Genomic DNA, 53,089 nt, shown 5'->3' with positions numbered 1-53,089 from the left:
GGAGGGCCACCAGTAGTCGTGGTTGCCCTTGAGGAGGACCTTCCTCCCGGGCAGGCGGGCGAGGTCCAAGAGGTCCGGGATCGCCTCGGAAAGGCGCATGGCCCAGGAGATGTCCCCGGGGACCACCACCAGGTCCTCCTCGCCCACCACCTCCCGCCACCCCCGGAAGAAGGCTTCCGGGTGCCCCTCCCAGCCCGCTCCGAAGACGGTCATGGGCTTGGGGTGGACCCGGGAGAGGTGGGGGTCGGCGATGGCGTAGACGCGCATGGCCCTAAGATTATCCCATGGGGAGCGAGGCTTTGGCGTACGCCCTCCGCCTTCTCGCCCGCAAGGGGTACAGCCGGGCGGCCCTAAAGGCGAAGCTTGCCGCCCGCTTCGGCGAGGCGGAGGCCGAGGCGGCCCTCGGGCGCCTGGAGGCCATGGGCTACCTGGACGACCGGGCCTACGCCCGCGCCTTCGTGGAGACCCGGGCCCGGCGGTACGGCCCGAGGAAGCTTAGGGCCCTTCTCCTCGCCCGGGGGGTGCCGGAGGAGGTGGTGGAGGAGGTCCTGCCCGAGGCCCGGGTGGAGGAGGCCTTGGCGGTCCTCCGCCGCTACCGCCACCGGGAAGACAAGGCCCGGGCGGTCCGCTTCCTCGAGGGGCGGGGCTTTCCCCTGGGGGTGGCCCTGGAGGCCTGGCGGCTTGCCCAGGAGGAGGAGGAAGGGTATAAGTAGGCCATGCCCGAGGTACGCGCCGAGCGCTACATCCCGGCCCCGCCCGAGCGGGTTTACCGGCTTGCCAAGGACCTGGAGGGGCTCAAGCCCTACCTGAAGGAGGTGGAGAGCCTCGAGGTGGTGGCCCGGGAAGGCGCCCGCACGAGGAGCCGGTGGGTGGCGGTGGCCATGGGGAAGAAGGTCCGCTGGCTGGAGGAGGAGGAGTGGGACGACGAGAACCTGAGGAACCGCTTCTTCTCCCCCGAGGGGGACTTTGACCGCTACGAGGGCACCTGGGTCTTCCTCCCGGAAGGGGAGGGGACCCGGGTGGTCCTCACCCTCACCTACGAGCTCACCATCCCCATCTTCGGCGGACTGCTGCGGAAGCTCGTGCAGAAGCTCATGCAGGAGAACGTGGAAAGCCTCCTCAAGGGGCTGGAGGAGCGGGTCCTGGCCGCTTCCTCTTGAACCGGGAGGGCCTCTGCTCTAGGATGGACCTGAGCCGCCCCAAAAGGCTTTGAGGGTGGCCGGGAGCTCATAGGAGGTCAAAGTGGAAACGCTGCGCGTTTCTTCCAAGTCCCGCCCCAACTCCGTGGCCGGCGCCATCGCGGCGCTTCTCCGCACCAAGGGCGAGGTGGAGGTCCAGGCCATCGGGCCCCAGGCGGTGAACCAGGCGGTGAAGGCCATCGCCATCGCCCGGGGCTACATCGCCCCCGACAACCTGGACCTGGTGGTGAAGCCCGCCTTCGTCAAGCTGGAGCTGGAGAACGAGGAGCGGACCGCCCTGAAGTTCAGCATCAAGGCCCACCCCCTGGAAACTTGAGGGCCGGGACGCCTCGAGCCCTGGCGGTGGCCGTCCTCCTCGAGGTGGATCGGGGAGGGCGGGCCCAGCTTCTTCTGGACCGCGCCTTGAGGCGGGCCCCCTGGCCCGAGCGGGACCGGGCCTACGCCACCTTCCTGGTCTACGGGGCCCTCCGCCGCCTCCGCCTTCTGGACCACCTCCTCGCCCCCCTCTTGCCCCGGCCCGAGGGCCTGCCCTCCGAGGTGCGCTGGATCCTCCGCCTGGGGGCCCTGGAGTGGCTTCTCGGCAAGCCGGACCACGCCCGGGTGAGCCCTTGGGTGGAGGAGGCGAAACGCCGCTATTCGGGCCTCGCCGGGCTGGTGAACGCCGTTTTGCGGCGGCTTGCCCCTAGGGAGGCCCCGGAGTGCGTGCGCCTTTCCCTCCCCGACTGGCTCTGCGAGGCCTGGCGGGGCTTCTTCGGGGACGTGGCCTTCGCCGAGGGCTTCAACGAGCCCGCCCCCCTCTTCGTCACCGCCTACCGGGAGGTGGACCTAAGGCCCGGCCCCGTCCCCGGGAGTTACCTTTGGGAAGGCCCCAAGACCGACTTTTCCGCCCTCGGCCTCCAGCCACAAAACCCCGCTTCCCTCTTCGCCGCGGCCCTCTTGGAGCCTAAGCCCGGGGAGAAGGTGCTGGACCTCTGCGGGGGGGCCGGACTCAAGGCCTTCTACCTTGCCGCCCAGGGGGCGGAGGTGGTCTCCTACGACCTTAACCCCAGGCGGCAGGAGGCGGGGGCGAGGACGGCGCGGCGGCTTGGCCTTTGGGTCCACTACCGCACCCAGGACCTGACCCGGCCCGTGCCCGAGCGGGCGAAGAAGGTCCTCCTGGACGCCCCCTGCACCGGGACCGGCACCTTCCGCGCCCACCCCGAGCTCCGCTACCGCTTAAGCCCCGAGGACCCTGCCCGCATGGCCGCCCTCCAGCTCCAGCTCCTGGAGACGGCGGCCCAGGCCACGGAGGAAGGGGGGGTGCTCGTCTACAGCGTCTGCTCCCTGACGGAGGAGGAGGGGGAAGGGGTGGTGCGGGCCTTCCTTGCGCGCCACCCCGAGTTCCGCCCCGAGCCCGTCCACCCCCCCTTCCCCGTCCTCGCCCGGGGGCTTGGGGTCTACGTGGACCCGAGGGGAGGGCTGGACGGCTTCTACTACGCCAAGCTGCGGAAGGTAAACTCTCAGGCATGAGGCTGGCCTTCGTGGGTCTCGGCAAGATGGGCCGGAGCCTCCTCAAGGGGGCTTTAGAGCGGGGCTTCTTGCGCCCGGAGGAGGTGGGGGTCTTGGGGCGGACGCCCGAGCGGAGCCGGGAGCTCGCCGAGCCTTTCGGCGTCCGCCCCTTGACGCGGGCGGACCTGGGCATGGCCGAGCGCGTCCTGATCGCGGTCCAGCCTCGGGACTTTCCCGCCCTGGCCCCGGAGATCGCCCACCACCGCCTGGGCTACATCTCCATCATGGCGGGGATTTCCACCTCGGTCCTCGCCCGCAGGCTGGACAACCGCCGCGTGGTCCGGGCCATGCCCAACCTGGCGGTGATCATCGGGGAGAGCTCCACCGCCCTCACCGCCCTAAAGGAGGCGCGGGAGGCAGGGGACCTGGAGTTCGCCCGGGCCCTTTTCGCCACGGTGGGGGACGTGTACGAGATCCCCGAGCCCCTCTTTGACGCCTTCACCGGCATGTCTGCCTCGGCCCCCGCCTATTTGGCCCTGGTGGCCGAGGCCTTGGCCGACGCGGGGGTGAAGATGGGCATGCCTCGGGCCCTGGCCCTCCGCCTCGCCGCGGACGCCTTGGCGGCCACGGGGGAGCTTCTCAAGGGCAGGCACCCCGCCCAGGTCAAGGACGAGGTGGCGAGCCCCGGGGGCACCACCATCCACGGCCTCCACGCCCTCGAGGCCCGGGCGGTGCGGGCGGCCTTTTACGAGGCGGTGGAGGCCGCCACCCGTAGGGGGCACGAGCTCGGCGAGTCGGAGTGATGCCGGCAAGCCCGCATGGGGGTCCCGGCAGAAGGCTTGGGTGGGGATTTTGGGCGGCAGGAGGGCGAACAAAGGGGGGAAGAAGGGTGTGGGGGTGGCGGCGCGGCTTTTCGCCCTGGGCCTCTTCCTCGGCCTGGCCTGGGCCCAGATCCTCCCCCCTGAGGGGGGGCTTTACGTCTACAGCGACGGCACGGTCCAGGCGCTCGAGGCGGTGGCAGGGGGGTACCGCCTCGCCTACCGGCGGGACGGGAAGGTCTTCCGCGAGGACCGGCTCCGCTTCGGCGCGGAGGGGATCTACTTGGAAGGGGTCGCGCTTCCCGAGGGGTTCTTCCCCTTCGCCCCGCCCTTGCTCCTCTACCCGAAGAGGCTTGTCCCGGGCGCTTTCTGGTCGGGGAGCGCCCGCTTCCAGGAGCAGCGGGTGGCCCTGGCGGTCCGGGTGGAGGGGGTGGAGGGGGTTCGGGTGCCCGCGGGGCGCTTCAACGCCTACCGCCTGCGGGTGGCCTTCACCACGGAACGGGGCGGAGCCGACGTGAAGCTCCTCTACCTCGTCCCCGGCCTCGGCGTGGTGGCCTTCCAGGCGGGGGAGGGCTTCGTGGGCCTCGTCCGCTTCAGCGCGCCCTGAGCCGGTAGCGCAGGATCTCCCAGTACATGCGGAGCCGGTGGCCGAGCCCGGCGAGAACCCCCCGCTTCTCCTCCTTCATCACCTGGCTCACCCCCTCCATGGGCACGTACACCACGGGCCAGCCTGCCCGCTTGGCGTGCCGGGTGAGGAGGAGCTCCAGGTCGTAGCGGGCCCTTTCCAGGCCGGGCACGTTCCTCAGGTCCTCCAGGCGGAGGGCCCTTTGGCCCGAGAGAAAGGGGGTGAGGCGCATGGCCAGGTCCGTGGAGGCCCGCCCCCCCCGGAAGACCCCCACGGCCATCCGGGCCTCTCCCTCCTTGAGGGGCTTAAGGAGGGCGAAGAGGTGTTCCGGGCGGAGGCCTAGGAGGTCGGCGTCCAGGAGGAGGACGAAGGGGGTCCGCACCGCCTTGAGCCCCTCGGCGATGGCCCCGCCCTTCCCCCGGTTTTCCTTTAGCCGCACCACCTCGGCCCCGGCCTCCAGGGCCCTTCGGGCGGTTTCGTCCTTGGAGCCGTCGTCCGCCACCACCACGGGAAACCCCGCCTCCCGGGCCACCTGCACCACCCGGCCCACGGTGGCCTCCTCGTTGAAGGCGGGGATCAGGACCGTGGCCTCCGCCACCTCACCCTCCGAGAAGCCGCCTCAGGTCCTGGAAGGTGACCAGGAGGAGAAGGAGAAGGAGGAAGAGGAAGCCCAGGTAGTGGACGGTGGCCTCCTGCTCGGGCCGGAGGCGGAGGAAGCGGCCGAGGAAGAGGAGGAGGATGCGGCCGCCGTCCAAGGCGGGGATGGGGAGGAGGTTGAAGAGGGCGAGGGAGAGGTTGATGGCGGCGGCGAGCTCCACCAGGCGGAAAAGCCCCTCCTGGGCCGCCCGCCCCGTCTCCGCCAGGATGCCCACGGGGCCGAGGACGCCGCTATTGGGGTCCCCCGCGAGGACGCCGAGAAGCCCCCCCACCAGGGCCCGGACGAGGGCGGGCCCGAAGGCGAGGGTCCGCCCCGCGGCGAGGCCGAGCCCCTCCAGGAAGCCCACCCTGCGGTAGGCCACCTCCGGCTGGTAGACCACCCCCAGGCGCTCCGCCCCTTCCTCCCACGTGAGGGAGAGGGCCACCTCCTCCCCTTGGCGGAGCACGGCCAGGGTGTGGGCGCCTGGGGTCTTGAGCCGCTCAATCTCCTGGGGCCTTTCCAAAGGCTTCCCGTCCACGGCGAGGAGGATGTCCCCCGGTTTGAGCCCCGCCTCCTCGGCCACGCTCCCCGGCAGGACCTCGAGGATCACCGCCCGGCCCGTGGCCTCGGGCACCCCCTGGGCGCTGAAGAGGTAGGCGAGGAGGCCCCAGGCGAGGAGGACGTTCATGGCCACCCCTGCCACCAGGACGAGGAGCTTCCCCAGGAAGGGGAGGGCGTCGTACCCCCTCCCCTTTTCCTCGGGGAGGAGGCCCTCGATGTCGGCGTACCCCCCTAGGGGGATGGCGGAAAGCCGCCACTCCGTCCCCCAGGCCTCCTTGCGCCAAAGGACCGGGCCGAAGCCGAGGCTAAAGGCCTTGACCCGCACCCCCTGAAGCCTCGCCGCCAGGTAGTGGCCGAGCTCGTGGACGAAGACGCTGACGCCGATGATGACCAGAAACCAGAACAAGCTCATGCCCACCTCTTGGCCTCCTCCCGGGCCCAGGCGTCCACGGCGAAGAGGCTCTCCCATGTTAGAGGCTCTGCGGGGGTGGCTTCCAGCACCCGGGCCAGGATCTCGGGGATGCGGGGGAAGGGGATCCTCCCCTGGAGGAAGGCCTCCACCGCCACCTCGTCGGCGGCGGAGACGGCCACCTGGGCCAAGCCTCCCCGCCTTCCCGCCTCGTAGGCCACGGCGAGGGCGGGAAAGCGCTTGAGGTCGGGTTCCAGAAACTCCAGCACCCCGGGGACGGGGAGGTCCTTCAGGGGGGTTTCCGCCCGCTCGGGGTAGGTGAGGGCGTACTGGATGAAAAGGCGCATGTCCGTGGGGCCGAGCTGGGCCTTGAGGCTCCCGTCCAGGAAGCGCACCAGGCCGTGGACGTAGGCCTGGGGATGGATGAGGACCTTGATCCTTTCCAGGGGGAAGCGGAAGAGCTCCTTGGCCTCCAGGACCTCGAGGCCCTTGTTGAAGAGGGTGGCGGAGTCCACGGTGACCTTGGGGCCCATCCGCCAGCGGGGGTGGCGGAGGGCCATCTCCGGGGTCACCTGGGCGAGGTCCGCGGGCTCCTTAAGGAAAGGCCCCCCGCTCGCCGTGAGGATGAGCTCGGCCACGTCCTCCCGCCTCTCCCCGAGGAGGGCCTGGAAGAGGGCGGAGTGCTCCGAGTCCACGGGGAGGATCTCGGCCCCGTGGGCCTCCGCCTCCCGCCAAAGGAGGGGCCCCGCCGCCACCATGGCCTCCTTGTTGGCGAGGGCCACCCGCTTTCCCGTTCGCACCGCCACCCGGGTGGGGGAAAGCCCGGCGAGGCCCGGGATGGCGGCCACGGCCACCTCCGCCTCCAGGGCGGCCACCTCCTCGGCCGTGGCGAGCCTAAGCCCGGGGAAGCGGGCCTTGAGCTCCTTGTGGAGGCTCTCCTCCGCCGCCACCAGGCGGGGCTTCCAGAGGGCGATCTGCCGGGAGAGGGCCTCGAGGTTTTTCCCGGCGGCAAGGCCCACCACCTCGTAACCCCTCAGGCGGCAGACCTCGAGGGCCTGCTGGCCGATGGAACCCGTGGATCCGAGGACGACGACCCGCTTCATGTGAAGAGCACCACCAGGAAGTACGTGAGGGGGAAGGCGAAGAGGAGGCTGTCTATCCGGTCCAGAAGACCGCCGTGCCCGGGGAGGAAGCTCCCTGAGTCCTTCACCCCGGCGAAGCGCTTCAGCATGGACTCGGCGAGATCCCCAAGCTGAGCCCCCAGGGAGAGGAGGAGGCTGAAAAGCCAAAGCTCCAAAAGCCCGAAGGGGAAGACCTCGCGCACGAGCCCAGTGTAGACCACCAGGGCGAGGAAGCTCACCGCGATGCCCCCTAAGGAACCCTCCACGGTCTTGCCCGGGCTGATCTCCGGGGCGAGCTTCCGCCTACCGAAGGCCCGCCCTATGAAGTAGGCGCCGATGTCCGTGGCGAAGCTCGCCACCAAGGGCAAGGTGAGGGTCCAAAGGCCCATGGCCGCGTCCGGGGTCTCCCTGAGGAGGAGGACGTACCCCAGGCTCCAGGGCAGGTAGAGGAAGGCCATGAGGCCGAAGGCGAAGCGGGGGAGGTTGGCCCCGAAGAGGAGCTCGTAGCTGAAGCTGGCGAGGAGGAAGAGGCCCAGGGCCACCTCCCGCCAGGGTACTTGGGGGAAGTGCCAGTAGAGCTGGGGTAAAGAAAAGAGGAAGACCAAAACCCCTCCCGCGAGCAGGAGGGGGGTGTTGAGGGCGATCCCCCTCCTCGCCAGCATCTCCGCGAGCTCCCGGGTGCCGAGCCAGTGGACGAAGAGGAGGGTGGGGAGGATGAGGGGGATCCCCCCCAAAAGGACGAGGAGGAGGAGAAGGGCCCCGGCCAGGGCGGAGAAGACGCGGGTGGGGAGGTGGTCCGTCATTCCTCCCCCTTGGGCAAGAGGGAGCGCGGCATGCCGGGGTCAGCCCAGGATCTCCTGCTCCTTCTTCTCCGCCAGCTGGTCGGCCTTGGCGATGAACTCGTCGGTGATCTTCTGGATCTCCGCCTCCGCCCGCTTGGTCTCGTCCTCGGAGAGGTGGAGCTCCTTGGCCAGCTTCTTCAGCTTGTCCAAGGCCTCGCGGCGGATGTTGCGGATGGCCACCCGCCCCTCCTCGGCGTACTGCCGCACCGCCCGCACCAGGTCTTTGCGCCTTTCCTCCGTGAGGGGCGGGATGTTGATGTAGAGGGCGTCCCCCTTGTTGCTGGGGTTCAGGCCCAGGTCCGAGTCCCGGATGGCCTTCTCTATGGCCTTGAGGGCGTTCTGGTCCCAGGACTGGACCACCAGGGTCCTGGGGTCGGGGGCGGTTACGGTGGCGATCTGGTTCAGGGGGACGTGGGTGCCGTAGTACTCCACCTTCAGGTGCAAGAGGAGGGCGGGGTTGGCGCGGCCGGTGCGGAGGCCCGCCAGGTTGTGCTCCAGGACCTCGAGGCTCTTTTGCATGTGGCTTCGGGTTTCCGCGTAAAGCTCCTTCAGGGTCATACCGCCTCCTTTCTAGTGGATGAGGGTGCCCACTTTTTCCCCCTGGATAATACCCACCAGGGCGCCGGGTTTGAAGATGTCAAAGACCACGATGGGAAGCCCCGCCTCCATGCACAGGGTGATGGCGGTGGTGTCCATCACCTGGAGGCCCCGGTTCAGGACCTCCAGGTAGGTGAGCTCGTCAAAGCGCACCGCCTCGGGGTTCTTGCGGGGGTCGTCGGAGTAGACCCCGTCCACCTTGTTTTTGGCCATGAGGACCACCTCGGCCCCTACCTCCAGGGCGCGGAGGGCGGCGGCGGTGTCCGTGGAGAAGAAGGGGTTGCCCGTCCCCCCGCCGAAGATCACGATCCGCTCCTTCTCCAGGTGGCGGAGGGCCCTGCGGCGGATGTAGGGCTCGGCCACCTGGGGGATGGTGAGGGCGGTCTGGACCCGGGTGGGGACGCCCAGGGATTCCAGGGCGTCTTGGAGGGCGAGGGCGTTCATGATGGTGGCCAGCATGCCGATGTAGTCGGCGGTGGCCCGGTCCATCCCCACCCCCTGGCGGGCGCCCCGCCAGAGGTTGCCCGCCCCGATGACGATGGCGAGCTGGACCCCGGTGTCGTAGGCGGCCTTGATCTCCCGGGCCAGGGCCTGGGTGGCCTCGGGCTCTATGCCGAAGCCGTTTCGGGTCAGGAACTCGCCGGAGAGCTTCAGGAGAACCCGCTTGTACTTCATGGCTTCATGGAAAACCGGGGCCCCGAAACGCCGGGCCCCGGTGCGCCTTCATGGCTTACGCCCCCAGCTCAAAGCGGCAGAAGCGTCGGACCACGATGTTCTCGCCGATCTTGGCGATGGCCTGCTGGATGAGCTCCTTCACCTTGACCTTGTCGTCCTTGACGAAGGGCTGCTCCAGCAGGACCACCTCCTCCAGGTACTTCTTGAGGCGGCCTTCGGCGATCTTCTCGGCGATCTGCTGGGGCTTCCCCTCGTTCAGGGCAGCCTGGATGTAGATCTGCCGCTCTTTTTCCAGCTCCTCGGCGGGGATCTCCTCGGCGGAGACGTAGCGAGGGTTCATCATGGCGATGTGCATGGCGAGGTCCCTGGCCAGGTTCTGGAAGAGCTCGTTCCGAGCCACGAAGTCCGTCTCGCAGTTGAGCTCCACCAGGACCCCCACCCGCTGGTTGTGGTGGATGTAGTGGCCGATGATGCCCTCGCGGGCTTCCCGGTCCGCCTTCTTGGCGGCCTTCATGGCCCCCCGCTCCCGGAGGAGCTGGACCGCCTTCTCCTCGTCCCAGCCGGCGTCCTCGAGGGCCCGCTTCACGTCCATCATGCCGGCCCCCGTGGCCTCGCGTAGCTTCTTGATGAGTTCCGTTTGGCTCATGCTTCCACCTCGCTTTCGCCCTCAGGCGTCTCGGCGGCTTCCGCCTCCTGCACCAGGGCGTAGGAGGGGGAGGGCTCCACCACCCCGCCCCGGGCCTGGATGATGAGGTCCACCGCCCGGGAGAGGATGAGCTGGATGGAGCGGATGGCGTCGTCGTTGCCGGGGATGATGTAGTCCACCAGGTCGGGGTCGGAGTCCGTGTCCGCCAGGGCGATCACGGGGATGAAGAGCTTCCTCGCCTCCCGGACGGCGATGGCCTCCTTGGTTGGGTCCACGACGAAGATGGCGTCGGGGAGGCGCTTCAGAAGGCGGAAGCCGGAGAGGTACTTCTGAAGCCGTTCCAGCTCGTGCTTCAGCCGGACCTGCTCCTTCTTGGGGCGCTCCTCAATCTCAGGGGAGGCGAAGAGGGCCTCCAGCTCCTCCAGCCGGTGGACCCGCTGGGAGATGGTCTTGAAGTTGGTGAGCATGCCGCCCAGCCAGCGCTGGTTCACGTAGGGCATGCCCGCACGCTCCGCCTCCATGCGCACGATGTCCTGGGCCTGCTTCTTGGTGCCCACGAAGAGGATCGTCCCGCCGCGCATGGCCAGGTCCTCAATGAAGCGGAACGTGCGCTCCAGCTCCTCCATGGTCTTCTGGAGGTCAATGATGTGGATGCCGTTCCGCTCCGCGTAGATGTAGCGGGCGAACTTGGGGTTCCAACGCTTCCTCTCGTGGCCGAAGTGGACACCGGCTTCCAGGAGCTCCTTAACCGTGATCTCTACGGGCATATTCCTCCCATCGGGGAAGGTTGGGCTTAGGTCTACGCCTTCGCTAGGACGGCGTGCAGGCGCGCCGGCCTCTTTCCCGCGGGACCTTCCCCTGCCCGAGGGCTGGTCCGGCGCACCTTCCCGATTATAGGCCCAGGGTCCCCTTTGCGAAACCCCCTCCCTTGGGCTATACTCCCCTAGGCCTGGGGCGGTAGCTCAGAGGGAGAGCACCCGCCTTGCAAGCGGGAGGTCCGGGGTTCAAATCCCCGCCGCTCCACCAGATAGGCCCCCCGGCCTCGAGGCCGGGGGGCTCGCCTTAGAGGGCGCGGAAGACCTCCTCCAAGACCTCAAGCCCAAGGGCGGCCTCCTCCTGGGTCAGGACGAGGGGTGGGGCGATGCGGAGGGCGGAGGGCCCGGCGGGGAGGAGGAGGAGCCCTTTCTCAAAGGCGAGGCGCACCGCCTTGTCCCTCAGGTCGGGCCGGGGGTGGTCCGGGTCGCCGAAGTCCAGGCCGATCATCAGGCCCCGGCCCCTCACGTCCCCCAGGAAGGGGAAGCGGTCCTTGAGGGCGCGAAGCTCCCTAAGGAGGAACTCCCCAAGCCTGGCGGCGTTCTCCTGGAGCCCCTCCTCCAAGAGGTCAAGGGTGGCGTGGGCCGCCGCGGCCGCCACCGCCTGGCCGCCGAAGGTGGTGCCGTGGGCCCCGGGGGGCCAGCTTCCCAGCTCTTCCCGGAAGAGGACGGCGCTTATGGGGTACCCCGAGGCCAGGCCCTTGGCCAGGATGTACACGTCCGCCTGTACGCCCTCGTGTTCCAGGGCGAAAAACCGCCCCGTGCGCCCCGCCCCGGTTTGGACCTCGTCGGCCACCAGCAGGATGCCGAAGCGGTCCAGAACCTCCTTCAGCCGGGGGATGAACCCGGGAGGCGGCACCACGTACCCGCCTTCGCCTTGGATGGGCTCGAGGAACAAAGCGGCCACCTCCTCGGGCGGGAGGACCGTCTGGAAGAGGTGCTCCAGGTGCGCCAGCACCGCATCCCCCACCTCTTCCGGGCGGGCCCCCAAGGGGGGGCGGAAGGGGTTGGGGAAGGGAAGGTGGACCACGCCGGGAAGGAAGGGGGCGAAGCCTTGGCGGTAGGCGCTCTTGCTGGCGGTGAGGGAGAGGGCGCCGAGGCTTCTGCCGTGGAAGGCCCCGGTGAAGGCCAAAAGGTAGGGGCGCCGGGTGTGGTAGCGGACGAGCTTGATGGCGGCCTCCACGCCCTCGGTGCCCGAGTTGCCGAAGAAGACCCGGTACCCCCCGCCCAGTTTGCCCACGAGCCGCTCCGCCAGGGAGAGGGTGGGCTCGTGGGTGAAGTCGGAGAAGCAGACGTGGGCGAAGCGCTCCGCCTGGGCCCGGACCGCCTCCACCACCTTGGGGTGGGCGTAGCCCGTGGCGTTCACCGCGATGCCGGACATGAAGTCCAGGAAGAGGTTGCCGTCCACGTCCTCTAAAAAGGCCCCCTGGCCCCTTGCGGGCACGAAGGGGTAAGGGCGCACGTAGGAGGGGGAGAGGACCTTTTCTCCCCGCTCCAGGAGGGCCCGGGCCTTGGGCCCGGGAAGGGGAGTGCGGACGCTGGGCTTCATACAAGGCCAGTCTACCGGGGAAAGGAGGCGGGTCCTAGCCCGAGTTTATGCGTCTGGCCTCGGCTTTTATACCCCCGCCGGCCCAGGGACCCCAAGGCGCCCTTCGCGGTACGGGATTAAGTACCCCACCGCGGCTTTCGCCGCGGTGGGGGCCCCAAAAAGGACCTTCCCAAGCCTTATTTCGGGCGACCCATGTTGCGAAATCAACGTGCAGCCACTTAGAGCAGGCCCAAGCGCTTCAGGTGAGGTTCCGCGTAGAAGAGGGTGAGGGCGGTGGAGGCGTCCTGGATCTCGCCTTTGGCGAGGAGGGCGTAGACCTCGGTAAGGGGAAGCTCCAGGCTCTCCAGAAGCTCTCCCTCTTCCAGCGTGGCCGGGGCGACCACCCGGGCCTTCAGGGCGAGGAAGGGGTGGAAGACCACCGCCGTGAAGGAGGGCTGGGGGTGGAAGGAGGGCAGGGGGATGAGGGTTTCCGCCTCGGCCCCCACCTCCTCCCTTAGCTCCCGCCTCGCCGCCTCTTCCGGGGTTTCCCCCTCGTCCACCCTCCCCGCCGGAACCTCCAGGAGGAACTTGCCCGTGGGGTGGCGGTACTGGCGGACGAGGAGGGCCGTGCCCCTCTCCGTTACGGGGAGGACGAAGCTTGCGGCCACGGGGCCCGGGCGGTAGACGTAGGTGAGCTCCCGGCCCGTGTGGGTCCGCACCCGTTCCTTCACCAGGCGGACGGGCTCGGAGAGGATCTCCTCTAGGAGGATGCGCTCCCAGGGGCTCATCGCGTGAGGCGCTCGATGACCTTGCGCACCTTCTCCCCCGGGGCCTTGGGCCCCAGGGCCTTGGTGACCACCCCGATGGCCGCAAGGGGGTTTTTGAACTGGGAGAGGTCCACGTGCTCCCGGATCCAGGCCTCCAGCTCCTCCTCGGACATCTCCTTGGGCAGGAAGCGGTCCAGAAACTCCGCTTCAAAGGCGTTGCCCTGCTCCAGGGCGATCTCCTTGAGGGCCTTCAGCACCTTCACCGCCTCCTCGTCGGGGAGGGGCTTCCCGTCGCCCTTGCGGTCCAGCTCCGCCTTGACCACCCGGGCGAAGGCCAGGGTCCGTTCGTCCCGGGCCTTCATCGCCTCCTTGATCGTGGCCTGGATGGCCTCGTAGATGCCCATGGGACCCAGTTTACCCCGGGAGCAGCCTGTGGAGAAGGTAAAATCCTCTACGGAGGTCCCCGATGCGCAAAGTAGCAAGCAAGTACGGGAACACCTTGGAGTTCGGCCACCTTGTGGGCGGCGAGGAGGTCCTCGAGGGCCCCCTCCTGGAGCGCCGCAACCCCTCGGACCGGGAGGACGTGGTCGCCCGCTTCCCCGAGGCGGACAAGGACCTGGTGCGCAAGGCGGCCCTGAAGGCCCAGGAGGCCTTCGCCGAGTGGAGCCGGACCCCCGCCCCCATCCGGGGCCAGATCCTCTTCAACCTGGTGAAGATCCTGGAGCGGGAGAAGCCCACCCTCACCCGGCTCATGGTGCGGGAGGTGGGCAAGACCCCCAAGGAGGCGGCGGGGGACGTGCAGGAGGCCATAGACACCGCCCTCTTCTTCGCCTCGGAGGGGCGCAGGCTTTACGGCCAGACCGTCCCCAGCGAGATGCGGGACAAGGAGCTCTTCACCTTCCGCAGGCCCTTGGGCGTGGTGGGGATCATCACCGCCGGAAACTTCCCCATCGCCGTCCCCAGCTGGAAGCTCATCCCCGCCGTCCTCACGGGAAACGCCGTCGTGTGGAAGCCTTCCGAGGACGCCCCCACCCTCTCCTTCGTCTTCGCCAAGCTCTTTGAGGAGGCGGGCCTGCCCCCGGGCGTCCTCAACGTCGTCTTCGGCGGCGGGAAGGGCTCCACGGGCCAGTGGATGGTGGAGCTCATGGACGAGGGCCTCTTCCAGAAGTTCGCCTTCACCGGCTCCACCCAGGTGGGGCGCTGGATCGGGGAGGTGGCGGGGCGGAACCTCATAAGGCCCACCCTGGAGCTTGGGGGCAAGAATCCCTTGGTGGTCATGCGGGACGCCGACCTGGACCTCGCCGTGGAGGGGGCCTGGTGGAGCGCCTTCGCCACGGGAGGGCAGCGGTGCACCTCCGCGGGGAACATCCTGGTGGACGCCCCCATCTACGAGGAGTTCAAGCGCCGCTTCCTGGAGCGGGTGGAGGCCACCTTGGTGGGCAACCCCCTCCTCCACCCCGAGGTCACCTATGGGCCCTTCATCAACGAGCGTTTCTTCGCCCGCTGGCAGGAGCACTACCGGGTGGGGGAGGCGGAGGGGGCGAGGCTCCTCTTCGGCCGGGGTCGGATCACGCGGGAAAACCCCTACCCCCGCTTCCTGGGGGACCCGGAGGCCGGGCTTTACGGCTGGCCCACGGTCTGGGAGGTGAGGCCGGGGACGCGCCTCTTCACGGAAGAGGTCTTCGGGCCCACGATCAACCTCGTCAAGGTGGACGGGATTGAAGAGGCCATAGCGGTGGCCAACAGCACCCCCTACGGCCTTTCCAGCGCCATCTACACCAACCACCGCCACTGGGCCTACCTCTTCAAGGTGGGGATCCGGGCCGGCATGACCAGCATCAACAACGCCACCGTGGGCGCCGAGGCCCACCTCCCCTTCGGCGGGGTGAAGGCGAGCGGCAACGGGGGGAGGGAGTCGGGGATCTGGGTCTTGGAGGAGTACACCTACTGGCACGCGGTGAACGAGGAGTACTCGGGCCGCTTGCAGCTCGCCCAGATGGACACGGGCTACGTGAGCCCCAAGGCGCCTACGCCTTGGGGGGAGGTGTTGGGGCTTTAGGTGTCCGAAAAGGCCGGGGCCTCAGGGCGGCCCTGGCCGGGGTAGGGCGTGACGTGCGCCCGCTCGGCTACTGGGCGCTTTCCAGGTCGGGCCGGAGCCGCACCGCCTCCCTCAGGTAGACGTGGCGCACCCGGTCCTGGGGGGTGTCCGTGTTCCAGAGGGCGAGGACCCGGATCACCCGGGGGAGGCTTCCCGGCACCGGCACCTCCCGGGCGGAGAGGAGGGGGACCCGGTGCATGCCGATCTGCCGCGCGGCCTCGGCGGGGAAGGCGGAGGTGAGGTCCTCGGTGACGGTGAAGATGACGGCGGCGAGCTCCTCGTAGCTCTGGATGCCGTTCGCCTCCAGCATCTTCAGGAGGAGTTCCCGGGTGGCCTGGTGGATGGCCTCCGGGGTGTCCTCTTCCACGGTGATGGCGCCGCGGATGCCCCGGACCATGGTTACGGCCTATCCTAAGGGGTTTTGGGCCGAGGGGCAAGCCGGTGTAGACTGGCCTTCGTGAACCTCATGGCGGTCTTTGCCCATCCGGACGACGAGATCGGGGCGGCCGGCACCCTCGCCCTCCACGCCCAAAGGGGGGACCGGGTGATGCTCGTCTGGATGACCCGGGGGGAGCTTGCCAGCCAGTTCGGGGATGCGCCGGAGGAGGAGGTGGCCCGGGTGCGGGAAGGGCACGGGGCCCACGTGGCAGGGCTCCTCGGGGCCGAGCACCGCTTTTTGCCCTTCCGGGACACCTTCCTCACCGGTGGCCGGGAGGAGGCCCTGGCCCTGGCCCGGCTCATGGCCGAGTTCCGTCCGGACGCCGTGGTCACCTGGGACCCCATGGACGTCCACCCGGACCACCGGGCCACCCACCGGGCGGTGCTTTCCGCCCTGAAGCTCTGCCGCATCCCCAAGCTCGTGGGGGAGGCCCACAGGAAGCCCGTGCGCCTCTTCCACTACCCCCGGGAGGACCTCGCGCGGCCCTGGGTCTACGTGGACACCACCCCCACCCAGGAGGTGGCGGAGGCGGTCTTCAGCTTCTACCGGGAGTTCTACCGCTGGCCCTTCACCCTCGAGGACTTCCGGGCCCGGAGGCGGCTTCTGGGCCAGAGGGCGGGGGTGCGGTTTGCGGAGGCGTTTCAGACGGAGACGCCGCTTGCCCTTCCGGGCCTAAGCTTGGGGCTTCAGTGAGGGCGTAGCTCACGAAGACCGCGGGGAGGACGAGGGGCAGGAGGGCGTACCCGCCCCACTCCGCCGCGAGGACGAGGGCGGCGAAAGGGGCCCGGGCCACGCCCGCAAGCAGGGCGGCCCCGGAGGCCAGGGCCAGGGCCTCCGGCCCGGGGAGGGCCGTAGGGAGGGGGAGCTTGCCCACGAGGGCCCCCAGGAGCCCCCCGAGGACGAGGGCGGGGGTGAGGAGCCCCCCAAGGGCCCGGCTCCCCAGGGCCAGGACGAGGAGGAGCCCCTTGGCCAGGAGGAGGTAGAGGACCGCCTCGGGGAAGAGGAGGGGGGTTATGGCCAGGGCAAGCCAGCCCGTCCCCTGGCCTAGGGCCTCGGGGGCGAGGAGAAGGGCGAGGCCCAGGGCGAGGCCCAAAAGGCCGTGGCGCAAGGGGAGGGAGAGGCGGGAAGACCCCCGTTCCAAAAGCCCGGCCCCTTGGAGCCAGAGGGTGCCGAGAAGGGCGGCCCCGAGGCCGAGGCCAAAGCCCAGGGGCAGGGCGCTCCAGGAGGCCTCCGCCCGGACCGGGACCAAGGGAGCGTAGCCCAGGAAGGCCCCGTAGACGGTGAAGCCGGCGAGGGCCCCGAGGAGGGCGGGGGCCAGGGCCTGGGCCTCGAGGCGGAGCCCCCGGTAGCGCATCTCCGTGGCGAGGAGGGCCCCGGCCACGGGGGCGTGGAGGCTCGCCCCAAGCCCCGCCGCTAAGCCCGCGAAGGCCAGGACCCGACCGATGCGGGAAAACCGCTTCCCCAAGACCTCCCCCACCCACAGGCCCAGGCCGCCGAGAAGCCCCTCCCGGCCCAGAGGGGAGTAGGCCCCGAGCTGGACCAGGGCGGCGAGGTAGGCCCGGGCCCGGGGAAAGGCCCCGGGAAGGCTGGCCAGCCAGCCGGAAAGGGCGAAGAGGGCGGGGAGAAGGAGGAGGGGGAGGAGGGGGGAGGGGGGGCCCGTGAAGGCCTGGCCGAGCCCGCCCTCCCCGGGGGGACCAGGGGGAAGGTACCCGAGGAGGCCGCCCACCTGCGCCTCCACCGCCTTTAGGGCCAGGCTGGCGAGGAGGGCCGCGCCGCCCGCGAACCCTCCCGTGAGGAGGCTGTAGAGGATGAGGGGACCGGTCTGGGCCTCGCCCTCCGCCGGGGGAGAAGGCCGCCGCATCACAGGAAGTGTACCAGAGAAAGGGGCGTCCCCCGGGTGAGCCTGGGCGTGGGGAGGCCCAAGGCCCGGTACCCTCCCCGGGTGAGGGCCCGCACCAGGAGGCGGGGCTCCGCCCGGCCCCAGAGGAAGCGGGCCTCGTTCTTCACGTCTAGGTCGGGGCTTGAGCCCCGGGAGTCCGTGCCCAGGGCGAGCTCCACCCCGTGCTTGGCGTAGAGGGCGAGGGGGGCCTCCCCCACCTCCAGGTTCGCGTTGGACCGCGGGCAGAGGACCACCTTGGTCCCCGTCTCGGCGAGGAGCCCCACCTCCTCCTCGTCCACCTGGACCCCGTGGACGAGGAGGGTGGTGGGCCCCAGGACCCCGAGGGCGTGGAGGTGGCGGACGGGGGTCGTGCCCGGGGGGGTCCAGGGGGTCTTGGCGAAGCGGCCGTACACCTCCCGCAAGGGGCCCTCCCCCCGGACGAGGAAGGCCACCTCCTCGGGGCTTTCCGCCGCGTGGACCATGAGGGGGATCCCCTCGGCCTTAGCCCACTCCGCAAGCCGCTTGAGGAGGGGGGGGCTCACGGAGTAGGGGGCGTGGGGGGAAAGCCCCACCTTCACCTTGCCCTCCCGCCTCCGCCAGGCCTCCACCTTCCGCCGCACCGCCCTAAAGACCTCCTCCGCCAGGGAGGGCTCCGGGGCGAAGACCTCGTAGAAGGCCACCCCGGGGAGGGGGCTTTCCCCGAGGAGAAAGTCCATCCCCTCGTCCTTGAAGACGATGTCGGCGAAGGCTCCCGCCCCGGAGGCCAGAAGCTCCTCCAGGCCCCGCTTCGTCCCTTCCAGCCCCCGCCGTTCCCGGTGGGCCACCACGTGGCGCAGGAAGCCCGCGAAGGGCCCCCGGTAGAGGGGGAGGAGGGAGAGGTCCAGGTGGGTGTGGGCGTTCACCGGGGGCGGGAGGAGGGCAAGGCCCTTGTGGACCACCTCCGCTTCGGGAAAGCGGGCCCTTAGCTCCTCCAGGCTTCCCTGGCCCACCACGAACCCGCCCTGCACCGCCAAGGCCCCCCGGAGCATGGGGGTGCCGAAGCCGGTGTAGACCACCTCGGCGGTCCAGAGCTCAGTCCTTAGCCAGGACATACCGGTTGGGGTGGCGGAGGAAGTCCACCAGGCGGTAGCCCCGGGCGAAGTAGTGGGGGAGGACCAGGCGGCTGTGCTCCCGCCACGTTAGGGCCAAAGCGGGGTCTTCCCGGAGGATCCTCCCCCAGTCCTCGGGGATCTGGAAGAGGAGCCTCTCGCCCTCGAGGTCAAGCCTCGCCTCCAGGGGCACCTCCCCCTCCACCCGGTTCACCTGGGGGAGGCCCGCCACCTCGGGCTCGGGCGGGGGGGCGTAGATGCGGGCGTAGACCCTTTCCGAGAGGAGGTCCCACTCGGCGAGGAGCCGGTCCGAGGGGGCCCCGGCGTTGATGCCCGACATGGGGCCGTAGTGGTCGGGGAGGTAGGTCCTGGCCGTGGCCCCGAGCTTCCTCAGGTTGAAGTTGGCGTTCGCTCCCCGCATGGGGTCAAAGGTCCAGACCACCTTCCGAATGCCCCGGGCGAGGCACCAGTCCCTTTGGAAGCGCTTGAGGAGGAGGGCCGCCCCCGTGCCCCTGTAGGCCTCCAGAACGCCCAGCATGTGGGAGTGGTGGAGGGCGGGGTCTTTTGTGGGGAAGCCGAAGACGAAGCCCACCATCCTCCCCTCGGCGAAGGCCCCGGCCACAAGCCCCCCCTCGTCCTGGACGGCGATGAGGAGGCCCCGCGGCACCAGGTCGCTTTCCGCGCGCCCCCAGACCTCCCGCTGGAGGGCCACCACCTCTTCCATCTCTTCCCAGCCCCTCAGCTCGCGGACATGTACCTCTGCCATAGCGTGACCCGCTCCACGAAGGCAAGCTTCAGGTGGACCCCGAGGCCTACCCCCTCCGGCACGGGCATGAGGCCGTCCTTGGCCTCGAGGGCCTCCTCTATGAGGTCCTCCTCCCAGTAGCGGCTCGCCGAGCTCACGTCCCCGGGCTTGGTGAAGCCGGGAAGGGTCGCCAGGTGGAGGTTGTGGGCCCTCCCCACCCCCGCCTCCAGCATCCCCCCCATCCAGAGGGGGATCCCGGCGCTTTGGGCCAGGGCGTGCACCCGGAGGCTCTCCCCGTGGCCGCCGAGGCGGGCGGGCTTAATGTTGAAGACCCGGCCCGCCCCAAGCTCAATGGCCTTCCTCGCCTTCTCCGCCCCCGTGAGGCTCTCGTCCAGGCAGATGGGGGTGGCAAGCTCCCGCTGGAGCTTGGCGTGGTCCAGGAGGTCGTCGTAGGCCAGGGGCTGCTCTAGGTAGTCCAGCCGAAGCTCGTCCAGGCGCCTAAGCCGGGGGAGGTCGGCGAGGCGATAGGCGCTGTTGGCGTCGGCGGTGAGGGTGGCCTCGGGGAAGGCCTCTCGCACCGCCTTCAGGACCTCGTAGTCCCAGCCCGGCTTGATCTTGAGCTTGATGCGGCGGTAGCCCTCCTCAAGGTGCTTCTCCACCGCCCTTAGCGTGTCCTCCACCGTGGGCTGGATGCCCAGGGAGACCCCCACCTCCACCGCCTGCCGCACCCCGCCCAGGACCTGCCAAAGCGGCCTCCCTAGGGCCTTGGCCCAGAGGTCAAAGAAGGCCATCTCCAAGACCGCCTTGGCCATGGGGTTGCCCCGGAAGGGCATAAGGGCCTCCCTCAGGGCCTCGGGGTTGGGGAGGTCCCGCCCCAGGACCCGGGGCAGGAAGACCTCTTCCAGGAGGTACCTGGCCCCCGCCACCGTCTCCTCCCGGTAGAGGGGAAGGCGCTCCATCACCCCTTCCCCCAGGCCCTCCAGGCCCTCCCCGAAGAGCCTCAGGAGGAGGATGGTCCTCTTGGTCTGCACCCCGAAGCTCGTCTCAAAGCGGAACTTTAGGGGAAGCTCCAAAATCCTGAGCTCTGCCGCCTCTATCCGCACGGTTCCAGCACCTCCTTGCCCACGTAGGGGACGAGGGCCTTGGGGACCCGCACCCGGCCGTCTTGGAGCTGGTGGTTTTCCAGGAGCATGGCCAGGATGCGGGGGGTGGCGAGGGCGGTGTTGTTCAGGGTGTAGGCGTACCGGACTCGGCCTTCGGGGTCGCGGTAGCGGAGGTTCGCCCGCCGGGCCTGCCAGTCCAGAAGGGCCGAGCAGGAGTGGGTTTCCCGGTAGCGCCCCTCCGAGGGCAGGTAGACCTCGAGGTCCACCTGCCGCCACTTCCCCGGGCCCATGTCCCCCGTGGCCACCTCCACCAGGCGGTAGGGGAGCTCTAGTAGCCTCAGGATCTCCTCGGCGTTTTGGAGGAGTTCCTGGAAGGCCTGGTCGGAGGCCTCGAGGCTGGCCTCGGTGAGGACGTACTGCTCCACCTTGTGGAACTGGTGGACCCGCATGAGCCCCCGCACGTCCTTGCCGAAGCTTCCCGCCTCGGAGCGGAAGGCGGGGGCGTAGCCCGCGTAGCGCAAAGGAAGGGCCTCGTAGGGGAGGATCTCCCCCGAGTGGAGGGCGTTTAGGACCACCTCGGCGGTGCCCGTGAGGTAGAGGTCGGTTTCGGCGATGGCCCAGACCTGGTCGCGGTAAGCGGGGAAGTGGCCGGTGCCCACGAAGGCCTTCTCCCGGGCGTAGGAGGGAAGGGTCATGGGGAGGAAGCCCCGCTTTGCCATGAAGTCCATGGCGAAGCGGAGGAGGGCGAGCTCGTAAAGGGCGAGGTCCCCTTTGAGGGCGTAGGAGCGGCTTCCCGAGACCTGGCTGATCCTGGGCTCCCACCAGCCGTTTTTCTCCATGAGGGCCACGTGGTCCAAAGGAGGGAAGGAAAACTCCGGCGGGGCCCCCACCCGCTTGATCTCCCGGTTCGCCTCCTCCCCCCCCACGGGCGCCCCGGGCCAGGGGGGAAGGGGGACCTGGAGGAGGAGGGCCTCAAGCCGCGCCTCCTTCTCCCTCAAGGCCTCCTCCAGCCGCTTCGCCTCCTCCCCCAGGGCCTTGCCCCGGGCGACGAGGGCCTCCTTCGCCTCCGGGGGGGCCTTGGGGACCTCCTTGGCCACCCGGTTGCGCTCGGTCTGGACCTCCTGGAGGCGCCCTTTCAGCTCCTGGACCTCCCGGTCCAGGGCGAGGAGGGCCTCGAGGTCCAGCGCCACCCCCTTTAGGCGGATGGCCTCCCGGTAGACCTCGGGGTTTTGCCGAAGGGCTTTGGGGTCCACCATGGCTACTCCAGAACCGGGGGCACCCGGAAGAAGCCGTCCTCCGCCTCGGGGGCCAGGGCCAGGGCCTCGGCCTGGGGCAGGGAGGGCCTGGGCTCGTCCTCCCTCAGGCGGCCTAGGGCCTCCTCCTCCCTTTCCGCCTCCACCCGGGGCAGGGCGTCCACGAAGTCCAGGATCCGCTTGAGGTCCTGCAAAAGCAGGGCTTCTTCCTCGGGGGATAGGCGGATTTTGGCCAGGGTTTCCAGCTTGCGGAGAAGCTCGGGAGACAGCTCCATACCGGGCATTTTAGCCGAGCCGGTCCGCGAGGGCCCAGACCAAGGGGGCGAGGAGCAGGGCGGGGAGGAAGGAGGCCACCCGCACCCGGGTGAGGCCTAAGAGGTTGATGCCGATGCCCAGGATCATGAGCCCACCCACCCCGGTCACGAGGAGGACCCGGGGGTCTTGCGCGGGGTCGGGAAGGGCCTGGCTCAAGGTGCCCGCTAGGAGGGCCACGCCCCCCTGGTAGAGGAGGATGACCAAGACGCTGAACCCCACCCCCACGCCGAAGGAGCTGGTGAGGGCGATGGCGGAGAGGCCGTCCAGGGTGGCCTTGAGGAGGAGGAGGCTCGGGTCGCCCACGAGGCCGTTTTGGATGGCCCCGAGGAGGGTCATGGGCCCCACGCAGAAGAGGAGGCTCGCCGCCACGAAGCCCTCGGTGAAGCTTCCCCCGCCCCGCACCGCCCGCTTGATCCTCTCCCCGAGGCCCTCGAGGCCCTCCTCCAGCCGGGCCCACTCCCCCAAAAGCCCCCCCAGGACCAAGGCGACGAGCCCCAGGACCACCCCGTCCACCGCCCCCCCCTTGGCCTTTCCCAGGGCCTGGGCCATGGAGAGGCCGATGAAGAGGGTGGTGAGCCCCACCCCTTGCACCATGATCCGGGCCATCCTTTCGGGAAGCCTTCCCCTTAGGACCAGGCCGAGCCCCGTGCCCAGGGCCACGGTGGCGGCGTTCGCCAGGGTCCCCGAGAGCTTCTCCAGAAGGGTGAGCTCCATGGCGGCTATTCTAGCCAAAGGATGGAGCTTCGCCTCACCCAAGACGGCACCCCCACCCTCTTCCACCCCGGGTACGGGGAGGCCTACCACCCGCGGCAGGGGGCCCTCCTCCAGGCGCGTAGGCTCTACCTGGAGAAGACCCTCACCCACCTCCACCCCGCCCCCAGGGTTTTGGAGGTGGGCTTCGGGCTTGGGGTGAACTTCCGGGTGGCCCTGGAAAGCGCCCTATTGCGGGGGGTGCGGCTTTCCTACCTGGCGGTGGAGCGGGAGCCCTTGCCCAGGGAGGCCCTGGCGCAAATCCCTCTCCCTTTGCCCCGGGCGGAAGCGGTCTTCGCCGACCTCCTCAGGGCCTGGCCCACCTCTTGCTTCCAGGGGCCTTGGGGGGAGCTATGGCTCCTCTTCGCCGATGTCCGGGAGGTGGCCCTACCCGTCCGCTGGGCCACGGCGGTCTACCTGGACCCCTTCAGCCCCAGGGCCAACCCCGAGGCCTGGTCCCTCCCCGTCCTCCTCAAGCTCCGGAAGAGCCTGAAGCGGGGCGGGAGGCTCGCCACCTACTCCGCCCAGGGGGCCTTCAGGCGGGCCCTTCGGGAGGCGGGGTTTGCCGTGCACCGGGTCCCTGGGGTGGGGAAGCGGGAGTGGACGGTGGGTATCGCGCGAGGAGCTCCTCCCGGCTGAGGTAGGCCATCCGGGCCGGGGGCCTTTTCCGCTTGGGGAGCTCCCCCCGGTAGAGCCAGAGGAACCAGGCGCTGGCGAGGCCCGCCACGAGCCTTGGCCAGAAGGGGAGGTCTTGGGTCTTGAGGCCCAGGATCCTTCCCCCGTCCGCCAGGTAGGTGTACCCGTAGACGAGGCGCACCTCGGGGTCTTCGGCCACCTTCTCCGCCACCTTCGCCAGGCTTCGCCGCAGGTGGCGGACCGCCTCAAAGGGGGCAAGCTCCATCACCCGCTGGCTTTCCAGGTGGAGCTCAAAGGCGGGGACGCCCGGGGGAAGCCCGGGGAGGGCGGGGCCGGGGAAGGGCTTTTTCTCCAGGCGGAAAAGGTCAAAGGGGCCAAGCCCCGCCCGCACCACCCGGTGCCTCCGGTTGTACCGCTCCTCAAACCCCTGGAGGCCCCGGATGAGGGCGAGCCTCGGGGTGAGGGGCAAGGGGGCGAGGTCGTCCAGGGTGGTGGGCCGGTACCCCAGGCGGAGCATCTCCGGGAGGGCCCGCTCCAGGAGCCTCAGGGTGCGCTCCGGCCCGTCGTGGAGGAGGACGATGGACCCGGGGCGCAGGTAAAAGAGAAGCCTTTCGGCGAGCTCCTCGGGGGGCAGGGGAAGCCAGTCCTTGCTTTCTAGGTCCCAAAGGGCCACCCGCTTCCCCAAAAGCCGGGCGAAGAGGCGGGTGAAGGGGGTGTGGAGGCCGTGGGGAGGGCGGTAGTAGCGCCCGGGGTTTTGGGCCATGTGCCGCCACTCCAGCCAGGGGAGGAGGAGCCAAAGGGGGCGGTGCCCCTCCCCGTGGTCCTCCACCTGGTGGCCTTCCCGCCTAATGGCCTCCACCAGGTCCGGCCTGGCCCGGGCCTTCTCCCCGGTGAGGAAGAAGGTGGCCTTGACCCCGTGCCGGGCGAGGAGGGCGAGGAGGGCTTCCGTCCTTTCCGAGGGGCCGTCGTCAAAGGTGAGGGCCACCTTGGGCTCCCGCCGGCTTCCGTGGGCGTAGGCCCCCACCCCGAGGAAGCGGAAGAGGAGGTCGGAGAGGCCGAAGAGGAGGAGAACGGCGCCGAAAAGCTCCACCATCACCGCCTCCAAAGCCCGCGCACACGGAAGAGGAGGAGGTAGAAGAGGCTGAGGGCCAGGAAGATGCCCGAGCCCGCGAGGAAGGGCGCCCGGAGGCCGAAGGCCTCCCACAAGAGCCCGCCCGCCACCGGGCCCAGGGCGAGGCCGAGCCCCTCCACGGTCATGAGGCTACCCCAGATGGCGGCCCGGTTCTCCTGGGGCAGGTTCTTGGCGAGAAGCCCGTTCCACCCGGGGAGGAAGAGGCTGAACCCGAGGCCCCCGAGGAGGGCGGCGGCGGGAAGCTCGTAGGGGTGGGGCCCGGTGCCGAGCCGGGCCATGACCAAGGCGAGAAGGAAAAGCCCGAGGACGAGGGCGGGCTGGTAGCCCCTCCGGTCCACCAGGCGGCCCGTGAAGGGGAGGAGGAGGAAGGCCGCCCCGCCCCCCAGGACGAGGAGGCCCCCCAGGGCCAGGGGCTCGAGGCCGAGCTCTTCCTTGGCGAAGCGCAGGAGGAAGAGGGAGACCAGAGCCGGGGCGAAGGTCTGGCCGAAGGCCGCGGGCACGAAAAGGAGGAGGCGGTAAAGGGGGTAGCGCTCCCTGGAGGGGGGCGGGACGGGGATGCGGAAGCGCACCAGGCTTAAGGCCACGAGGAGGGCGAGCCCCTGGGCGGCGAGGAGGAGGTGGAGGGCCTGGAGGGGGTGCCTTTGGGCCACCTGGCCCACCCCCACGAGGCCGAGCCCCACCCAGGGCATCGCCAGGCTCAGGGTGAAGGCCAGGGCCCGGGCGTCCATCCCGGGGCGGGCGATGCGGCTCGCCAAGGTCATGAGGCCGGGGTAGAGGGAGGAGAAGGTGAGGCCCCATAGGGCCCCGAGGGTCCAGAGGATCCAGGCCGAGTCCGCCCTTGGGGTGAGGAGGAGGGCGAGGAGGCCCGCGGCGGCGGCCAGGGTCACCGTGAGGCCGTAGCCGAGCCGCTCCGCCAGGAGCCCCCCTGCGGCCTTGGAGAGGTTCTCCGCGAGCTGGTGCAGGGTAAAGGCCAGGGTGAAGGCGGCGGGCCCCAGCCCCAGGTGCTCCGGGGCGTAAAAGGGGAGCAGGCCGGCGAAGTAGCTGCTCCGCACCCCCTCCAGGAGGCCCACCACGAGGACGAGGCGGAGAAGGGCGGAAAGCCCTTCCCGCCGCCACGGGAGGAAGCGAAACACGCTAGAGTATACCCGTGCGCGTCAGCGTGGTGATTCCCGCCCACAACGAGGAGGCCTACCTGCCCGGCGCCTTAAAGGCGGTCTTCGCCCAGACCCTTCCCCCCTTTGAGGTCATCGTGGTGGACAACGCCTCCACCGACCGCACCCGGGAGGTGGCCGAGGCCTTGGGGGCGCGGGTGGTCTTCTGCGGGAGGAAAGGGGTGGCCTACGCCCGCCAAGCGGGGCTTTTGGCGGCGCGGGGGGAGTGGGTGGCCATGACCGACGCCGACTCCCTGCCCACGCCCCGGTGGCTGGAAAGGCTCGCTCAAATGGCCCCGGGGGCGGTGGCCGTATACGGCCCCTTGCGCTTCTATGGGGTCTCCCCCTTGGAGGCCGCCTTCTCCGAGTGGGGCTACCGGGCCTTCCTGAGCCTCATGGCCCTCCTCGGGCGGCCCAACCTCGCCGGGGCCAACATGATGGTCCGGAAGGAGGCGGCCCTGAAGGTGGGGGGTTTCCCCGAGGTGGAGGCGAGGGAAGACGTCCTCTTGGGCTGGAGGCTCAAGGCCCTGGGCCCCGTGCGCTACGCGAGGGACGCCCTCGTCCTCACCTCCGCCCGCAGGCTCAAGGGGGGGTGGGGGCGGTTCCTCCTGAGGCAGGCTAGAAACCTCCTGGGCGATCCTCGAGGCTACTTCGGGGAAGCCGAGGGAAGGGAAAGATAAGCCTCCGGGGCTCGGCCCTCAGGATCTCATTCGCCTCGTCGTAAACGGCCACGATCTCTTCGGCGATGCGCTCCGCCGAGCGCTTTAGGGCGAAGGCCCGGGCCTGCAGGCTGAAGCGCCTCCGCTTCTCCTCGTCCCTCAGGAGCTCTAGGGCCTTTTCCGCCAGGGCCCGGAAGTCTCCTGGGGGGACCAGGTACCCGGTCTTGCCGTCTTCCACCCCCTCCAACACGCCTTCCGCCCCCACCGCCACCACCGGCACCCCCATGGCCTGGGCCTCCCAGACCACGAGCCCCTGGGTTTCCGTCTCGCTGGCGAAGAGGAAAAGCTCCGCCAGGCGGTAGTACCCCCCGATCTTCCTGTAGGGCACGGGCCCCAGGAAGAGGACCCGGTCGGCGATCCCGAGTTCCTTGGCGAGGGCCTCGAGGTGGGGAAGCTCGGGGCCTTCCCCGATGTGCACCAGGAAGACGTCCTCCTCCTTGGCGAGCTCCGCCACCGCCTTGAGGACCACGTCAAAGCTCTTCTCCTTCCCCAGCCGCCCCACGGTGACGAGGCGCCTCTTTCCCTCGGGCCAAGGGGAAGGGGAGGGAAGGGGGGCTTCTTCCAGGAGGCGGTTGTCTATGCCGGTGGGGATGACCCGGATGGGGCGCTCTATGCCGTAGCTTTCCGCCAGGCGCTTCACGGGCTCCGTGGGGGCGATGACCACCTCCACCCGGTTGTAGAAGGCCTTGGCCAGGCGGGGCACGATCCCCGTGTACTTGTCCAAAAAGGCGAGGCCCGGCACGTAGTGGGCGTACTTCTCGTAGTGGGTGTGGAAGGTGGAGACGTGGGGGAGGTTCTTGCTCCGGGCAAGCCGCAGGCCCCACACCCCGAGGGTGAGGGGGGTGTGGGTGTGGATGAGTTCCAACTCCGTGGGCAGGTACCGGGCCGAGGGGAGGGCGATCTGCTGCCCCTCGTAGAAGGGGTAGGCCACGGAGGGGACCCGCACCACCCCTTCCTCGTTCTCCGGGGCCTCGGGGTGGGCCGGGGCCAGGACCCAGGCCTCGTGGCCCATGCGCCGGAGTTCCCTCAGGAGGAGGTAGACGCTCGTGGTGACCCCGTTGGGGTTGGGGAAGTAGACGTCGGTGAAGAGCCCCACGCGGTAGAGGCGCATCCCCGGTATCTTAGCACGGGGACGTGGCAAGCCCGGCCCGGAGGGCCCGGCCGATTTCTTGTAGGCTTTTCCGGCTTGGGTGGAAGGCCAGGTAGGTGAGGAGGCCGAAAAAGAGCTGTAGGGCAAGGAAGGCCTTTCCCAGGGGTCCGAAGGCCGGGCTTCGGAGCACCCAGATCCGGTTCCGCACCCCGTAGAAGAGGCGGTTCTCCCCGGTGGTGGCGGAGATGTAGGGCTTGCTGGCGCTTTTGTGAATGACCTCGCTATCTCGCACCTGGAGGCCGAGTCCCCGGCGTAGGGCGCGGGCGGTGTACTCCAGGTCGTCCTCCCATATAAAGAAGGCCTTGTGGGGCAGGCCGTGTTCCTCCACCAGGCTCCGGTGCAGGAGGACCGAGGTGAAGAGGGCCCAGCGGATGGGCCTGTAGCGGGGCCTTAGGCGGAGCCAGAGGAAGGGGTGCCTCGGGTCCGTGGGGTTGACGAAGGCGGTGGTGGGGTGGGGGAGGCCGTTGGGCAGGAGCTGGCGGCTCGCCAGGATCCGGGGCCTCGGGTCCAGGGGAAGGCGTGCGGCTTCCAGCAGGGCCTCGAGGGCCTTAGCCCTGGGGATGGTGTCGTCGTCCATGAGCCACAGCCAGTCAAAGCCCTGCTCGTAGGCCCGCTTCATCCCCTCGTGGAACCCCCCGGCCCCGCCTTGGTTTTCGGGGAGGCGGAGGACCTCCACCTGGGGGAACTCTTCCTGGAGCATCTCCCTCGTGCCGTCGGTGGAGGCATTGTCCACCACCAGGACGTGGTCCGGGGGGCGGGTTTGGGAGAGGACGGCCTTGAGGCACTCGCGCAGGAGCGCCTTCCGGTTGTAGGTGACGATCACGGCGCAGACCTGTTCACCCATGGACGATCTCCTCAAAGAGCTTCAGGGCCCGGGCCACCGCCTGGTCCATGTTGTAGTAGCGGTAGTCGCCGAGCCTTCCTGCGAAGTAGACGCCCTTAAGCTTCTTGGCCTCCTCCAGGTAGAGCCGGTAGCGTTCCTCGTTCTCCTCCCTGGGGACGGGGTAGTAGGGCTCGTTTTTGCCCGGGGTGTAGGCCTCGGGGTACTCGTAGCAGAGGGTGGAGTGGGGGAGGTAGTCCTGGCCCGTGAGGTGCTTGAACTCCGTGACCCGGGTGTAGGGGTGCTCGTTGGGGTAGTTCACCGTGCCCACCTCCTGGGCCCAGGGGCCGGGGTGGAGTTCCATCCGGAAGCGGAGGGAGCGGTAGGGGAGGGGCCCGTGGAGGTAGCCGAAGAACTCGTCAATGGGCCCGGTGAAGATGAGGCGTGCAAACTTGACCTCCCCTTCCACCTCCTTCCAGTCGGTTTGGAGGAGGAGCTTGATGTTGGGGTGGGCGAGCATCCTGCGGAAGAGGGCGGTGTAGCCCTCCTTGGGCATGGCTTGGTAAGCGTCCTGGAAGTAGCGGGTGTCGTGGCTCACCAGGACGGGGACCCGAGCGGTCACGGAAGGGGAGAGTTCCTCGGGGCGCAGGCCCCACTGCTTGAGGGTGTAGCCCTCAAAGACGTTTTTGTAGACGTAGTCGGCGAGGAAGCGGAGGTCGGGGTCCTCTTCTTCCCGGAGGCGGAGGATGGGGACGCGGGCGCCGTAGCCGAAGCGGGAGACGAGCTTCTCCTCCAGGCGGTCGGCGAGCCTTGGGGAGAAGAGGGCGCGGAGGGTGGCGAGGCTGAAGGGGAGGGGGACCTCCTTGCCCTCCACCACGGCACGGACGCGGTGGTAGTAGGGGCGCCACTCGGTGAAGCGGGAGAGGTAGTCAAAGACCTTTTTGCTGTTGGTGTGGAAGATGTGGGGTCCGTAGCGGTGGACGAGGACCCCGTGGGGGTCCGTTTCGTCGTAGGCGTTGCCCCCGATGTGGTCCCTCCTGTCCACCACCAGAACCCGCTTGCCTGCGGCGGCGAGCCTTTCCGCCAGGGTGGCCCCGGTGAAGCCCGCGCCCACGATCAGGTAGTCCACCTTCATCCTTCCTCCCAAAGCCGCTTCAGGATCGCGGCGAGCCTTCGGGCGGCCTGGTCCAGGGTGTGGTTCGCTTCCACGAAGGCCCGCGCCCGCTTGCCCAGCTCCGGGCTTGCCTCCCGGAGGGCTTGGGCGAGCCTTGGGGGCCAGGGGGGGACGAGCCTGCCGGTGAGGCCGTCCTGGATGAGCTCCGCCTGGGCGGGGATGGGGGTGGTGACCACGGGGAGGCCGGAGGCCATGGCCTCGAGGGTGGCCAGGCTCTGGTTCTCCCCCAGGGTGGGGAGGAGGACGGCGTCCGCCGCCCGGTAGAGCTCCGGCATGTCCTCCCGCCGGCCTAGGAAGCGGACGTTCCCTAGCCGCAAAAGCCTCGCCGTCTTCTGCCAAAGGCCCAGAAGCTCCCCGGTCCCCACCAGGAGGAAGTCTACCTGGGGAAGGAGCCTCGCGGTGAGGAGGACGGCCAGGTGGTTCTTCTCTGGGCTCATGCGGGCGGGGACCAAAACGGCGGGGCGCTTTAGGCCGTAGCGTTCTTTAAGGGCTTCCTTCTCCCCGGGAAGGGGCGGCCGGAAGCGCTCCACGTCCACCCCGTTGGGCACGGCGTGCACGCCCTTTACCCCGTGTACCCGTTCAAGCCACCGGGCCGCCCAGCGGGAGACGGTGAGGACGGCCCGCGCCCGCCTGAGGTTGGGCACCTGGAGGAGGCGGTAGCCCAAGCGGTAGAGGTACCGCCCCCCCAGGGGGTAGAAGACCTCTATCTGGTCGTGGACGAGAAGGACGAGCCGCGGGTAGCGGGCGAAGAAGCGGCGGTAGCTTTGCGGGTACCAGGCGGAGGCCACCACGAGGTCCACCGCCTCGGGAAGCGCCTCCAGGTCCCGGTACGCGTGGACGGGGATCCCCGCCGCCTCCAGGGCCCGGCGCACCGGGAGGGTGCCCTCGGCCTCGGGGAGGGCGGCCTCGGGGGAGAGCCCCAGGGCCTTCACCCGGGGAAGCATCTCCCTGAGGTAGACCTCGCTTCCCCCGATGCGCCGGGCGTCGGAGAGGAAGAGGACCCTCACAGGTGCTCCAGGGCGAGGCGGACGGCCCGGGCCTGGACCTCCAGGGGCACGTAGGGCCTGGGCCGCTTGAGGGCCAGGGTCTCGTCGGGAGGAAGGTGGAGGAAGCCCACGGGGACTTCCTCGGGCAGGCGGTAGAGGGAGAGGTAGAAGGCCTGGTTGCAGAGGTAGCTCCCCGCGGAAAGGCTTGGCCTCCCGGGGATCCCCGCCTCCCGCCAGCGGGCGAGGACGGGCTTCACCGGGAAGCGGGCGGGAAGGGCCAGGGGGCCTCCAGGGACGATGGGGAGGTCCTCGAGGACCCGGCCCCGGTTGTCGGGGCGGGGGAAGTCCAAAAGGTTCACCGCGAGCCTTTCCAGGGTGAGGACGGGCCGGTCCTCCGCAAGACCCAGGTGGAGGACGGCCTTGGGCCCCTCCCGGTGGAGGCCCTCCAGGACCTCGCCCAGGGCCTCGGCGTCCACGGGGAGGACGGCCTTCCTGAGGGGCCTGCCGCCCACCTCGGAGGGGAGGAGGTCAAGGAGGGCCTGGGAGGGGTTGTGTTCCAGGCCGCCGAAGGGTTCAAAGCCGGTGACGAGGATCATGGGCCAGGGAGCATTATAGCCGGGGCTTGGACGCGGGTTGGACGCGGTATACCATAGGGGGCGTGGAGCTTGGCCTCGTGACCGACACCGCCGCGGACCTTCCCCCCAAGGCGCTCCAGGAGGAGGCCATCGGCCTCGTGCCCATCTACGTCCGCCTGGGGGAGAAGCGGTACAAGGACCGGCAGGAACTCACCCCGGACGCCCTCTACCAGGCCATGCGGGCCGGGGCCGCACCCGTGACCGAGCCTCCGGAGGTGGAGGACTTCGTGGGGGTGTACGAGTGCTACCTCCAGGTCTACGACCGCCTCCTTTCCGTCCACGTCTCCGGGGAGCTTTCCCAGACGGTGCAAAGGGCGCGGGAGGCGGCCCTCAGGGTGGCCCCGAACCGGATCCGGGTGGTGGACTCGGCGATGGTCTCCGCGGGGCTTGGGGCGATGGTGCTCCGGGCGGCGGAGATGCTCCGGGACGGCGCCGACGAGGAGGACGTGGTGCAGGAGCTGGAAAGGCTTAAGCGCTCCAGCCTCTACTTCAGCGTGGCCGACCTCTCCCACCTCGCCCGAAACGGCCGCCTCCCCCGCTTTGGCGAGGTGGTGGGAAACTTCCTGGGCTTGAGGCCCATCCTGCGCATTGAGAAGGGGCACATCCGCTTTCTCCGGGTGGCCCGGGAGGGCGCGGTCCCCGAGACCCTGGCCCGGCTGGTGGCGGAGGAGTTAGGGGGGAAGACCGTCCGCGTCGCCATCACCCACTCCGACGCCAAGCCCGAGTGGCTCGAGGGCCTCAAACGGAACCTGGAGAGCGCCCTGCGCCTGGAGCGGGGCAGGGTCATCCGCTCCGGGGCCACCATCGCCGCCAACGTGGGCCTGGGGGCGCTTGCGGTCCACGCCTACGCGCTAGAATAGCCCTTGGCCCTTCGGGGCCGTGGCGGCATGGAGATCGCCCTAGAGAAGCTTCACGGCCACCGCCTGGCCCTTCCGCAGGTGGTGGCGGCCCTTCTTTTCGCAAAGGAGACGCCCCCGGCCCTCCTCCTCGTCCCCGAGGCGCGGCTTAGGCGCTACCGGGACCTCTCCGCCTTCGGGGCCAAGGTCTACGTGAACCCCGGCCTCGAGGCCCTGGAGGAAAAGGCCCTCTTCGTCCTCTCCTACGAGGAGGCCCTAAGCCCCTTCCCCGAGGACCCCGAGGCCTGGCGGCTTCTTCTGGAGGTGGGCCGCGCCTACCCCCGGGAGGCCCTCCTCTCCCGCCTCCTCAGGCTGGGCTACGCCCGGGACGAGGACTACCGCGTCCTGGGGGAGGTGGTGGAGCTCGGCGAGGTGCGCCTGGAGTTCTTCGGGGACGAGCTGGAAAGGCTTTTGGTGAGGGGGGAGGAAAGGCGGCGCCACGTCCTCCTGCCCAAGCCGGGGAAGGCGGAGGGCTTCACCTCCAAGAAGGTCCTCCACTTCCCCGGCCCCGTCTACCTGGACACCCCCGCCCTCGCCCCCGAGGCCCTTTGGCCCCTCCTTGCGGGAAGGCCCGTGGTGGCCCTGGGCGGCGGGGTGGAGCTCCCCCCTTTGGAGCTTGGGGCGAGGCCCCTTCCCCCCTACCGGGGAAGCCTGAAGGCCCTGGAGAAGGACCTCGCCCGCTGGCTCGCCGAGGGAAAGCGGGTCCACCTCTTCGTGGGCCACGCCCGCACCCTGGACTACCTCAAAAGGCGCCTCCAGGCCTTCTCGCCCCTCGTTCTAGACCGATTCCCCGGGCCCAAGGGGCGGCTTGCCCTCCTCCCCGGGGACTTTGAGGGCGGGGCGGAGTGGGGGGAGTGGGTCCTCCTCACCGAGGCCCTGGTCTTCGCCACCGGGGGGGTGCGGGCCAGGGTCCGGGTAGGGGAGGGGCTCAGCGACCCCGGGGCCCTTTCCCCGGGGGACTACCTCATCCACCCCGAGCACGGCGTCGGGCAGTACCTGGGCCTCGAGACCCGGGAGGTCCTGGGGGTCAAGCGGGACTACCTGGTCCTGCGCTACAAGGGGGAAGGGAAGCTCTACCTCCCCGTGGAGCAGCTTCCCCTCCTCAAGCGCCACCCCGGGACCACGGACGACCCCCCGGAGCTCTCCTCCCTGGGCAAGGGGGAGTGGCAGCGGGCCAAGGAGAAGGCCAGGAAGGACGTGGAGGAGCTCGCCGGGCGCCTCCTCGTCCTTCAGGCCAAGCGCAAGGCCACCCCGGGCCGGGCCTTTCCCCCCTTGCCCGAGTGGGACCCTCTGGTGGAGAAGGGGTTTCCCTACGAGCTCACCCCCGACCAGAAGCGGGCCCTGGAGGAGGTCCTCCGCGACCTGGAAAGCCCCCACCCCATGGACCGCCTGGTCTCGGGGGACGTGGGCTTCGGCAAGACGGAGGTGGCCCTGAGGGCCGCCCACCGGGTGGTGGGGCACGGGGCCCAGGTGGCCTTCCTCGTGCCCACCACCCTCCTCGCCGAGCAGCACGGGAAGACCTTTAGGGAGCGCTTCCAGGGGCTTCCCGTGAGGGTGGCGGTCCTCTCCCGCTTCACCCCGCCCAAGGAGGAGGAGGCCATCCTAAAAGGCCTCGCCGAGGGCACGGTGGACATCGTCATCGGCACCCACCGCCTCCTCCAGGAGGACGTGCGCTTCAGGGACCTCGGCCTCCTCATCGTGGACGAGGAGCACCGCTTCGGCGTGGCCCAGAAGGAGCGGATCCGGGAGCTCAAGGCGGAGGTGGACACCCTCTACCTCTCCGCCACCCCCATCCCCCGAACCCTCTACTCCGCCCTGGTGGGCCTCAAAGACCTGTCCAGCATCCAGACCCCGCCCCCGGGGCGCAAGCCCATCAAGACCTTCCTCGCCCCCTTTGACCCCCTCTTGGTGCGGGAGGCCATCCTCTTTGAGCTGGAGCGTGGGGGCAAGGTCTTCTACGTCCACGACCGGGTGGCCTCCATAGAGGCCAGGCGGCGCTTTCTGGAAGGGCTCGTCCCCGAGGCCCGCATCGGGGTGGTCCACGGCCAGATGCCCGAAAGCCTCATTGAGGAGACCATGCTCCTCTTCGCCGAAGGGGCGTACGACGTCCTCCTCGCCACCACCATCATTGAGGCGGGCCTGGACGTGCCCGAGGCCAACACCATCCTCATTGAGCGGGCGGACCGCCTGGGCCTCGCCACCTTGTACCAACTCCGGGGCCGGGTGGGACGGAGGGAGGAGGAGGCCTACGCCTACCTCTTCCACCCGCCTCGCCTCACCGAGGCCGCGGAGAAGCGCCTCGCCGCCATCGCCGACCTCTCCGACCTGGGCTCGGGCCACCTCCTGGCCGAAAGGGACATGGAGATCCGGGGCGTGGGGAACCTTTTGGGACCGGAGCAGCACGGGCACATCCGGGCGCTTTCCCTCGAGGTCTACACCGAGCTTCTGGAAGAGGCCATCCGCAAGCTCAAGGGGGAGGTCAAGGAGGAGCGGAGGCACGTGACGGTGGACCTCGCCCTCTCCGCCCGGCTGCCCGCGGAGTACGTGCCGAGCCTCGAGGCCAGGAGCCGCTACTACAGCCGCTTCGCCGAGGCGAAAAGCCTCGCCGAGCTTTCCCGCCTGGTGCGGGAGCTCAAAGCGCGCTACGGGCCTCTCCCTGAGGAGGCGGAGAACTTCGTGGCCCTCGCCCGGCTCCGCCTGGTGGCGGAGAGGAAGGGGGTGGTGTCCATCACGGAGGGCCTCACCCACCTGGAGGTGGTCTTCCCCCGCTACCCCCTGGACTACGACGCCCGCGGCCTCAAAGGGCTTCCCTACCGGGTGGAGCTTACCCAGTACCCGCCCGGGTTCCGCCTGGAGAAGAAGGGCTTAAGGCCCCGGGACTACCCCGAGGCCCTGATGGAAGCCCTTTACCTCTTCGCCGACCGCTAGGGGATGAGCTTAAAAAGCCGGAGGCGGAGGACCACCTCGGCTTGTTCCAGGGTGTATTCCACCCTGTCGCCACTCCTTATTTGCACCCGGGCTCCCAGGCGGAAGGCACCCCCCTTGATGAGGTCGTAAAGGGGGCTACCGGGCTGGACGCTCACCTCGGCCTCCAGGGGGCCGCTTTCCCCGGGGGCCAGGCTTAGGGAGGAGCTCTTCACCACGAAATCGCCCCCATTGTCGTCGTAGAGGTCCGTGTCCCCCTGGGGGCCTGCCCGGACCTCGAGGGTGAGGTCCGTGGGGAGGGTGCCCGTGTTCCGCAGGGTGACCCGCAGGGCGATGCGGCCATCTTCTAGAGCCTCCGCCCCGTGCAGAAGGATTTCCTGCCCGGCTGGGTCGTCGGGCACGCGCACCTCGGCCTGGGCGAGGTCCAGGTTGCCCGTGCGGTTCGTCTCGGGGACGAAGCTCAAGAGGTCCACCTCCACCCGGTGGACCGTGTGGCCGCTACAGGCCGCGAGGATGAGAGCCAGACTTGCCAGAAAAAGAGTGCGCCGCACAGATCACCTCCACTAGAAGCTCACCGCCAGGGCCAGGCCGTAGACCGGGCCGCCCACCAAGGGGGCCTCGTGGGTGGTGAGGGCCAGGTCCAGGGCCAGGGCTTCCAGGTTCAGGCCCGCCCCCAAGCCGAAGCGGACCCCTCCTTCCAGGCCGATCCCGGTCCTTAGGGCCAAGGGTCCGAGGCCGTACTCTACCCCTAGGTGGAAGGCGGGGGCTGTGCTACCGAAGCGGGCGTCCGCGGCCAAGAGGAGGCTTCCCACCTCCAGGGGGAGGCGGTAGGCCCCGTTCAGGAAGACCTCGGGGGCGGCGAAGGCGCTTTCCTTGGTGGTGGGGGTCCGGGTTTCTCCGCTTTCCGTTCCCGAAACCTCCACCCCGCTCCAGCGGGCGAAGCCCAGGAGGTTCCGCACCCCCAGGCCCAAGGCCCACTCCCCTCCGTCCAAGGCCACGCCCACGTCCCCCCTTAGGCCAAAGCCCCCGCCGCCTCCTCCCTGGCCTAGGGTGTCTTCCAGGAAACCGGGGTAGCTGAGGAAGTAGCGGTATTCGTAGCTCGTTCCGCTCAGATTCCCGTTCCCGTCAAAGGTGGGGCGGGCCTTGGCGTTGGCCTCTGCGTAGGCCAGGCCGTAAAAGCCCTCTCCCCTCATCCCCAGGTAGACCTTCCCGAGGCCGGGGATCTCGGGCAGGGGGGTGGCGAAGCCGAGGGCGAGGCTTAGCCCGCTGCTCAAGGCGCCCGAGGCCTCGAGGACGCAAGGGGAGGGGTCGGCCTTGCAGGCGTCCGGCTTCCCTTCCGCCAAGGCCCGGGCGAGCTCGGGGCTTGGGCTCACCCGTACCCCCTGGACCCCATAGAAGGGGCCGAGGCTCAGGTAGGTGCCGGGGCCGAGGTCAAGGGAGAGGGAGAAGAGGGGTTGCGGGACCAGGGCCTTGGGGTTTTCCGGGGAGGCCCCTACCTGGAAGGAGGGCACCAGGTTCCTTCCCGAGCCATCCGTGATGGAGATCCCATCGGCCCGTACCCGAAACACCACCTCGTCGGGGCTTCGGGCGGGGTTCAGGAGGAAGCTGTCCAGGTGGGCCACCTGATCGTAAAAGCTCAGGAGGTCAAACCCCCTGCGGAAGGCCTCGGGGTCGGTGAAGTAGGTGAAGGGGCTGGTGTCGGGGAAGAGGGGGAGGAGGCGCAAGAGGCCAAGGGGAAGGGGCCAGCCTCCCCGGTCCCAGGTCTTGGGAAAGACGGCGTAGGCGGGGTTGGCCCAGAGGGAGGCGGGGCCGGGGAGGGCTACTCCACCCATGCCCAGGCTCCGCACCCCCTGGGCCAGGCCAAGGCTAAAAAGTGCGGCGGTGAGCCATACAAAAGCTCTTTTCATAGCGGCTTTATCTTAAGCGGCTCCGGGGGGGCTGTCAAGCTTAAGACCTAAGGAAAACGCCCGTCCCCTTTGACAGGCGGGGAACGGAAGGTTAAACTTTGACTCAGTATAAGGAGGTGGCCATGATCAAGAAGGTAGGCGTGGTGGGCGCGGGGACCATGGGAAGCGGGATCGCTGCCCTGGTGGCGAGCGCCGGGGTCCCGGTGGTGCTCTTGGACATCCCCGGGAAGGAGGACCGCAACGAGTACGCCAAGCGGGGCCTGGAGCGCGCCCTCAAGGCCAAGCCCGCGGCCTTCATGGACCCCGAGCGGGCCCGGTACATTGAGATCGGCAACACCGAGGACGACCTGGAGAAGCTCAAGGACTGCGACTGGGTGGTGGAGGCCATCATTGAGAAGCCCGAGCCCAAGCAGGCCCTCTACGCCCGCCTGGAAGGCCTCCTGAAGCCCACCGCCATCATTAGCTCCAACACGAGCGGCATCCCCATGAGGGTGCTTCTGGAGGGGCGCTCCGAGGGCTTCCGCCGGCGCTTCCTGGGCACCCACTTCTTCAACCCGCCCCGCTACCTCCACCTCCTGGAGCTCATCCCCACCCCGGAGACCGACCCCAAGGTCCTGGAGGAAATCCGCCGCTTTGGGGAGAGGATCCTCGGCAAGGGCACCGTTCTCGCCAAGGACTCCCCCGGCTTCATCGCCAACCGCCTCGGGGTCTACGGGATGGTGCAGGCCGTGCGCCTCATGGAGAAGCACGGCCTCACCATTGACGAGGTGGACGCCCTCACCGGGCCCCTCCTCGGCCGCCCCAACTCCGCCACCTTCCGCACCGCCGACCTCACGGGCCTGGACGTGCTGAAGCTCGTGACCGAGGAGCTCGCCCAGGCCACCGGGGAGGACTTCGCCCTGCCCGAGTGGGTCCACCGGCTCGTGGAGGAGGGCCGCTTAGGGGAGAAGGCGGGGGCCGGGTTCTACAAGCGGGTGAACGGGGAGATCTACACCCTGGACTACCGGACCCTGGAGTACGTCCCCCGGACCAAGCTGGAGCTTCCCGAGCTTCGCGCCCTCCGGGACCTTCCCCTGAGGGAGCGCCTCGCCAAGGCCTTGGACCTTCCCGGCAAGTACGGGGCCTTCCTCCGGGAGCTTTTCGCCAAGACCGCCCACTACACCCTGGAGAAGGCTCCGGAGATCGCCTACGACCTCGTCTCCGTGGACCAGGCCCTGGAGTGGGGCTTCGCTTGGGAGGAAGGCCCCTTCAAGAACATGGACGCCGTGGGGCTTTCCCGGGTGGAGGCCCTTTTCGCCGAGCACGGCTTGGAGGTTCCCGGGCTCCTTAGGAAGGCCCAGGGCACCTTCTACAAGGACGGCGCCTACCTGGGGTTTGACGGGGCCTACCACCCCTTGCCCAAGCGGGAGGGCGTCCTCTCCCTAAAGGCCCTCAAGTCCGAGGGCAAGGTCCTCCTGGAGGGCAAGGAGGCGGCCCTTCTGGACCTGGGGGATGGGGTGGCCCTTTTGGAGTTCCGCACCAAGATGAACGCCATTGGGGAGGGGGTCATCCGCATGCTCCAGAAGAGCCTGGAGTATGTGGAGGAGAAGGGCTACCTGGGCCTCGTCATCGGCAACGAGGACCCGAGGGCCTTCTCCGCCGGGGCCAACCTGGCCCTCATCCTCTCCCTGGCCCAGGAGGGGGACTGGGACGAGCTTGCCCTGGCCGTGCGCCAGTTCCAGAAGGCCTCCATGTCCCTCCGCTATAGCCCCTTCCCCGTGGTCGTGGCCCCCTTCGGCCTCACCCTGGGGGGCGGGGCGGAGTTCACCCTGCACGCCGACCGGGTCCAGGCCCACGCCGAGCTTTACATGGGCCTGGTGGAGGCCGGGGTGGGGCTTCTGCCCGCGGGGGGCGGCACCAAGGAGATGCTCCTCCGCTTCACCCAGGAGCTTGCCCCCTACGAGGAGGCCGACCCCTTTGAGGCGGTGAAGCGGGCCTTTAACCTCATCGCCATGGCCAGGACCTCCACGAGCGCCCTCGAGGCCCGCAAGATGGGCTTCCTCCGGGACGGGGACGGGATCAGCATGAACCGGGATTTCCTCATCGCCGACGCCAAGCGGCGGGTTTTGGAGCTCGCCCCCGACTACCGCCCGCCCCTGCCCCCGAGGATCCGGGTCTTGGGGAGCGAGGCCTTGGGCAACCTCCGCTACGCCGTCTGGGCTTTCCGCGAGGCGGGGGAGATCACGGACCACGACGTGAGAATCGGCCTGGAGATCGCCTACGTCCTCTCCGGCGGGGAAGGCCCGGCGCGGGAGGTCTCCGAGTGGGACCTTCTGGACCTGGAGCGCGAGGCCTTCTTGAAGCTCCTCGGCACCCGGAAGACCCAGGAGCGCATCGCCTACACCTTGAAGACGGGCAAGCCGCTTAGGAACTGAGGGGGAGAAGATGCGGGAAGCGGTCATCGTAAGCGCAGTGCGGAGCCCCGTGGCCCGGGGCAAGAAGAACGGGGCCTTGGCCACCTTGCACCCCGTGGACCTCTCCGCCCAGGTGATGCGGGCCGCGGTGGAGCGGGTGGGCCTGGACCCCAAGGAGCTTGAGGACGTCCTCTGGGGGTGCGCCATGCCCGAGGCGGCCCAAGGGCTGAACATCGCCCGCCTGGCCCTCCTTCGGGCGGGCTTCCCCGTGGAGGTGGCGGGGGCCACCATCAACCGCTTCTGCTCCAGCGGCCTTCAGACGGTCGCCATGGCCGCCCAGGCGGTGATGACGGGGATGGCGGACGCCGTCTTGGCGGGTGGGGTGGAGATGATGAGCCAGGTGCCCATGTCGGGCTTCCACACCCGGCTCCACCCCGACCTCACCCCCACGGAGTGGAGCCCCGAGACCTACTCCACCTACATCGGCATGGGCCTCACCGCCGAAAGGGTGGCGGAGCGCTTCGGCATAAGCCGCGAGGACCAGGACCGGTGGGCTTTGAGGAGCCACCAGAAGGCGGCCCAGGCCTGGGCCGAGGGGCGCTTCCCTGAAGTGGTCCCCATCCGGGTGCCCAAGGTGACCTACCGGGGGACCAAGAAGGAGGTGGAGGAGGTCCTCTTTGATCGGGACGAGACGGTCCGCCCCGACACCTCCTTGGAGGCTTTGGCCAAGCTCCGCCCCGCCTTTAAGAAGAACGGCACCGTGACCGCGGGCAACTCCAGCCCCTACTCCGACGGGGCGGCGGCGGTGGTGGTCATGAGCCGGGAGAAGGCGGAGGCCTTAGGCCTCAAGCCCCTCGCCCGCTTCGTGAGCTTCGCCGTGGCCGGGGTGGAGCCCGACGTGATGGGGATCGGCCCGGTGAAGGCGGTGCCCAAGGCCCTGAAGCGGGCGGGCCTCACCCTGGACCAGATCGCCCTCATTGAGTTCAACGAGGCCTTCGCCGCCCAGGTCCTGGCGGTGATGCGGGCCCTGGAGATGCCCGAGGAGAAGACGAACGTCAACGGCGGGGCCATCGCCTTGGGCCACCCCCTGGGGGCCACGGGGGCCAAGCTCACCGCCCAGCTCCTGAGCGAGCTTGCCCGGAGGGGCGGGGGGTACGGCCTCGTCACCATGTGCATCGGCGGCGGCATGGGCGCCGCGGGCGTGTTTGAGGTTTATCCGGCCTAAGGAGGAGGACCATGACCGAGGAGAAGAAGCTTTGGCAAAAAGGCGGCGGCTGGCTTCTTGAGGTCCCGGAGCGGGTCTACACCCCCGAGGACTTTGACGAGAGCGTCAAGGAGATCGCCCGCACCACCCGCACCTTCGTGGAGCGGGAGGTGCTTCCCCTTCTGGAGCGCATGGAGCACGGGGAGCTTGAGCTCAACGTGCCCCTGATGCGCAAGGCGGGGGAGCTCGGGCTTCTTGCCATTGACGTCCCTGAGGAGTACGGCGGCCTGGACCTGCCCAAGGTGATCTCCACCGTGGTGGCCGAGGAGCTTTCGGGAAGCGGGGGCTTCTCCGTCACCTACGGCGCCCACACCTCCATCGGCACCCTGCCCCTCGTCTACTTCGGCACGGAAGAGCAGAAGCGGAAGTACCTCCCCAAGCTCGCAAGCGGCGAGTGGATCGCCGCCTACTGCCTCACGGAGCCGGGCTCGGGTTCCGACGCCCTCGCCGCCAAGACCCGGGCCACGCTTTCTGAGGACGGCAAGTACTACATCCTGAATGGGGTCAAACAGTGGATCTCCAACGCGGGCTTCGCCCACCTCTTCACCGTCTTCGCCAAGGTGGACGGGGAGCACTTCACCGCCTTCCTGGTGGAGCGGGGCACCCCCGGCCTCTCCTTCGGCCCCGAGGAGAAGAAGATGGGCATCAAGGCCTCCAGCACCCGCCAGGTGATCCTGGAGGACGTCAAGGTGCCCGTGGAGAACGTCCTCGGGGAGGTGGGCAAGGGGCACAAGATCGCCTTCAACGTCCTCAACGTGGGCCGCTACAAGCTCGGGGCGGGGGCCGTGGGCGGGGCGAAGCGGGCCCTGGAGCTTTCCGCCCAGTACGCCAACCAGCGGGTGCAGTTCGGCCGCCCCATCGGCCGCTTCGGCCTCATCCAGCAGAAGCTCGGCGAGATGGCGAGCCGCATCTACGCCGCCGAGAGCGCCGTCTACCGCACCGTGGGCCTCATTGACGAGGCCCTCGCGGGGAAGAAGGGCCCCGAGGCGGTGATGGCGGGCATTGAGGAGTACGCCGTGGAGGCCAGCATCATCAAGGTGCTGGGCTCCGAGGTGCTGGACTACGTGGTGGACGAGGGGGTGCAGATCCACGGGGGCTACGGCTACTCCCAGGAGTACCCCATTGAAAGGGCCTACCGCGACGCCCGCATCAACCGCATCTTTGAGGGCACCAACGAGATCAACCGCCTCCTCATCCCGGGCATGCTCCTCCGCCGGGCCCTGAAGGGCCAGCTCCCCCTCCTGCAGGCGGCCAGCCGGCTTCAAAAGGAGCTTCTGGAGCCGAGCTTTGAGGAGCCCGAGGACCTCGAGCTCCACCAGGTCCAAAACCTGAAGAAGCTCGCCCTCATGGTGGCCGGGCTCGCCGTGCAGAAGTACGGCCAGGGGGTGGAGGAGGAGCAGGAGGTGCTGGGGGCGGTGGCCGACATCCTCATTGACGCCTACGCCGCGGAAAGCGCCCTCCTCCGGGCCAGGCGGCTTGGCGGGCTCGCCGAAGTCCTCGCCCGCATCTACCTGGCCCAGGCCCTGGACCGGGCCCAGGCGGGGGCGCTTTCCGTCCTGCCCCGCCTCGTGGAAGGGGACGAGGCCCGGGTGGTCTACTCCGCCGCCCGCAGGCTCACCAAGCGCGAGCCCTTGGACCTCGTGGCCCTGCGCCGCCAGGCGGCGGAGGCGGTGTTGGAGGCCGGGGGCTACCCCATCCCGCGCTGACGCCCGCGTGAGGTAGCCTTACCCCCCGTGCGGGCCTGCCCCGCACGGGGGGGTTCTTTAGCGTTCTAGGCGCCACCTCGGGCCCTCCTTGGTGTCCTCCACGATGACGCCGAGGGCCCTCAACCTTTCCCGGATGAGGTCGCTTCTTTCGTAGTCCTTGGCCCGCCTCGCCTCTTCCCTAAGCTCCAAGAGGAGGGCGATGAGGCCCTCGAGGAGGGGCCCGGAGACCCTTTCCTCCAGGACCCTCTCGGGAAAGAGGCCGAGGATCCCCTCCCCCAGGGTGTGGAAGACCGCTTCGGCCCGGGCCAAGCTTTCCGCTTTGGCCTCGGGAAGGAGCTTGTGGAGCTCGGGGAGGAAGGTGAAGAGGGCGGCCAGGGCCTCGGGGGTGGAGAGGTCGTCCTCTATGGCCTCCATGAAGGCCTTTTCCAGGGCGTCCAGGGCCCTCTCCAGCCCGGGGGTGGTGCCCGGGGGTGCGGTCTTCTTCCGCTCCCGCACCTCCCGGTAGGCGTGGAGGAGGCGGGCGTAGCCCCTTTTGGCGCTTTCCAACCCTTCCCAGGTGAAGTCCATGGGGCTTCGGTAGTGGGTCTGGAGGAGGTAGAAGCGGAGGGCCATGGGCTCGTGGGCCTTGAGGAGGTCGTGGAGGAGGACCAGGTTCCCCGTGCTCTTCGCCATCTTCTCCCCCTCCAAAAGCACGTGGTTGTGGTGCATCCAGTGACGGGCGAAGCGGAAGCCCGCGGCCTCCGCCTGGGCGATCTCGCACTCGTGGTGGGGAAACTGCAGGTCAATCCCCCCGGCGTGGAGGTCAAAGCCCTCCCCCAGGTACTTGAGGCTCATGGCCGTGCACTCAATGTGCCAGCCGGGGTACCCCTCCCCCCAGGGGCTCTTCCAGCGCATGAGGTGCCCGGGCTCCGCCGCCTTCCAGAGGGCGAAGTCCAGGGGGTCTTCCTTCTCCTCCCGCACCTCCACCCGGGCTCCCGCCCTGAGCTCCTCCAGGCGTTTTCCCGAGAGCTTCCCGTACTCGGGGAAGGAGCGCACCCGGAAGTAGACGCTTCCCCTTCGCTCGTAGGCCATGCCCCGCGCAAGAAGCCTTTCCGTGAGCTCCAGCATCTCCGGGATGTGGCCTGAAGCCCTCGGGGCGATGGAGGGCCTGAGGACGTTCAGGGCCTGCATGGCGTCAAAGTAGCTCCACATGTACTTGTCCGCCACCTCCATGGGCTCCAGGCGCTCCAGCTTGGCCCGCCTTACGATCTTGTCCTCGCCCTCGTCGGCGTCGTCGGTGAGGTGGCCCACGTCGGTGATGTTGGAGACGAAGCGCACCTTGTAGCCCTTGTGGAGAAAGTAGCGCCTTAGGACGTCGTAAACCACGGGCCCACGGGCGTGGCCCAGGTGGGGGTCGGAGTAGACCGTGGGGCCGCAGACGTAGATCCCCACGTGGCCGGGGACCGCGGGCTCAAAGGGCACCTTGCGGCGCGCCAGGGTGTCGTAGATCACGAGGCCCATATGGGGGATTATAGGCCCGTGGCATAATGGCGGGGTATGGGACGGATCCTTAGGGGCCTTGCGGGCGGAGGGGACCTGCGGGTGGTGGCCGCGGAGACCACGGACGTGGTGGAGGAGGCGAGGCTTCGCCACGGCCTTTCCCCCACGGCCACCGCCGCTTTGGGGCGCGCCATGACCGGGGCCCTCCTCCTCGCCCAGCTCCTCCTCAAGACCCCCAAGGAGCGGATCACCCTCCGGGTGGAGGGGACGGGGCCCTTGGGGGGGATCCTGGTGGAGGCCGACCCCCAGGGGAACGTCCGGGGATATGTGAAAAACCCCGAGGCCGAGGTCCCCTTGAGGGAGGACGGAAAGCTGAACGTGGGGGAGCTCGTGGGGGCCGGGGTCTTGCGGGTGGACCGGAGCCTCCCCAATGGGGAGGTCTACACGAGCACCGTGCCCTTGGTCTCGGGGGAGATCGCCGAGGACCTCGCCCACTACCTCTGGCAGTCGGAGCAGATCCCCTCGGCGGTGCTCCTCGGCGTGCGGGTCAAGGGAGAGGGGGAGGTGGAGGTGGCGGGGGGCGTGGCCGTCCAGGTGATGCCCGGGGCCAAGGAGGAGGTCTTGGGCCGCCTCGAGGCCAACCTCAAGGACCTCCCCGGCCTCACCCCCCTCCTTCGGGAGCGGGGCCTGGAGGGGGCTTTGGAGGCCCTTCTTGCCGGCCTGGGCTTTGAGCGCACCGACCTCCGCGCCCTGGGCTACCTCCAGAACGAGATCCCCGCCCGCTTCCGCTGCCGCTGCAACCGGGAGAAGGCCCTGGAGGCCCTGGTCTTCTTCACCCCGGAGGAGCGCGAGGAGATGATCGTGAAGGAGGGCGGGGCGGAGGTGGTCTGCCACTGGTGCGGGGAGGTCTACCGCTTCTCCCCGGAGGAGGTCCGCTCCCTGGTGGCCGAGGTGCGCTGCCCCGACTGCGGGGCCCTTTGGCTCTACCCCAAGGGGGACGGTACCCTCGCCCGCATTGAGGGGGAGACCTGCCGCTGCGGCCGCAAGGTGGAGCTCCCCTCGGAGACCCGCCCCCAGGCTTGACCACCCCATGCTGGCCTAAACCAGCATGGGGGCCCCGGGAGGGCCCGGGGGCCAAGGAAGCGGGTAAACTAGGAGCATGTTCAAGACCATCCTCCTGGCCTACGACGGCTCGGAGCACGCCAAGCGGGCGGCGGAGGCCGCCAAGGCCGAGGCGGAGGCCCACGGGGCGAGGCTTGTCGTGGTCCACGTCTACGAGCCCGTGCCCGACTACCTGGGGGAGCCCTTCTTTGAGGAGGCCTTGAAGCGCCGCCTGGAGCGGGCGGAAAAGGTCCTGGCCGAGGCGGTGGCCCTCACCGGGGTGCCCCGGGAGGACGCCCTCCTCCTGGAGGGCCGCCCGGCGGAGGCCATCCTCCAGGCCGCCTTGGGGGAGAGGGCCGACCTCATCGTCATGGGCACCCGGGGCCTTGGGGCGGTGGGAAGCCTCTTCCTGGGAAGCCAGAGCCAACGGGTGGTGGCCGAGGCTCCTTGCCCCGTGCTCCTCGTCCGGTAGTTGCAGGGGGGACGGCTTCTTGTTATAAAGTGAGTTCCGGGGAGTAGCCGCCCCGAAAGTGGGGCCAGCCGGTCGTCAGGACGGGAGGCATCCCCGGTCGGCTGGGGCGCCTTGAGGCGCATGGCGAGACCACCTTTGGGTGGCCTCGTTTTCTGCTACTCCCCGGAAGGAGGGAGCCATGGACACGCTTGCGTTCTTGCTCATGATCCTGGTCTTCGTGGCCAGCCTGGCCATCCAAGGAGGTCTACAGGCCACCTTTGCCCGCTACAGCCGGGTGGCGAACAGCCGGGGGCTCACGGGGGCCGAGGTGGCCCGGGCGATCCTAGACACCCACGGCCTCACCCACGTCCGGGTGGAGCCCGTGCCCGGGGCCCTCACGGACCACTACGATCCCCAGGCCAAGGCCGTGCGGCTTTCCGAGCCCAACTACGCCTCGCCGAGCCTGGCCGCCCTGGCCGTGGCCGCCCACGAGGTGGGGCACGCGGTGCAGGACGCTCGGGGCTACGCCTGGCTTAGGGTGCGGGCGAGCCTCTGGCCTGCGGCGAGCCTGGGGAGCAACCTGGGGCCCATCCTGGTCCTCGCCGGCCTCTTCCTCGGAGCCTTGGGCCTCGCCAAGCTCGGCCTTTACCTTTACCTGGCCGTGGCCCTCTTCCAGCTCATCACCCTGCCCGTGGAGTTTGACGCTTCCCGTAGGGCCCTGGAGTTCCTGAGGCGCATGGGCTTCCTCAGGCCGGAGGAGATGGGCCCTGCCCGGCGGGTCCTCACCTGGGCGGCCCTCACCTACGTGGCCGCCTTGGCGGGTTCCTTGGCCACGATCCTCTACTACGCGAGCCTTCTCGGCCTCTTCGGCCGGAGGGAGGAGTAGGTGCCCCTGCTCCTTTGCCCCCACTGCGGGGTGGGCATGCGGGAGGTGGAGCGGCGCGGCGTCCTGATTGACGTCTGCCCCCAGTGCGGCGGGGTGTGGCTGGACAAGGGGGAGCTGGAGAAGCTCCTGGCCGAGGCCAAGGAGGTGGAGCGCGGCTACGAGGAGGAGCTGGAGGGCTTTTACCGCAAGGAGGGCAAGCCCTACAAGAAGAAAAAGGGCTTCCTGGAGCTCTTTGACCTGTTTGACTGAGGGCTTGAAGGGCTAACCCCCCGGGGCCTCCCGGGGGGTTGGCGGCTTTGAGGTTTGCTCTGCGAAGCGGAGGTGCCAGCGGCGGTGCTCGGCGTACTCGCCCTTCTTGGCCTCGTCGGCCTTGAGCTCGGGGAGGGTGGCGGGGGGCTTGACGATGCCGGGCTCCCCGGGCCGCCCGTTGGCAGGCGTATTGAGGCCGGTGCGCTCGGTGAACTGCAGGGCCTGGATGAAGCGGAGGGTCTCGGGAGGATGCCGTTGGGGTCAATGATGAAAACCGCCCGCACCGCGGCGGTTTCGCCGGCCGCGGGCTGGATCATGCCGTAGAGCTTGAAATGGTTCGCACTATCGGTTATCCCCCGCCCCTCCTAGCCTGCCCCGCTCCTTGCGGGAGCGGAGCTTCGCCAGGTTGGCCTGGGCCACGGCCTCGAGGCTTTCCCCCAGGTCCGTGGCCACCTGGGCCACGTACCAGAGGACGTCCCCGAGCTCGGCGAGGATGGCCTCCCGGTCCTCCTCCCTGAGGCGCCCCCCGTGGTCGCGGAGGACCTTCTTCACCTTGTTGGCGAGCTCCCCGGCCTCCCCCGCGAGGCCCAGGGCGGGGTAGACGAGGCGGTAGGCCTCGGGGTAGAGGGCGGTCTTCTGGGCTTCCTTCTGGTACTCCTCAAAGGTCATGGGCCACCTCCTTGCGGATGGCGTAGACCCGGCTCACCCCCTCCTCGCTGGTGACGCCGTAGAGGGCGTGGCAGGCCTCCATGGTCCGCTTCTGGTGGGTCACCAGGAGGAACTGGCGCCCCGAGCGCAAAAAGCGCGTGAAGCGCAGGAGGTTCGCCTCGTCCAAGGCGGCGTCCACCTCGTCCAGGACGGCGATGGGAAGCCCGCCTTGGAGTTCCCCCAGGGCGAAGAGGAAGGCCAGGGCCCCGAGGGTCTTCTCCCCCAGGGAGAGGAGGCGGAGGTCCTGGGTGCGCTTCCCCGCCGGGGTGACCACGAGGCCCAGCCCCCGCGCCGTCCGGCGCACCTCCGTCCGCCCGCCGAGCAGGGCCTCCCCGTAGCGGCGGAAGGCCTCCTGGAAGCGGGCGAAGGCCTCCTCCAAGCGCTTCTGGTATTCGGCCTCCACCCCTTTGGCCTCGGCCTCGAGGCGGAGGAGGGCTTCCACGGCCTCGTCCAGTTCCCGCTGGCGCGCCTTAAGCTTTTCCTCGGCCTCCGCCAGGGCCCTTTCCGCCAGGGCGTTCACCGGGCCCAGGGCCTCTAGCTCCGCCTCTGCCTGGGCGAGGCGGGCCTGGAGGGCGCGTGGGGTCCCTTCCAGGCGGGGAAGCTCGGGGAGTTCGGCGAGCTCCCGCTCCACCTCTTCCCAGGCCGCCTCCCGCCGGGCCAGGGTGAGGCGGAGGTGTTCCCGCTCCGCGAGGAGGTGGTTTTGCCGGGTGAGGAGCCGGGTCTCCTCCTCCGCCAGGGCCTTGAGGGCTTGCCGAAGCTTCCGCACCCCTTCCTCCAGGGACCGGGCCCTTTCCGCCAGGGGGCGGGTGGCCTCCAAGGCCTTCTCCAGCTCCTTAAGCCGGGCCCGGACCCGCCCCGCTTCCTCCTTAAGCCTTTCCCACTCCTCCCAGGCCCGCTTCCTTTCCAAGAAGCGGGCGTAGGCCTCCGCCTGCTGGAGGAGGGCCTCGAGGCGGGCCGCTTCCTCGCGGAGGGCCTCGAGGTCCTGAGCCTCGGGCGCCTCCGGCGGCTCCGGGGGCTTGGGTTCGGGGGGAAGGGGCCTTTCCAGCCGGGCCCGGAGGGCGAGGAGCCGGGCCTTGGCCTCCTCCAGGGCCCTAGGGTGGGGGAAGGCGGAGAGCCTTTCCCTAAGGGCCTGGGCCTCCTGGGCGAGGGCCCTTTCCTCCGCCTCCGCTTCGTCAAGCCGCCGCCGCAGGGCAAGGGCCTCCCCCCCGGCGCGGACCCTCCCTCCGGTGATGGCCCCCGCCCGCTCCACCACCTCCCCCTCCAGGGTCACGAGGCGTTCCCCTCCCCCGGCCCTCAGGTAGGCGAGGGCCCGGTCCAGGTCCTGGAAGACCAGGGTGTCCCCGAAGAGGACGCCGAGCACCGCCTCCTCCGGTAGGCCGGGAAGGCGGAGGTGGGCCAGGGCGCGGGCGGGGCCCAAGAGGCCGGGGAAGGGCTTGGGCCCGGGGAGGGGGCGGGGGCGGAGGAGGGTGAGGGGGAGGAAGGTGGCCCGCCCCCCCACCCGCTTCAGGTGGGCGATGGCCCTCTTGGCCGCCTCCTCGTCCTCCACCAGAACCCACTGGAGCCTGGGGCCGAGGGCCGCTTCCAGGGCCTGTTCCAGCCCGGGCTCGGGGCGGAGGAGATCGGCCACCACGCCGAGCACCCCCGGAAGGCCCCGGACCCGCCTCGGCCCCTCGTGGAGGTCGGCGCCGCTTTCCACCAGGAGGTGGAGGCGCTCCCGCTCTTTGGCCACGCCCCTCCGCTGGGCCTCCACCTCCTTGAGCCTCGCCTCCAGCCCCTCCCGCTCCCGAAGCTGCGCGGCGAGCCGGGCCACCTCCTCTTCCAGGGCCTCCACCTCGGGCCTTAGGGCCTCCCGCTCCTTGAGGGCCTCGAGGCGGGCGGCGAGCCTTTCCTCGTACCGGGCCCGCTCGGCCTCGTAACGGCGGCGCGCCTCCTCCGCCCTTCGGACCTGGGCCTCTTTGCGCAGGATTTCCTCCTTGAGGGCGCGGAGCCGGGCCCTAAGGGCCTCCGGGGCCTCCTCTGGCCTTGGGGGCTCGGGGCCGGGTTCGGGGGGAGGGGGCCGGTCCAGGGCCTGGAGGACGCGGCGCAAGGACCCGGCCTCCCCCATCAGCCCCTCCCGCTCCTTGAGGGCGAGGTGGGCCTCCTCCAGGGCTTGGCGGAGCCCTTCTTCCTGGGCGAGGAGGTCCCGCTTTCGGGCGAGGAGGGCCTCCATGGCCTCCTGGAGCCCCTTGAGCTCGGCCTCCAGCGCCTCGAGGCGGAAGCGCATCCCCTGGGCCTCCTCCGCCAGCGCCTCTTTCCGGGCGAGGAGGAGGCTGCGCTTGAGCCTGAGCCTGAGCAGGCTCAGCTCCCGGGCCCTTTTCGCCCGGTCGGCCTCCCGTGCCAGGGCCTCCACCTCCGCCTTCAGGGCCTCTAGGGCCTTTTCCCGTTCCTCCACCAGGGCCGCCGCCTGGGCCAGGCGCTCCTCGGTGAGGCGGACGGCCTCGGCCACGGGCCTCAGCCCCGCCGCCTCCTCCAGGTGGGCGAGGAGCTGGACCTCGGGGGACTCCAGCACCGCCCCCACCTCCCCCTGGCCCACCACCGCGTACCCGCCCCGGCCGAGCCCGGTGCCCGCGAGGTGGAGGGCGAGGGCCTTGGCGCTTGTGGGGCGGCCGTTCACCCGGAGCTGGCTTCTTTCCCCCTCAATGCGCCGCTCCACCACCAGGCGCTCCCGGCCCCGGGAGAGCTCCAGGCGCACCTCGGCCACGCCCTGGGGGGGGCGGGTCTTGCCGCCGTGGAAGAGGAGGGCCTTGAGCTCCTCCCCCCTCAGGTCCTGGGCGCGGCTTCCGGTGACGAAGCGGATGGCCTCCACCAGGTTGCTCTTGCCCGAGCCGTTGGGGCCGATGATCCCCGTGATGGGGTCGGGGAAGTCCAGGAGGGTCCGGTCGGCGAAGGACTTGAACCCCTGGAGGACGAGGCGGTCCAGGCGCCAGGTCTCGCTCATGGCAGGCGTACGGGGGCTTCCAGGTCCAGGTGGGCGAGGCCGGGGCTCGGCTGTCCTTCCACCAGAAAGCGCACCTCGCTCCCCTCGGGGAAGGTGGCGAGGAGAGTGTAGGCGAGGCTGTAGAGGCGGTAGACCTCCCCCTCGGCGTCCAGCCCCCGGACGAAGTCCTTGGGCAGGTCCACCACGAGGCGCCCCTCCGCCGCGAAGAGGCCCAGGGGGGTGGGGCTTCCCGTGGCCTGGGCCCAGGCGAGGAGGGCCTTCTCGTAGGGGTTTTCCCCCAGGCCCACCTCGAGGACCACGGGCTCCCGGAGGAAGCCCCGGGGCGGGTCGGGGCGGTAGAGGTTCAGGGTGAGCTTCTCCTCCCGCGCGGCCTCGTCCGCGGGCAGGGGCAGGGCCTTGGGGGGGTTGGGGGCGGGGCTTTGCCAGTAGACGAGAAGCCCCAGGGCGAAGACGAGGAGGCCGAGGAGGTTGTAGGCGCTCAGGTACTTCCTCACGGCGCACCCCCCTCGAGGTAGGCCCGGATCCCCTGGGCGATGGCCTGGGCCACGAGGGCGCGGGCCTGCCCCGTCCCCAGCCTTTCCGCCCCCACCTCCAGAAGCACCGCCGCCCCGTCCACCCGGGCCAGGGCGTAGGGCCCCTCGGCCTTGACCACGGCGAACCCCTGGGCGGTGAGGGCCCGCTCCAGGGCCTCGGCGAGGCGGGCGGGGTCCCCGGCGTAGGCCCGAAGGAGCCTCGCCCGTTCCTCGGGGAGGTCGCCGAGGCGGGAGAGGCTTTGGGCGAGGGGGCTCGTCCGGTCCTTGGGGAAGTAGAGGCGCACCTCACGGCCCCGGGCCATGTGGAGGGAGACCACCACGGAGGCGGTGCGGGCCAGGGCGAGGCGCGCTTCCAGGGGCAGGGTCTCGTCGCCCTGCCGGGTGAGCCGGGCGCCCGGCAGAAGGGCGGCCACGCGGCGGGCGAGGTCCAGGACGACCTCCTTCTCCACCAGCCCCTGGGCCTCGAGGCCCGGGTCCTCCCCGCCGTGCCCCGGGTCCAGGAGGACGGTGGGGGAAGGGAGGGGGAGGGGGGTGAGGCCCACGGCCACCTGGCCGCCCCCGGGGTAGTAGACCCGCTCCGGGGGGCGGGAGAGGGGGAGGAAGAGGCCCATGGCCTCTTGGACCAAGGCGGGGTGGCTCCCCTGGGCCATGAGGAAGAGGACGCCCCCGGGCCGCACCACGGCGTTCACCTCCCGGCTGAAGCGGAGGAGGTAGCCTTCGGGCCGGGCCTCCACCTGGAGGAGCTGGGCCCAGGGGAGGTCCAGCTGGATGCCCACCTGGGCCCGGTAGGAGAGGCCGAGGGCGTCCGCCAGGGGGCGCAGGGGCACGTAGACGCGCCCGTCCTTGCGCCAGGCGGCGAGGCTGGAGGCGGCCTTGGCCTCGTCCGCTTCCACCGGGAAGGTCCGGTAGCGGGCCCCAAGCCCGAGGGCCACCTGGCCCTCCCCCTGCCAGAGGGCGAGGCCGAGCCCCCGGGCCACGAGCCCCACCTCCCCGTAGGACACCCCCCGGTTTCCCGGGTAGAGGGCCTCCCCGGTAAGCTCCCCCACCCTCAGGGGCTTGGGGGCCTGGGCCAGGGCGAAGGAAGCGAGGAGGAGGAAAAAGGCCCTCATAGCTCCTCCAAGGCGCGGCGCACGGCCTCCTTCTTGTCCTCGCGCCGCTTTTCATAGGCTTTCTTCCCCCGGGCGAGGCCCAGGAGGACCTTGGCGTAGCCCCGCTCGTTGAAGTAGATCTTGAGGGGGACCAGGGTGAGGCCCCTTTGCTCCACCTTGCCGAGAAGCCGCCTAAGCTCGTGCTTGTGCAGGAGGAGCTTCCGCTTCCTCCTCGGGTCCACGTTGGTGTAGGAGCCTTTTTCGTAGGGGGCGATGTAGAGGTTTTCCAGGTAAAGCTCGCCGTCCTCAAACTTGGCGAAGCTTCCCGTGAAGTCCACCTTCCCCGCCCTCAGGGACTTCACCTCGGTCCCCTTGAGGGCGATGCCCGCCTCGTAGGTTTCCAGGATCTCGTAGTCGTGCCGCGCGCGGCGGTTCTCCAGCACGGGGGCCATCTTACCAAAGCCGGTGGAGGTCTTCCCGGCGGTGCTGGAGGAGGGGGTACTTCTTGCGGTAGGCCTCCAAAAAGGCCCAATCGGGCTCGGCCACGAGGAGGCCTTCCTCCTCCTTCCGCGCCAGGACCCGCCCGTCGGGGGCGACGAAGAGGGAGGGGCTTCCCGTGTCCGCGCGGCTTGCCAGGAAGAGGTAGGCCTGGTTCTCCGCCGCCCGGGCCCGGGCGAGGACCTCCAAAAGCCCGGCGTAGGCCCCGGGCCAGGCCGCCCCTACCAAAAACCCCTGCGCCCCTCTGAGGGCGTAGGCCCGGAAGAGCTCGGGGAAGTCCAGGTCGTAGCAGAGGGCAAGCCCGAAGACCTTTCCTCCCCAGGGGAGGAGGACGGGCCTTTTCCCAGGGCGGAGGCCCTCGTCCCCCTCTTCCCCTTCCGCCCGGTAGAGGTGGAGCTTGGCGTAGGCGGGGCCTTGGGGGAAGGCCTGCAGGCGGTTTTCCCCTTCCGCAAGGTGCCCCGCAAGGAGGAGAAGCCTTGCCTCTTCCGCAAGCTCCCTAAGGGCCTGGGAAAGCCCGGGGTCTTCCCGTTTGCCCAGGACGAGCTCGGGGAGGAGCAAAAGCCCCGCCCCCCGCTCCTTGGCCTCCTGGACCAGGGGGCGGAGGGCTTGAAGGAACTCCCTTAGGCGTTCCCGCTTGGCGAGATGGGCTAGGGCCAGGATCACTTCCGGCCCAGGAAGCGCCAGGCGGTGGGGAGGAGGAGGGCGGCCAACACCGCCTTCACCAGGTCCCCGGGGATGAAGGGGAAAAGCCCCATGGCGAGGAGCCCCTCAACCCCGGTGAACTTCCCCGCACCCATGAGCCAGGCGGCAAGCCAGGGAAGCCCCACGAGGTAAAGGAGGGCGTTCCCCAGGAGCATGGCGAGGAGGGTGCCGAAGAAGCCCCGGTCCAGGCCGAAGCGCTCCACCAGAAGCCCCACCAGGCCCGCCGCCAGAGGAAAGGCCAAGAGGAAGCCCCCGGTGGGGCCGAGGATCCTGGCGATCCCGCCCGTGCCCCCGGCGAAGACGGGGAGGCCCATGGCCCCCTCCAGGAGGTAGGCGAGGAGGGCGAGGAAGCCCAGGCGGCTTCCCAGGGCCGCCCCCACCAGGAGGACGCCCAGGGTCTGGCCGGTGATGGGGACCGGGGTGAAGGGGAGGGGAAGGGCGATCTGGGCGGTGAGGGCCACGAAGAGGCTTCCTGCAAGGATGAGGAGGAGGTCCCGGGCCAGGGTCCTTTGGGGCCAGAGGGTCTTC

Annotated in this window: 56 protein-coding genes, 1 tRNA gene and 1 pseudogene (2 of these 58 running past the window's edge); 20 read left to right on the top strand and 38 right to left on the bottom strand. The window is 69.8% G+C overall.

Annotation, left to right across the window (positions count from 1 at the left end):
• Positions 1-267, bottom strand: the 5' portion of a protein-coding gene (locus tag TthTMY_RS06705; RefSeq protein WP_096410718.1) for a metallophosphoesterase. It extends 420 nt beyond the left edge of the window; the window shows 267 of its 687 coding nt (coding positions 1-267); it begins with the start codon at positions 265-267; its stop codon lies beyond the left edge, outside the window.
• 17 nt (positions 268-284) lie between these two features.
• On the opposite strand from TthTMY_RS06705, the gene recX reads away from it, so the two are divergent.
• From recX to TthTMY_RS06675, 6 genes are all read left to right on the top strand, one after another.
• Positions 285-713: a recombination regulator RecX gene (recX, locus tag TthTMY_RS06700; protein ID WP_223903108.1), complete on the top strand. Its 429-nt coding sequence runs from the start codon at positions 285-287 to the stop codon at positions 711-713.
• A gap of 3 nt (positions 714-716) precedes the next feature.
• Positions 717-1,160, top strand: a complete 444-nt coding sequence (locus TthTMY_RS06695; RefSeq protein ID WP_011172943.1) for a type II toxin-antitoxin system RatA family toxin — start codon at positions 717-719, stop codon at positions 1,158-1,160.
• Positions 1,161-1,242: 82 nt separating this feature from the next.
• The gene (locus TthTMY_RS06690; protein ID WP_008630673.1) at positions 1,243-1,515 is read left to right on the top strand and encodes a stage V sporulation protein S; all 273 of its coding nucleotides are present in this window, start codon (positions 1,243-1,245) and stop codon (positions 1,513-1,515) included.
• Positions 1,512-2,708 carry an RsmB/NOP family class I SAM-dependent RNA methyltransferase gene (locus tag TthTMY_RS06685; protein WP_223903107.1) on the top strand — a complete coding sequence of 399 codons (1,197 nt, stop codon included), beginning with the start codon at positions 1,512-1,514 and terminating at the stop codon, positions 2,706-2,708. The genes TthTMY_RS06690 and TthTMY_RS06685 overlap by 4 nt, the downstream gene beginning before the upstream one ends.
• A complete protein-coding gene (gene proC / locus TthTMY_RS06680) occupies positions 2,705-3,490 on the top strand; it encodes a pyrroline-5-carboxylate reductase (protein WP_096410717.1) in 786 nt (261 codons plus the stop codon). Before TthTMY_RS06685 ends, proC begins: the two co-directional genes overlap by 4 nt.
• Positions 3,491-3,578: 88 nt before the next feature.
• A complete protein-coding gene (locus TthTMY_RS06675; protein ID WP_172844624.1) occupies positions 3,579-4,112 on the top strand; it encodes a hypothetical protein in 534 nt (177 codons plus the stop codon).
• Here the strand turns inward: TthTMY_RS06675 and TthTMY_RS06670 are convergent.
• The 8 genes from TthTMY_RS06670 to rpsB are packed head-to-tail and all read right to left on the bottom strand — an operon-like array spanning position 4,099 to position 10,385.
• Complete coding sequence (locus tag TthTMY_RS06670; RefSeq protein WP_096410715.1) at positions 4,099-4,728, bottom strand: glycosyltransferase family 2 protein; 630 nt, start codon at positions 4,726-4,728, stop codon at positions 4,099-4,101. The genes TthTMY_RS06675 and TthTMY_RS06670 overlap by 14 nt on opposite strands.
• 1 nt (position 4,729) lies before the next feature.
• The gene (locus tag TthTMY_RS06665; protein WP_096410714.1) at positions 4,730-5,740 is read right to left on the bottom strand and encodes a M50 family metallopeptidase; all 1,011 of its coding nucleotides are present in this window, start codon (positions 5,738-5,740) and stop codon (positions 4,730-4,732) included.
• Positions 5,737-6,840 (bottom strand): 1-deoxy-D-xylulose-5-phosphate reductoisomerase, encoded by a 1,104-nt coding sequence (gene dxr / locus TthTMY_RS06660; protein ID WP_096410713.1) that lies wholly within the window; start codon positions 6,838-6,840, stop codon positions 5,737-5,739. The genes TthTMY_RS06665 and dxr overlap by 4 nt, the downstream gene beginning before the upstream one ends.
• Positions 6,837-7,661 carry a phosphatidate cytidylyltransferase gene (locus TthTMY_RS06655; protein WP_014629719.1) on the bottom strand — a complete coding sequence of 275 codons (825 nt, stop codon included), beginning with the start codon at positions 7,659-7,661 and terminating at the stop codon, positions 6,837-6,839. The genes dxr and TthTMY_RS06655 overlap by 4 nt, the downstream gene beginning before the upstream one ends.
• 39 nt (positions 7,662-7,700) lie before the next feature.
• Positions 7,701-8,258, bottom strand: a complete 558-nt coding sequence (gene frr, locus TthTMY_RS06650) for a ribosome recycling factor (protein ID WP_096410712.1) — start codon at positions 8,256-8,258, stop codon at positions 7,701-7,703.
• A 12-nt stretch (positions 8,259-8,270) separates the two neighbouring features.
• Complete coding sequence (gene pyrH, locus TthTMY_RS06645; RefSeq protein WP_096410711.1) at positions 8,271-8,972, bottom strand: UMP kinase; 702 nt, start codon at positions 8,970-8,972, stop codon at positions 8,271-8,273.
• 55 nt (positions 8,973-9,027) lie between these two features.
• Positions 9,028-9,618 (bottom strand): translation elongation factor Ts, encoded by a 591-nt coding sequence (gene tsf / locus TthTMY_RS06640; RefSeq protein WP_096410710.1) that lies wholly within the window; start codon positions 9,616-9,618, stop codon positions 9,028-9,030.
• Positions 9,615-10,385, bottom strand: a complete 771-nt coding sequence (gene rpsB / locus TthTMY_RS06635; protein ID WP_096410709.1) for a 30S ribosomal protein S2 — start codon at positions 10,383-10,385, stop codon at positions 9,615-9,617. Before rpsB ends, tsf begins: the two co-directional genes overlap by 4 nt.
• A 184-nt stretch (positions 10,386-10,569) precedes the next feature.
• On the opposite strand from rpsB, the gene TthTMY_RS06630 reads away from it, so the two are divergent.
• A tRNA-Ala gene (locus TthTMY_RS06630) sits at positions 10,570-10,644 on the top strand.
• Positions 10,645-10,680: 36 nt separating this feature from the next.
• On the opposite strand, the gene TthTMY_RS06625 is transcribed toward TthTMY_RS06630, so the two are convergent.
• The 3 genes from TthTMY_RS06625 to TthTMY_RS06615 form a co-directional block, all read right to left on the bottom strand.
• Positions 10,681-11,979, bottom strand: a complete 1,299-nt coding sequence (locus TthTMY_RS06625) for an acetyl ornithine aminotransferase family protein (protein WP_096410708.1) — start codon at positions 11,977-11,979, stop codon at positions 10,681-10,683.
• Positions 11,980-12,197: 218 nt separating this feature from the next.
• The gene (locus TthTMY_RS06620) at positions 12,198-12,746 is read right to left on the bottom strand and encodes an NUDIX domain-containing protein (RefSeq protein ID WP_096410707.1); all 549 of its coding nucleotides are present in this window, start codon (positions 12,744-12,746) and stop codon (positions 12,198-12,200) included.
• Positions 12,743-13,129 carry a GatB/YqeY domain-containing protein gene (locus TthTMY_RS06615; RefSeq protein ID WP_011172957.1) on the bottom strand — a complete coding sequence of 129 codons (387 nt, stop codon included), beginning with the start codon at positions 13,127-13,129 and terminating at the stop codon, positions 12,743-12,745. Before TthTMY_RS06615 ends, TthTMY_RS06620 begins: the two co-directional genes overlap by 4 nt.
• 62 nt (positions 13,130-13,191) lie before the next feature.
• Between TthTMY_RS06615 and TthTMY_RS06610 the strand changes: the two genes are divergently transcribed.
• Positions 13,192-14,784 (top strand): aldehyde dehydrogenase family protein, encoded by a 1,593-nt coding sequence (locus tag TthTMY_RS06610; protein WP_223903106.1) that lies wholly within the window; start codon positions 13,192-13,194, stop codon positions 14,782-14,784.
• Positions 14,785-14,851: 67 nt separating this feature from the next.
• Here TthTMY_RS06610 and aroH read toward each other — a convergent pair whose 3' ends face one another.
• Positions 14,852-15,220 (bottom strand): chorismate mutase, encoded by a 369-nt coding sequence (gene aroH, locus TthTMY_RS06605; protein WP_011172959.1) that lies wholly within the window; start codon positions 15,218-15,220, stop codon positions 14,852-14,854.
• 69 nt (positions 15,221-15,289) lie between these two features.
• On the opposite strand from aroH, the gene TthTMY_RS06600 reads away from it, so the two are divergent.
• Positions 15,290-15,955: a PIG-L deacetylase family protein gene (locus TthTMY_RS06600; RefSeq protein WP_172844692.1), complete on the top strand. Its 666-nt coding sequence runs from the start codon at positions 15,290-15,292 to the stop codon at positions 15,953-15,955.
• 55 nt (positions 15,956-16,010) lie between these two features.
• Here TthTMY_RS06600 and TthTMY_RS06595 read toward each other — a convergent pair.
• From TthTMY_RS06595 to TthTMY_RS06565, 7 genes and pseudogenes are all read right to left on the bottom strand, one after another.
• Positions 16,011-17,123, bottom strand: a pseudogene (locus TthTMY_RS06595) (chloride channel protein); the annotation flags it as partial.
• On the bottom strand, positions 17,123-18,232 hold the full coding sequence (locus tag TthTMY_RS06590) for an amidohydrolase family protein (RefSeq protein ID WP_223903105.1): 1,110 nt from the start codon (positions 18,230-18,232) through the stop codon (positions 17,123-17,125). The pseudogene TthTMY_RS06595 and the gene TthTMY_RS06590, both read right to left, overlap by 1 nt.
• Positions 18,213-18,995: a GNAT family N-acetyltransferase gene (locus TthTMY_RS06585; protein WP_096412939.1), complete on the bottom strand. Its 783-nt coding sequence runs from the start codon at positions 18,993-18,995 to the stop codon at positions 18,213-18,215. The genes TthTMY_RS06590 and TthTMY_RS06585 overlap by 20 nt, the downstream gene beginning before the upstream one ends.
• Positions 18,968-20,077 carry an o-succinylbenzoate synthase gene (menC, locus tag TthTMY_RS06580; RefSeq protein ID WP_096410705.1) on the bottom strand — a complete coding sequence of 370 codons (1,110 nt, stop codon included), beginning with the start codon at positions 20,075-20,077 and terminating at the stop codon, positions 18,968-18,970. The genes TthTMY_RS06585 and menC overlap by 28 nt, the downstream gene beginning before the upstream one ends.
• Positions 20,068-21,333 carry a serine--tRNA ligase gene (serS, locus tag TthTMY_RS06575; protein WP_223903104.1) on the bottom strand — a complete coding sequence of 422 codons (1,266 nt, stop codon included), beginning with the start codon at positions 21,331-21,333 and terminating at the stop codon, positions 20,068-20,070. The genes menC and serS overlap by 10 nt, the downstream gene beginning before the upstream one ends.
• 2 nt (positions 21,334-21,335) lie before the next feature.
• A complete protein-coding gene (gene gatC, locus TthTMY_RS06570; protein ID WP_172844623.1) occupies positions 21,336-21,605 on the bottom strand; it encodes an Asp-tRNA(Asn)/Glu-tRNA(Gln) amidotransferase subunit GatC in 270 nt (89 codons plus the stop codon).
• Between the two features lie 10 nt (positions 21,606-21,615).
• Positions 21,616-22,359 carry a DUF554 domain-containing protein gene (locus TthTMY_RS06565; RefSeq protein ID WP_014629705.1) on the bottom strand — a complete coding sequence of 248 codons (744 nt, stop codon included), beginning with the start codon at positions 22,357-22,359 and terminating at the stop codon, positions 21,616-21,618.
• Positions 22,360-22,380: 21 nt separating this feature from the next.
• Here TthTMY_RS06565 and mnmD point away from each other — a divergent pair, with 21 nt between their 5' ends.
• The gene (gene mnmD, locus TthTMY_RS06560; protein ID WP_096410703.1) at positions 22,381-23,034 is read left to right on the top strand and encodes a tRNA (5-methylaminomethyl-2-thiouridine)(34)-methyltransferase MnmD; all 654 of its coding nucleotides are present in this window, start codon (positions 22,381-22,383) and stop codon (positions 23,032-23,034) included.
• Here the strand turns inward: mnmD and TthTMY_RS06555 are convergent.
• Both TthTMY_RS06555 and TthTMY_RS06550 read right to left on the bottom strand, forming a co-directional pair.
• Positions 22,931-24,124 carry a polysaccharide deacetylase family protein gene (locus TthTMY_RS06555; RefSeq protein WP_096410702.1) on the bottom strand — a complete coding sequence of 398 codons (1,194 nt, stop codon included), beginning with the start codon at positions 24,122-24,124 and terminating at the stop codon, positions 22,931-22,933. The genes mnmD and TthTMY_RS06555 overlap by 104 nt on opposite strands.
• Positions 24,124-25,296, bottom strand: coding sequence for an MFS transporter (locus TthTMY_RS06550; protein ID WP_096410701.1), 1,173 nt, complete (start codon positions 25,294-25,296; stop codon positions 24,124-24,126). The genes TthTMY_RS06555 and TthTMY_RS06550 overlap by 1 nt, the downstream gene beginning before the upstream one ends.
• Positions 25,297-25,310: 14 nt before the next feature.
• Here TthTMY_RS06550 and TthTMY_RS06545 point away from each other — a divergent pair, with 14 nt between their 5' ends.
• On the top strand, positions 25,311-25,994 hold the full coding sequence (locus TthTMY_RS06545; protein WP_096410700.1) for a glycosyltransferase: 684 nt from the start codon (positions 25,311-25,313) through the stop codon (positions 25,992-25,994).
• Here TthTMY_RS06545 and TthTMY_RS06540 read toward each other — a convergent pair.
• The 5 genes from TthTMY_RS06540 to TthTMY_RS06520 are packed head-to-tail and all read right to left on the bottom strand — an operon-like array spanning position 25,933 to position 30,759.
• Positions 25,933-27,144, bottom strand: coding sequence for a glycosyltransferase family 4 protein (locus tag TthTMY_RS06540; RefSeq protein WP_096410699.1), 1,212 nt, complete (start codon positions 27,142-27,144; stop codon positions 25,933-25,935). The two genes, TthTMY_RS06545 and TthTMY_RS06540, sit on opposite strands and share 62 nt — an antisense overlap.
• 10 nt (positions 27,145-27,154) lie before the next feature.
• The gene (locus TthTMY_RS06535; RefSeq protein ID WP_096410698.1) at positions 27,155-28,027 is read right to left on the bottom strand and encodes a glycosyltransferase family 2 protein; all 873 of its coding nucleotides are present in this window, start codon (positions 28,025-28,027) and stop codon (positions 27,155-27,157) included.
• Positions 28,020-29,138 carry a UDP-galactopyranose mutase gene (glf, locus tag TthTMY_RS06530; protein WP_096410697.1) on the bottom strand — a complete coding sequence of 373 codons (1,119 nt, stop codon included), beginning with the start codon at positions 29,136-29,138 and terminating at the stop codon, positions 28,020-28,022. The genes TthTMY_RS06535 and glf overlap by 8 nt, the downstream gene beginning before the upstream one ends.
• Entirely contained in the window at positions 29,135-30,184 is a 1,050-nt protein-coding gene (locus TthTMY_RS06525) for a glycosyltransferase family 4 protein (RefSeq protein ID WP_096410696.1), read from the bottom strand. The genes glf and TthTMY_RS06525 overlap by 4 nt, the downstream gene beginning before the upstream one ends.
• Positions 30,181-30,759 carry a pyroglutamyl-peptidase I gene (locus tag TthTMY_RS06520; protein WP_096410695.1) on the bottom strand — a complete coding sequence of 193 codons (579 nt, stop codon included), beginning with the start codon at positions 30,757-30,759 and terminating at the stop codon, positions 30,181-30,183. The genes TthTMY_RS06525 and TthTMY_RS06520 overlap by 4 nt, the downstream gene beginning before the upstream one ends.
• A gap of 62 nt (positions 30,760-30,821) precedes the next feature.
• Here TthTMY_RS06520 and TthTMY_RS06515 point away from each other — a divergent pair, with 62 nt between their 5' ends.
• Positions 30,822-31,658, top strand: coding sequence for a DegV family protein (locus TthTMY_RS06515; protein WP_223903103.1), 837 nt, complete (start codon positions 30,822-30,824; stop codon positions 31,656-31,658).
• A 27-nt stretch (positions 31,659-31,685) separates the two neighbouring features.
• A complete protein-coding gene (gene mfd, locus TthTMY_RS06510) occupies positions 31,686-34,622 on the top strand; it encodes a transcription-repair coupling factor (protein ID WP_223903102.1) in 2,937 nt (978 codons plus the stop codon).
• Here the strand turns inward: mfd and TthTMY_RS06505 are convergent.
• Positions 34,619-35,170 carry a lipoprotein gene (locus TthTMY_RS06505; protein ID WP_096410694.1) on the bottom strand — a complete coding sequence of 184 codons (552 nt, stop codon included), beginning with the start codon at positions 35,168-35,170 and terminating at the stop codon, positions 34,619-34,621. The two genes, mfd and TthTMY_RS06505, sit on opposite strands and share 4 nt — an antisense overlap.
• Positions 35,171-35,182: 12 nt before the next feature.
• Positions 35,183-36,526 (bottom strand): hypothetical protein, encoded by a 1,344-nt coding sequence (locus TthTMY_RS06500; protein WP_096410693.1) that lies wholly within the window; start codon positions 36,524-36,526, stop codon positions 35,183-35,185.
• 122 nt (positions 36,527-36,648) lie between these two features.
• Here TthTMY_RS06500 and TthTMY_RS06495 point away from each other — a divergent pair, with 122 nt between their 5' ends.
• Genes TthTMY_RS06495 through TthTMY_RS06485 form a run of 3 tightly spaced genes read left to right on the top strand, consistent with a single transcriptional unit; the run spans position 36,649 to position 41,889 of the window.
• Positions 36,649-38,940, top strand: a complete 2,292-nt coding sequence (locus TthTMY_RS06495) for a 3-hydroxyacyl-CoA dehydrogenase/enoyl-CoA hydratase family protein (RefSeq protein WP_096410692.1) — start codon at positions 36,649-36,651, stop codon at positions 38,938-38,940.
• Between the two features lie 10 nt (positions 38,941-38,950).
• Positions 38,951-40,144 carry a thiolase family protein gene (locus TthTMY_RS06490; RefSeq protein WP_096410691.1) on the top strand — a complete coding sequence of 398 codons (1,194 nt, stop codon included), beginning with the start codon at positions 38,951-38,953 and terminating at the stop codon, positions 40,142-40,144.
• A gap of 11 nt (positions 40,145-40,155) precedes the next feature.
• Positions 40,156-41,889, top strand: coding sequence for an acyl-CoA dehydrogenase family protein (locus TthTMY_RS06485; RefSeq protein WP_096410690.1), 1,734 nt, complete (start codon positions 40,156-40,158; stop codon positions 41,887-41,889).
• Positions 41,890-41,946: 57 nt separating this feature from the next.
• Here TthTMY_RS06485 and cysS read toward each other — a convergent pair whose 3' ends face one another.
• Positions 41,947-43,389 (bottom strand): cysteine--tRNA ligase, encoded by a 1,443-nt coding sequence (cysS, locus tag TthTMY_RS06480; protein WP_096410689.1) that lies wholly within the window; start codon positions 43,387-43,389, stop codon positions 41,947-41,949.
• Positions 43,390-43,425: 36 nt separating this feature from the next.
• Between cysS and hslO the strand changes: the two genes are divergently transcribed.
• From hslO to TthTMY_RS06460, 4 genes are all read left to right on the top strand, one after another.
• Positions 43,426-44,451, top strand: coding sequence for an Hsp33 family molecular chaperone HslO (gene hslO, locus TthTMY_RS06475; RefSeq protein ID WP_096410688.1), 1,026 nt, complete (start codon positions 43,426-43,428; stop codon positions 44,449-44,451).
• A 76-nt stretch (positions 44,452-44,527) separates the two neighbouring features.
• A complete protein-coding gene (locus tag TthTMY_RS06470; RefSeq protein ID WP_096410687.1) occupies positions 44,528-44,941 on the top strand; it encodes a universal stress protein in 414 nt (137 codons plus the stop codon).
• A gap of 178 nt (positions 44,942-45,119) precedes the next feature.
• On the top strand, positions 45,120-45,806 hold the full coding sequence (locus TthTMY_RS06465; RefSeq protein ID WP_096410686.1) for a zinc metallopeptidase: 687 nt from the start codon (positions 45,120-45,122) through the stop codon (positions 45,804-45,806).
• Positions 45,807-46,055, top strand: a complete 249-nt coding sequence (locus tag TthTMY_RS06460) for a zf-TFIIB domain-containing protein (RefSeq protein ID WP_096410685.1) — start codon at positions 45,807-45,809, stop codon at positions 46,053-46,055. It begins immediately after the preceding gene.
• A 12-nt stretch (positions 46,056-46,067) separates the two neighbouring features.
• On the opposite strand, the gene TthTMY_RS06455 is transcribed toward TthTMY_RS06460, so the two are convergent.
• The 8 genes from TthTMY_RS06455 to TthTMY_RS06420 all read right to left on the bottom strand — a co-directional run.
• A complete protein-coding gene (locus TthTMY_RS06455; protein WP_223903538.1) occupies positions 46,068-46,274 on the bottom strand; it encodes a hypothetical protein in 207 nt (68 codons plus the stop codon).
• A 123-nt stretch (positions 46,275-46,397) separates the two neighbouring features.
• On the bottom strand, positions 46,398-46,724 hold the full coding sequence (locus TthTMY_RS06450; protein ID WP_096410684.1) for a nucleoside triphosphate pyrophosphohydrolase family protein: 327 nt from the start codon (positions 46,722-46,724) through the stop codon (positions 46,398-46,400).
• Positions 46,714-49,740 (bottom strand): AAA family ATPase, encoded by a 3,027-nt coding sequence (locus tag TthTMY_RS06445; protein ID WP_223903101.1) that lies wholly within the window; start codon positions 49,738-49,740, stop codon positions 46,714-46,716. The genes TthTMY_RS06450 and TthTMY_RS06445 overlap by 11 nt, the downstream gene beginning before the upstream one ends.
• Positions 49,737-50,234 (bottom strand): GerMN domain-containing protein, encoded by a 498-nt coding sequence (locus TthTMY_RS06440; RefSeq protein WP_223903100.1) that lies wholly within the window; start codon positions 50,232-50,234, stop codon positions 49,737-49,739. The genes TthTMY_RS06445 and TthTMY_RS06440 overlap by 4 nt, the downstream gene beginning before the upstream one ends.
• Positions 50,231-51,382, bottom strand: coding sequence for an N-acetylmuramoyl-L-alanine amidase family protein (locus TthTMY_RS06435; protein ID WP_223903099.1), 1,152 nt, complete (start codon positions 51,380-51,382; stop codon positions 50,231-50,233). The genes TthTMY_RS06440 and TthTMY_RS06435 overlap by 4 nt, the downstream gene beginning before the upstream one ends.
• On the bottom strand, positions 51,379-51,813 hold the full coding sequence (gene smpB, locus TthTMY_RS06430; RefSeq protein ID WP_096410683.1) for an SsrA-binding protein SmpB: 435 nt from the start codon (positions 51,811-51,813) through the stop codon (positions 51,379-51,381). The genes TthTMY_RS06435 and smpB overlap by 4 nt, the downstream gene beginning before the upstream one ends.
• A gap of 1 nt (position 51,814) precedes the next feature.
• Positions 51,815-52,522 carry a carbon-nitrogen hydrolase family protein gene (locus tag TthTMY_RS06425; protein ID WP_096410682.1) on the bottom strand — a complete coding sequence of 236 codons (708 nt, stop codon included), beginning with the start codon at positions 52,520-52,522 and terminating at the stop codon, positions 51,815-51,817.
• Positions 52,519-53,089: the 3' portion of a biotin transporter BioY gene (locus TthTMY_RS06420; RefSeq protein ID WP_172844622.1), read on the bottom strand. 35 nt of this gene lie beyond the right edge of the window; only the last 571 of its 606 coding nucleotides appear in the window; its start codon lies off the right edge, out of view — the gene reads right to left on this strand; it ends in the stop codon at positions 52,519-52,521. The genes TthTMY_RS06425 and TthTMY_RS06420 overlap by 4 nt, the downstream gene beginning before the upstream one ends.

The sequence above is a fragment of the Thermus thermophilus genome, assembly GCF_019974155.1.
GTDB lineage: Bacteria > Deinococcota > Deinococci > Deinococcales > Thermaceae > Thermus > Thermus thermophilus_C.
This window is presented reverse-complemented; position numbering and strand designations above follow the sequence as displayed.

Excerpts from the sequence above, each read along its gene's own strand:
- TthTMY_RS06485 (WP_096410690.1), top strand. The coding sequence starts at position 40,156 with ATGACCGAGGAGAAGAAGCTTTGGCAAAAAGGCGGCGGCTGGCTTCTT.
- proC (WP_096410717.1), top strand. The coding sequence starts at position 2,705 with ATGAGGCTGGCCTTCGTGGGTCTCGGCAAGATGGGCCGGAGCCTCCTC.
- tsf (WP_096410710.1), bottom strand. The coding sequence starts at position 9,618 with ATGAGCCAAACGGAACTCATCAAGAAGCTACGCGAGGCCACGGGGGCC.
- TthTMY_RS06600 (WP_172844692.1), top strand. The coding sequence starts at position 15,290 with ATGGCGGTCTTTGCCCATCCGGACGACGAGATCGGGGCGGCCGGCACC.
- TthTMY_RS06500 (WP_096410693.1), bottom strand. The coding sequence starts at position 36,526 with ATGAAAAGAGCTTTTGTATGGCTCACCGCCGCACTTTTTAGCCTTGGC.
- TthTMY_RS06565 (WP_014629705.1), bottom strand. The coding sequence starts at position 22,359 with ATGGAGCTCACCCTTCTGGAGAAGCTCTCGGGGACCCTGGCGAACGCC.
- mnmD (WP_096410703.1), top strand. The coding sequence starts at position 22,381 with ATGGAGCTTCGCCTCACCCAAGACGGCACCCCCACCCTCTTCCACCCC.
- TthTMY_RS06615 (WP_011172957.1), bottom strand. The coding sequence starts at position 13,129 with ATGGGCATCTACGAGGCCATCCAGGCCACGATCAAGGAGGCGATGAAG.
- TthTMY_RS06555 (WP_096410702.1), bottom strand. The coding sequence starts at position 24,124 with ATGGTGGAGCTTTTCGGCGCCGTTCTCCTCCTCTTCGGCCTCTCCGAC.
- TthTMY_RS06535 (WP_096410698.1), bottom strand. The coding sequence starts at position 28,027 with ATGGGTGAACAGGTCTGCGCCGTGATCGTCACCTACAACCGGAAGGCG.
- TthTMY_RS06540 (WP_096410699.1), bottom strand. The coding sequence starts at position 27,144 with ATGCGCCTCTACCGCGTGGGGCTCTTCACCGACGTCTACTTCCCCAAC.
- TthTMY_RS06520 (WP_096410695.1), bottom strand. The coding sequence starts at position 30,759 with ATGATCCTCGTCACCGGCTTTGAACCCTTCGGCGGCCTGGAACACAAC.
- gatC (WP_172844623.1), bottom strand. The coding sequence starts at position 21,605 with ATGGAGCTGTCTCCCGAGCTTCTCCGCAAGCTGGAAACCCTGGCCAAA.
- pyrH (WP_096410711.1), bottom strand. The coding sequence starts at position 8,972 with ATGAAGTACAAGCGGGTTCTCCTGAAGCTCTCCGGCGAGTTCCTGACC.
- cysS (WP_096410689.1), bottom strand. The coding sequence starts at position 43,389 with ATGGGCCTCGTGATCTACGACACCCTGGCGCGCCGCAAGGTGCCCTTT.
- TthTMY_RS06695 (WP_011172943.1), top strand. The coding sequence starts at position 717 with ATGCCCGAGGTACGCGCCGAGCGCTACATCCCGGCCCCGCCCGAGCGG.
- TthTMY_RS06490 (WP_096410691.1), top strand. The coding sequence starts at position 38,951 with ATGCGGGAAGCGGTCATCGTAAGCGCAGTGCGGAGCCCCGTGGCCCGG.
- mfd (WP_223903102.1), top strand. The coding sequence starts at position 31,686 with ATGGAGATCGCCCTAGAGAAGCTTCACGGCCACCGCCTGGCCCTTCCG.
- TthTMY_RS06495 (WP_096410692.1), top strand. The coding sequence starts at position 36,649 with ATGATCAAGAAGGTAGGCGTGGTGGGCGCGGGGACCATGGGAAGCGGG.
- TthTMY_RS06585 (WP_096412939.1), bottom strand. The coding sequence starts at position 18,995 with ATGGCAGAGGTACATGTCCGCGAGCTGAGGGGCTGGGAAGAGATGGAA.
- TthTMY_RS06665 (WP_096410714.1), bottom strand. The coding sequence starts at position 5,740 with ATGAGCTTGTTCTGGTTTCTGGTCATCATCGGCGTCAGCGTCTTCGTC.
- TthTMY_RS06450 (WP_096410684.1), bottom strand. The coding sequence starts at position 46,724 with ATGACCTTTGAGGAGTACCAGAAGGAAGCCCAGAAGACCGCCCTCTAC.
- aroH (WP_011172959.1), bottom strand. The coding sequence starts at position 15,220 with ATGGTCCGGGGCATCCGCGGCGCCATCACCGTGGAAGAGGACACCCCG.
- rpsB (WP_096410709.1), bottom strand. The coding sequence starts at position 10,385 with ATGCCCGTAGAGATCACGGTTAAGGAGCTCCTGGAAGCCGGTGTCCAC.
- frr (WP_096410712.1), bottom strand. The coding sequence starts at position 8,258 with ATGACCCTGAAGGAGCTTTACGCGGAAACCCGAAGCCACATGCAAAAG.
- TthTMY_RS06590 (WP_223903105.1), bottom strand. The coding sequence starts at position 18,232 with ATGTCCTGGCTAAGGACTGAGCTCTGGACCGCCGAGGTGGTCTACACC.
- hslO (WP_096410688.1), top strand. The coding sequence starts at position 43,426 with ATGGGACGGATCCTTAGGGGCCTTGCGGGCGGAGGGGACCTGCGGGTG.
- TthTMY_RS06470 (WP_096410687.1), top strand. The coding sequence starts at position 44,528 with ATGTTCAAGACCATCCTCCTGGCCTACGACGGCTCGGAGCACGCCAAG.
- glf (WP_096410697.1), bottom strand. The coding sequence starts at position 29,138 with ATGAAGGTGGACTACCTGATCGTGGGCGCGGGCTTCACCGGGGCCACC.
- TthTMY_RS06435 (WP_223903099.1), bottom strand. The coding sequence starts at position 51,382 with ATGAGGGCCTTTTTCCTCCTCCTCGCTTCCTTCGCCCTGGCCCAGGCC.
- recX (WP_223903108.1), top strand. The coding sequence starts at position 285 with ATGGGGAGCGAGGCTTTGGCGTACGCCCTCCGCCTTCTCGCCCGCAAG.
- TthTMY_RS06625 (WP_096410708.1), bottom strand. The coding sequence starts at position 11,979 with ATGAAGCCCAGCGTCCGCACTCCCCTTCCCGGGCCCAAGGCCCGGGCC.
- TthTMY_RS06610 (WP_223903106.1), top strand. The coding sequence starts at position 13,192 with ATGCGCAAAGTAGCAAGCAAGTACGGGAACACCTTGGAGTTCGGCCAC.
- TthTMY_RS06620 (WP_096410707.1), bottom strand. The coding sequence starts at position 12,746 with ATGAGCCCCTGGGAGCGCATCCTCCTAGAGGAGATCCTCTCCGAGCCC.
- serS (WP_223903104.1), bottom strand. The coding sequence starts at position 21,333 with ATGGTGGACCCCAAAGCCCTTCGGCAAAACCCCGAGGTCTACCGGGAG.
- TthTMY_RS06445 (WP_223903101.1), bottom strand. The coding sequence starts at position 49,740 with ATGAGCGAGACCTGGCGCCTGGACCGCCTCGTCCTCCAGGGGTTCAAG.
- TthTMY_RS06655 (WP_014629719.1), bottom strand. The coding sequence starts at position 7,661 with ATGACGGACCACCTCCCCACCCGCGTCTTCTCCGCCCTGGCCGGGGCC.
- TthTMY_RS06465 (WP_096410686.1), top strand. The coding sequence starts at position 45,120 with ATGGACACGCTTGCGTTCTTGCTCATGATCCTGGTCTTCGTGGCCAGC.
- smpB (WP_096410683.1), bottom strand. The coding sequence starts at position 51,813 with ATGGCCCCCGTGCTGGAGAACCGCCGCGCGCGGCACGACTACGAGATC.
- dxr (WP_096410713.1), bottom strand. The coding sequence starts at position 6,840 with ATGAAGCGGGTCGTCGTCCTCGGATCCACGGGTTCCATCGGCCAGCAG.